Raw genomic sequence first — 47,621 nt, 5'->3', positions numbered from 1 at the left:
GGAGAGGGGGGACGATGCTCAAAGCGTCTCGAGCAGGCTCGCCATCAGGCGCGCTCGGGGCACGAGCGACGACACCAGCCCATATTCCTGGAGCGTGTGGGCGCCGTCGCCGTCGATGCCGAGGCCGTCCAGCGTCGGGACGCCGAGGGCCGCCGTGAAGTTGCCGTCCGAGCCGCCCCCGGTGCGGGGCACGTCCTGGAGGTCGATGCCGAGATCGGCGGCGAGCGCCCGGGCGCGCTCGAACAGGGCCGCCACCTCGGGCGTGCGCTCGTAGGGCGGCCGGTTCATGCCGCCCGTCACGGTCACCTTGAAGTCCGGGTCGGTGGCCTTGAGCCCCAGCATCCAGGCCTGGAGCTCTGCCCCGTCGGCGACGCTCGCGACCCGGATGTCCACCGAGAAGCGGCAGAATTGCGGGATCGTGTTCATGGCCGTGCCGCCGCTGATCAGGCCCACCGAGGTGGTGACGCCGCGCGGATAGTCGGTGAGCCCCTCGATGGTGAGGATCTGCCGGGCCGCCTCGCGGATGGCGTTGCGCCCGTCCGCGTGCCGCGAGCCCGAATGGGCCGGCCGTCCCTCCACCGTCACGTCGAAGCGCCCGACGCCCTTGCGCGAGGTGACGATCTTGCCGCCGTCGCGCGCCGGCTCCGTGACGAGCACGGCCCCGGCGCCCTGCCCCAGATCCTCGATGAGGGTGCGGGTCGTGGGGCTGCCGATCTCCTCGTCCGGGGTGAGCAGGAAGACCAGCGGCCGGCGGGCCGTTCCGGCCCGGGCGACCTCCTTGAACGCCATGAGGGCGAGATAGGCGCCGCCCTTCATGTCGTAGGAGCCCGGCCCGTAGAGGCGGTCGCCCTCGATCCGCACGGGCAGGTCGCGCTCCAGCGTGCCGATGGGGTGAACCGTATCGAGATGGGAGAGCACGAGGATCGGCTTCTCGTTCGAGACCGGCCCGGCGCGCAGCACGAGCGTGTCGCCCAGGCCCTCGCGGCCGGGAAGCCGCTCCACCTCGACGGGCGCGTCGGCCACCGCGGCCGCGGCGACGTCCATCATCCTGTTCACGCCCTCGGCCGAATGCGTCGGGCTCTCGATGGAGATCCAGGCCGACAGGCCCTCGACCATCCGTGTCTCGGTGGCAGCCGCGTCCGCGAAGGCGCGAAGGGCGGAATGGGGCTGGGTCATGGGCTTAAGACCGGCTCTCTCACGGGAAAGGGCGGGTCTTAATGGAAACGGGCTCGGACGCGAAGGGGAAAACGGCCGCTGGCCGGTTCAGCCCTCCGACGCGGTGAACGGCGCATGACGGACGCCGCCAGGCCCGAACGGAAAAGGGCGGGCCGCCGCGTCCCCGCAGCGCCCGCCCCCTTCGCCAGCGCCCCGTCGCGGGGCGCCCGCAATCCCTAGAACGGGATGTCGTCATCGAGGTCGTTGAAGCGGCTTCCGCCGCCTCCGCTCGCAGCCGCCGGTGCCGGGCGGCGCTCCGGCTGGCGGGAGCGGCCGCCGCCCGAGCCGCCGCCGAAATCGTCGCCGCCGCCGCGGGAGAACCCGCCGCCTTCCTCGTCGGCACCCTCGGACGCGCCGCCGCCGCGGCTGTCGAGGATCGTGAGCTCACCCCGGAAGCGCTGGAGCACGATCTCGGTGGAGTAGCGCTCCTGGCCCTGCTGGTCCTGCCACTTCCGGGTCTGGAGCTGGCCCTCGATATAGACCTTGGAGCCCTTGCGCAGGTACTGCTCGGCGACCTTCGACAGGTTCTCGTTGAAGATCACCACCGAGTGCCACTCGGTCTTCTCCTTGCGCTCGCCGGACGCCTTGTCCCGCCACGTCTCGGAGGTCGCGATCCGCAGGTTCACCACCGGATCGCCGTTCCCGGTCCGCCGCACCTCGGGGTCCTTGCCCAGGTTGCCGACCAGGATCACCTTGTTCACGCTGCCCGCCATGGAGCACTCCATCATCACTAGCTCCCGCCCGTTTTGACCCGCCGGGGGTCCGTTCACAAGCCGGGAGACCGCTGCATCACTCTCCTGTCCCCGTTATTCAGTGGCGGGGCCATCACCGACCGTTCTAGCTTTGTTCCAGCGTCGCGGCAAGCGGAAACTGCCGCTCCAGCGGGCTCGCGAGGCCGACAGGCGAGCCCCCGACCGGGATCACGGGATCCTTGGATCAAGGTACCCTCCGCGCGCGATCCTCATGCCTGCCAAGGGATGCGGCAGAACACGGATTGCTGCCGTACCCGTTTCGTTCTAAGCACAAATCCGACGCGACGCCCCGTCCCGTTGGATTCGGGCGAGGGCGCGTTATCTAAGGCGATCCCCAGCCACCCGGACCAAGATTCCGGGTGCGACGAGCCCGAGGGCCATGGCCGACATCGACCACCTCTTCGACCGCGCGAAAGCCGGCGATCCCCACGCCCGCGTGATCACGATCCGCGGCGCCCGCGAGCACAACCTCAAAAACGTGGATCTCATGATCCCGCGCGACGCCCTCGTGGTGTTCACGGGGCTGTCGGGCTCGGGCAAGAGCTCGCTCGCCTTCGACACGATCTATGCCGAGGGGCAGCGGCGCTACGTGGAATCGCTGTCGGCCTATGCCCGGCAGTTCCTGGAGATGATGTCGAAGCCGGACGTCGACCAGATCGACGGTCTGTCGCCCGCCATCTCCATCGAGCAGAAGACCACCTCCAAGAACCCGCGCTCCACGGTGGGCACGGTGACGGAGATCTACGACTACATGCGCCTGCTCTGGGCGCGGGTCGGGATCCCCTACTCGCCCGCCACCGGCCTGCCCATCGAGAGCCAGACGGTGAGCCAGATGGTCGACCGGGTGCTGGCGCTGCCGGAGAAGACCCGCCTCTTCCTGCTCGCCCCCGTGGTGCGCGGCCGCAAGGGCGAGTATCGCAAGGAGCTGGCCGAGTTCCAGAAGAAGGGCTTCCAGCGCGTTAGGATCGACGGCGAGTTCTACGAGATCGCCGACGCGCCGGCCCTCGACAAGAAATACAAGCACGACATCGACGTGGTGGTGGACCGCATCGTGGTGCGGCCCGATATGGCCTCGCGGCTCGCGGACTCGTTCGAGACTGCCTTGGAGCTCGCCGACGGCATCGCCGTGATCGAGTATGCCGACGAGACGGAAGCGGACGGCAAGCCCAAGCGCACCCTCTTCTCGCAGCGTTTCGCCTGCCCCGAATCCGGATTCACGATCTCCGAGATCGAGCCGCGGCTGTTTTCGTTCAACAACCCCTTCGGCGCCTGCCCCACCTGCAGCGGCATCGGCCACGAGGCGAAGGTCGATCCCGTCCTCGTGGTGCCCGACGAGGGCCAGACCCTGAAGGGCGGCGCCATCGCGCCCTGGGCGAAGTCCACCTCGCCCTATTACGCCCAGACCCTTGAGGCGATCGCGCGCCATTACAAGACGCGCACCACCCTCCCCTGGCGCGACCTCCCCGAGGAGGTCCGCCGGGTGATTCTCTACGGGTCCAAGGAGCCGATCCGCTACGCCTACGACGACGGGATGCGCTCCTACGAGGTGAAGAAGCCCTTCGAGGGCGTCATCACCAACCTGGAGCGGCGCTACCGCGAGACGGAGAGCGACTGGTCGCGCGAGGAGATCTCGCGCTACATGAGCGACGTGCCCTGCTCGGCCTGCGGCGGCGCCCGCCTCAAGCCCGAGGCGCTCGCCGTGAAGATCGCCGGCGCCCATATCGGCGTCGCGACCGCGCTCTCCGTGCGCGACGCCCATGCCTGGTTCGGCGCCCTGCCCGAGCAGCTGAACGCTCAGCAGAACGAGATCGCCGTCCGGATCCTGAAAGAGATCCGCGACCGCCTCACCTTCCTCGTCGATGTGGGCCTCGAATATCTCACGCTTGCCCGCGCCTCGGGCACCCTGTCGGGCGGCGAGAGCCAGCGCATCCGGCTCGCCTCGCAGATCGGCTCCGGCCTCACGGGCGTGCTCTACGTTCTCGACGAGCCCTCCATCGGCCTGCACCAGCGCGACAACGAGCGGCTGCTCGGCACCCTCAAGCGCCTGCGCGATCTCGGCAACACGGTCATCGTGGTCGAGCACGACGAGGACGCGATCCGCCAGGCCGACTACGTGGTCGATATCGGCCCTGGCGCCGGCATCCACGGCGGTGAGGTCATCGCCAAGGGCACGCCCGAGGAGGTGATGGCGAACCCCGCCTCGCTCACCGGCAACTATCTCACCGGCCGACGCGGCGTGCTGGCGCCGAAGTCGCGGCGCAAGGGCGCGAAGGGCAAGCGGATCAAGGTCGTCGGCGCGCGGGGCAACAATCTCAAGGACGTGACGGCGGAGATCCCGCTCGGCACCTTCACCTGCATCTCCGGCGTCTCGGGCGGCGGCAAGTCGACCCTCGTCATCGACACGCTCTACAAGGCCGTGGCGCGCAAGCTCAACGGTGCCATGGAGCACCCGGCGCCGCACGACCGGATCGAGGGCCTGGAGCATCTCGACAAGGTCATCGACATCGACCAGTCGCCCATCGGCCGCACGCCGCGCTCCAACCCCGCCACCTATATCGGCGCCTTCACGCCGATCCGGGAATGGTTCGCGGGGCTGCCGGAGGCCAAGGCCCGGGGCTACCAGCCCGGCCGCTTCTCCTTCAACGTGAAGGGCGGGCGCTGCGAGGCCTGCCAGGGCGACGGCGTCATCAAGATCGAGATGCACTTCCTGCCCGACGTCTACGTCACCTGCGACGTCTGCAAGGGCAAGCGCTACGACCGCGAGACGCTGGAGGTGAAGTACCGCGACAAGTCCATCGCCGATGTGCTTGACATGACGGTGGAAGAGGCCCGCGAGCTCTTCAAGGCCGTGCCCTCCATCCGCGAGAAGATGGAGACGCTCTGCCGGGTGGGCCTCGGCTACATCCATGTCGGCCAGCAGGCCAACACGCTGTCGGGCGGCGAGGCGCAACGGGTGAAGCTCTCCAAGGAGCTGTCACGGCGCGCCACCGGCCGCACCCTCTATATCCTCGACGAGCCTACCACCGGCCTCCACTTTCACGACGTGGCGAAGCTCCTGGAGGTGCTGCACGAGCTCGTCGACCAGGGCAACTCGGTCGTCGTGATCGAGCACAACCTCGAGGTCATCAAGACCGCCGACTGGGTCCTCGACCTCGGCCCCGAGGGCGGCGACGGTGGCGGGCGCATCGTGGCTGAAGGAACGCCGGAGCAGATCGCGAAGACAGAGGCGAGCCACACCGGGCGCTTCCTGCGCGAGGTGCTGGCGCGGCGGCCGGCGGGTGGGGAGCAGCGGGAGGCGGCGGAGTAGGGTCACACCGCTGGGAACATCGTGCGGCTACGCCGCGCTTTCCTGTGCTCGATCCCGATCGGCGGCGCGCTTCGCGCAGCTTGTCCGGGAAAGTGGGCGTGGAGGACGGTTTGACGGTCTCAAGATGCTCAACGGCCGTCTCCCCGGGTAATTCCTGCGTAAGCGGGATGCAGATCCAGGATTCAGCGCAAAAGACCGGCCGCGTAGCAGCGCGGCTTTTTCGCAGCGCTTCGATGTGATCCCGAGGCGCCCGACCGCGTTGATCCGAGCCACTATCTCGGATTCCCTATGCCCGTCCCCACCGACGTCACCTACCCTCCCCTCGACACCCTCAAGCCCGTCGCGCCCGATGTCTGGATCGTCGACTCAGGTCCCATCCGCCCCGGGCGCCTGGCGCTCCCTGTCCGGATGACCGTGATCCGCTTTCCCGACGGGTCCGTGTGGCTGCATTCGCCGACGCGCTGGGACGGCAAGCTGCAGCAGGAGATCGCGGCGCTGGGGCCGATCCATTTCTTCGTCGCGCCGAACGTGGCGCATTGGACGTACCTCAAGGACTGGCAGGCGCAGGTGCCGGGCGCGTCGACCTTCGCGGCGCCGGGCCTGCGGGAGCGGCCGCAGGTGAAGGCGTCGGGGGTGCGGCTCGATCATGATCTCGGCGATGCCGCGCCCGAGCGCTGGCGCGACGTGATCGAGCAGGTGCTCGTGCCGGCGGCGTTCGGCTTCCGCGAGGTGGCGTTCTTCCACAGGCTGAGCCGCACGCTCGTCCTCACCGACCTCGTCCAGAGCCTGGAGCCCGACACCCTGCCCCTGACCACGCGCCTCTTCGCCAGGGCGACGGGCGTCGCGGCGCCGAATGCGGGGCCGCCGGCCTATCTGCGGCTCGCCCTGCGCCTCGGGGGCGCCCCGACCCGAGCGGCCGTCGAGCGCCTGCACGCGCTCGCGCCGGAGCGGGTGATCTTCGCGCATGGCGGCTGGTTCGAGAGGGACGGCGCGCAGGCGCTGCGCAAGGCGCTGCCCTGACGCGGATGTCATGTGCGAACGCACACGGACGCTCGTTCGGAATTGTGGCCGCCCCACTTGCCGATTGAGTCGCCTTTGGCGCAAATAATGGCGAGCGCGTCAGGGATCCGTTCATCTGCCACCGTCTATACGGCAGCAGACGACTGCTTGCCCCAAGGTCATCGACATCTTGACGCCGTCGACCTGCCAACGAAGCGTGAAGAAACCGTGACTGCCCGATTGCTGGACCTGCATGCCTGCCATGCCGGCGCATGGGTGCCCCCAACGGTCGCGCTCGCTTATATGAACCTCGCTGCCGCGGATGTCCGCGGCCCCTGGAGTATCCTTCCATGTTCGTCACCATGATCCTGTCGCGGGTGCGCGCCTACATGCGCTACCGCGAGACCGTCCGCGAGCTCTCCCGCCTGTCCGACCACGAGCTCAGCGACATCGGGCTTGCCCGCTCCGAGATCGACGCCATCGCCCGCGCCGGCTGATCGCATCCCTCTCGACGACCCTGCCGACGCCCGCCTCCCGGCGGGCGTTCGCATGTTCGGGCCGCCTGAACGGTGTACCCTGCCGCGCTTGACCCCATGCCTGGGAACGCGCAAGGAACGGGATCACCCGATCACAGGATCAAAGGCCCATGACCCCCATCCACGTCGTCGGCGGCGGCCTCGCCGGTTCGGAAGCCGCCTGGCAGATCGCGCAAGCCGGCGTCCCCGTGGTGCTGCACGAGATGCGCCCGGTGCGGATGACCGAGGCCCACAAGTCGCAGGGGCTCGCGGAGCTCGTCTGCTCCAACTCCTTCCGCTCGGACGACGCCAACCTCAACGCGGTCGGCCTGCTGCACCAGGAGATGCGGCGGCTGGGTTCGCTCATCATGGCGTCCGGCGACCGGCATCAGGTGCCCGCGGGCGGCGCGCTCGCCGTGGACCGCGACGGCTTCTCCGACGCCGTGACGGCCGCGCTCGAAGCGCACCCCCTCATCAGCATCGACCGCGGCGAGGTGGCGGGCCTGCCGCCCGAGGCATGGGACAGCGTCATCCTGGCGACCGGCCCCCTCACCTCCCCGGCCCTGGCGCAGGCGATCCTCGATCTCACGGGCGAGACCTCGCTCGCCTTCTTCGACGCGATCGCGCCCATCGTCCACCGCGAGTCCATCGATATGGACCAGGCCTGGTTCCAGTCGCGCTACGACAAGGCGGGCCCGGGCGGCACGGGGGCCGACTACATCAACTGCCCCCTCGATCGGGATCAGTACGAGGGCTTCATCGACGCGCTGATCGCGGGCGAGAAGACCTCGTTCAAGGAATGGGAGGCGAACACCCCGTATTTCGACGGCTGCCTGCCCATCGAGGTCATGGCCGAGCGCGGGCGCGAGACCCTGCGGCACGGCCCCATGAAGCCCGTGGGACTCACCAACCCGCACCGGCCCGAGAAGCCCTATGCCGTGGTGCAGCTGCGCCAGGACAACGCGCTCGGCACCCTGTTCAACATGGTGGGCTTCCAGACCAAGCTGAAATACGGCGCGCAGAGCGCGATCTTCCGGATGATCCCGGGGCTCCAGAGTGCGGAGTTCGCGCGGCTCGGCGGCCTGCACCGGAACACCTATCTCAACTCGCCGAAGCTCCTCGACCCGACCCTGCGTCTCAAGGCCCAGCCGCGCCTGCGCTTCGCGGGGCAGATCACCGGGTGCGAGGGCTATGTGGAGAGCGCCGCCGTAGGCCTCATGGCGGGCCGCTTCGCCGCCGCCGAGCGCCTGGGGCATCCCTTGCGCCCCCTGCCCCACACCACCGCCATGGGCGCGCTCATCAACCACATCACGGGCGGCCACATCGAGACTATCGACGAGGGCCCGCGCTCCTTCCAGCCCATGAACGTGAATTTCGGCCTGTTCCCTCCACTGGAGCGCGCCCCGAAGAGCCCGGACGGCAAGCGGCTGCGCGGGGCGGAGAAGACGCGGGCCAAGAAGCAGGCCTTGACCGACCGGGCGCGGGCGGATCTCGCCGACTGGCTTGGCGAGAGCGCCGTGCAGGTCGCGGCGGAGTAAGTCGCGCTTCCCCTCTCCCCTGGGAGAGTGGTTCAGCGCGTGATCCGCTTCGCCCCGCGCCACAGAAGCCATTGGCGCCGCCAGGGGGCGAGCTCGACGGCGGTTCGGAACGGGTCGTAGTCCCGGCGGTCCATGAGGTCGAGATAGGCCGGGACCAGGACGGCGGGGAGGAAGGCCGGGGCGATCGTCGCCGGGATGGGCGTCTCGAACGCCTCCCGGTGATGCCGCCGGGCGAGCGTCCGGAGCTCGGCCAGCGCCGCATTCACCCCTGGACCGCCCTGCCCTGCCGTGACGATCTCGCGGCTCACGCCGTGGCGCGCCAGGACGTCGCTCGGCACGAAGACCTGCCCGCGCGCCGCGTGCCAGGCGAAGGCGCGCAGCAGCCCTGCGAGCGCATAGGCCACGCCCGCATGCCCCGCTGCCGCGGCGAAGCCCGGGTCCTCCCCGTCCGCCAGGACGAGGCTGGCGAGGCGGATCAGGACCGAGGAGGTCTCGCCGCAATACCCCTCCAGATCGTTCACGTCCGGCATAGGGTCGTCGTAGAGGTCGAACACGCGCGCATCGACGAGCGCCGTCAGCGCCTCGCGGGGCAGACGGAAGCGCACGACGGTGGCAAGCAGCGCCGCCGCTACCGGATTGGCTGCCACCTCGCCGTGCCCCTGCCCGTCGAGAGCGTCGCGCCACCATTGCAGACGAATCTCGCCCGGCAGCGGCGCGCTCACCGATTCGCGCACGCGCGCCACCTCATGGGAGAAGGCGTAGAGCGCGAACAGGTAGGGGCGCTTGTCGGCGGGTGCGAAGAGCGCGGCGAAGTAGCGGTCGCGGTCGTGCTCGCGCACGAGCGCCTCGCAATGAGCGAAGGCGGCCGTCTCCTCCGGGCTCATTCGACCGCGATCAGGGCTGCCGCCACCCGGCGGTTCTCGTTGAGCAGGACGTTGAGGGTGCGCGCGGCGGCGCCCGTCTGCATGGCTTCGATCCGAAGCCCGGACCCGCGCAGGCGCTCCACGACGCCCGGCGAGAGCCGCACGAGGTCCTTGCCCACGCCCACGAGAAGGAGCTCGATGGCCGCGGCCTCGGCGAGCACCGGCTCGAGGCTTCTGAGCGTGATGTCGGCGGGCTGCGTCGCCTCCCAGGCGCGGATGCCGGAGGGCAGGACCAGGATCGAGCCGCGATGCGACATGTCGGCGAAGCGGAAGCCGCCATTGCCATAGGCATCGATCTGGTGGCGCCCCGGCAGGTAGCCGTCATGAAGCCGGCTCTCAGCCATGGCTCACTCCGCGGCCTGGGGCGTCTTGCCCGGCGCCGCCACGGCGTCGGCCGAGGGGGTTGTGCGCAGGCCGAGATAGATCAGCATCGGGGCCGCGATGAACACGGATGAATAGGTGCCGACGACGAGGCCGAACAGCATCGCGTAGGCGAAGCCCTTGATCACCTCGCTGCCGAAGATGGCGAGCGCGATGAGGGCCAGGAAGGTGGTGACACCTGTGAGGATCGTGCGCGACAGCGTCTGGTTCACCGCGAGATCGATCAGCTCGTAGATCGTCATGCGCTTGTACTTGCGCAGGGTCTCGCGGATGCGGTCGTAGACCACCACCGTGTCATTGAGCGAGTAGCCCAGGATGGTGAGGATCGCCGCGATCGACGTCATGTCGAACTCGATCTGCGTGATCGCGAAGAAGCCGATCGTGAGCACGAGGTCGTGGAGGGTCGCGACCACGGCACCCACGGCGAACTGCCACTCGAACCGGAACCAGAGATAGACGAGCACGCTGAGGATCGCGAGAACGACGCCGAGCGTCCCCGACTGCACCAGCTCCCCCGAGACGCGCGGGCCCACCACCTCGACGCGTCGGAACTCGTAGTCGCGCTCGAAGGACTCGCGCAGACGGCCTACGACACCCTGCTGGGCCTGATCGCCCCCGGGCTGGAGCTCGACGCGCAGCGACGCGTCGCGGCCGCCGCCGAACTCCTGGACCTCGATGCCGCCGAGACCAAGGGCAGTGGCTCGCTCACGGATGTCGGCGACGTTCACCTGACCCTGGCGGGCCTGGAGTTCGACGAGGGTGCCGCCCTTGAAGTCGATGCCGAAGTTCATCCCCCACGCGAAGAACAGGGCAACGGCGAGGATCGACAGCAGGGCCGAGAACGGGAAGGCGAACAGGCGCCCCCGCATGAAGCCGAAGCCGGTCTCCTCGGGAATGTAGCGGACGAGCCACATGGTTCAGGCTCTCCTTAGATTGCGAGGCGCTTGGGCCGGGCGACCTTGAACCAGGTCGCGACCATCAGGCGCGTGAGCGTATAGGCGGTGAAGATCGTGGTGATGATGCCGAGCGACAGGGTCACGGCAAAGCCCTTCACCGGGCCGGTGCCCAGGAAGAACAGAACCGCGCCGGCGATCAGCGTCGTGAGGTTCGCGTCGATGATCGTGGTGAGCGCCCGCGCGAAGCCTGCGTCGAGCGCCGACGCTGCCGATCGACCGACGCGCCCCTCCTCGCGGATGCGCTCGTAGATCAGCACGTTCGAGTCCACGGCCATGCCGACCGTCAGCACGATCCCGGCGATGCCCGGGAGCGTCAGCGTCGCGCCCAGGGCCGAGAGGAGCGCGAAGATCAGGACGATGTTGGCAAGAAGCGCCACGGTCGCGATCACGCCGAAGAAGCCGTAGGCGGCGATCATGAAGGCGACGACGAGCAGGAAGCCGATGATCGAGGCGACGGCGCCGGCGCGGATCGAGTCCGCCCCGAGGCCTGGGCCCACGGTGCGTTCCTCAACGATCGTGAGCTTCGCCGGCAGCGCGCCCGCGCGCAGCAGGATCGCGAGGTTATTGGCCTGCTCCACCGTGAACCGGCCGGAAATTTGGCCGGAGCCGCCGGTGATCGGCGTCTGGATGCGCGGCGCCGAGATCACCTCCTGGTCGAGGACGATGGCGAGCGGGCGGCCGACATTCTCCGTGGTGGCCTGGCCGAAGCGCTGCGCGCCGCGCAGGTTGAAACGGAAGGTGACGATGGGCTCGTTGGTGCGCTGGTCGAAGCCGGGCTGGGAATCGGTGAGGTCCTCGCCGCCGACGATCACCCGGCGCTCCACGGGCACGCGCTGCCCGCCCGCGTCACGGGAGGGGAGCTGGTCGACGTCGCCCGAGGCGTTGTCGGCGAGCATGCGGAACTCGAGCTTCGCGGTCTGGCCGAGAATGTCCTTCAGGCGCTGCGGGTCCTGAAGGCCGGGCACCTGGACGAGGATGCGGTCAGCGCCCTGGCGCTGGATGTTGGGCTCGGTGGTGCCGAGCGCGTCGACGCGGCGGCGGATGACCTCGATGGCCTGCTCGGCGGCACGGCGCACCCGGTCGGTGACGCCTTCCGGCGTGAAGGTGAGCTGGATCAGCCCGTCCGGCGTGTCGGTCACGTCGAGGTTACGCACGCCGGTCTGGCCCAGCACCGGACTGCTCAGGGGCTGCGACAGCTCGCGAAGGCGGGGTAGCAGGCGACCGCGGTCCTCAGCGTCCGCGACGCGCAGCTGCACGCCGCGGTTCACGATCTGGATGCCGCCTTGAAGCGAGGCCCGCGTCTCGCGCAGGATGCGGCGAACGTCGTCGCGCAGCTGGGTCACCTGCGAGCGGATGAGGTCATTCACGTCGACCTCGAGCAGGACATGCGAGCCGCCCTGCAGGTCGAGGCCCAGGGTGACGGCCTGGGTCGGCACCCAGCTCGGCAGGGCCGAGCGCAGCAAGGCGCGCTGGTCGGCGCTGAGCAGGTTCGGGAGCGCGACGACGACGCCGAGCAGGATCGCTGCCAGGATGGCGATGACCTTCGGTGTGGAAAAACGGAGCATTCAGGCCATCACCTTGGCGAAGCGGGCTGAAAGGACGGCGGCGGTCAGGCCTTGACCGGCTCGCCTTTGGTGCGGACGTCGGAGATCATCGCGCGAACGAGACGGACGCGGACGTTGTCGGCGATCTCGACCTCGAGCTCGTTGTCGTCCACGACCTTCGAGACACGGCCCACGATCCCGCCCGTGGTCACCACGGTGTCCCCGCGCCGCACGTTCTTGATCATCTCCTGGTGCTCCTTCACCCGGCGCTGCTGGGGCCGGATGATGAGGAACCACATGATGATGAAGATGAGCACGAAGGGGACGATCTGGATGAAGATGTCCGTCCCACCGGCACCGGTGAGGCCTTGCGCGAAAGCGGGCGTGATCAAGCGGGACTCCATGACTGGCCGGACGCTTGGGCGGGGGTGAAGGGCCCGCCGCGCCGGATGCGGTCCCTCGGCAGGGTTGACGAAAGCGCGCGGACTATAGCGACGCACCCCGCGAAATCAAATCGCGGCCGCGCCGCGTCATGGACCGGCTTCTGCTTTCCAGCTAAGGAGCCGACCGCCGGTTTCAACCCTCCCCGGCCCCGAGGCCGCACCGATGCAAGACCAAGCCGCCCCAGACGCCCTCCTGCCGCTCCTCACGCGGATCGCCGATGCCCTCGACCGGCTCGCTCCGCCGGCGCGCCTCGACCTGGACATCGCGGCAGCGGACGCCTTCGTCTGGCAGGCGGCGCAGCGGCGGCTCGCCCCGGTGCCGCGGGTCAACCGCGTGGAGATCGAGCTTCTGCGGGGCATCGACCGGGTGCGCGACATCCTCCTCGACAACACGGACCGATTCGCCCGCGGCCTTCCGGCGAACAACGCGCTCCTCTGGGGCGCGCGGGGCATGGGCAAGTCCTCGCTCGTGAAAGCGGTGCACGCCTCCTCCAACGCGGCGCGCGGGTCCGGCGAGCGGCCGCTAAAGCTCGTCGAGATCCACCGCGAGGACATCGAGACCCTACCGGACCTCATGGGAATCGCCCGCGCGGATCCGCACCGCTTCATCCTGTTCTGCGACGATCTCTCCTTCGACGCCGACGACACCTCCTACAAGAGCCTGAAGGCGGTGCTGGAGGGCGGCATTGAGGGGCGGCCGGACAACGTGGTGTTCTACGCCACCTCCAACCGCCGCCATCTCCTGCCCCGGGACATGATGGAGAACGAGCGCTCCACGGCGATCAACCCCGGCGAGGCGGTGGAGGAGAAGGTCTCGCTCTCGGACCGGTTCGGCCTCTGGCTCGGCTTCCACAAGTGCAGCCAGGACGAATATCTGGAGATGGTCTTCGCCTACGCGGAGCATCTCGGGCTCCGGCACGAGGCGGACGCGATCCGCGCCGAGGCGCTCGAATGGGCGACCACCCGCGGCGCCCGCTCGGGCCGCACGGCCTGGCAATACATCCAGGATCTCGCGGGCCGGCTGGAGGTGCGGATCGCTTGATCTCCGCTCCCCCTGCAGGCAGGGGCTGGGGTGGAGGTCGAAAAGTTGGAGCGGCGGATCGATCGGGAGGGCTCCACGGCGCTACAGGCCATGCTTTCACCCGTCAGCCCAGCGGAACCACCCGCACCCCTAACCCCTCCCCGCAAGGGGGAGGGGAAAAGGCGGTCGCTCAGTTGCTCAGGTAGGGCACCGGATCGACCGGGGTCGAGCCCTTGCGGATCTCGAAGTGGAGCTGGGGCGAGTTCACGTTGCCGCTCTGGCCCGACTTCGCCACCACCTGGCCGCGCTTGACCTTGTCGCCACGCTTCACGGCGAGCTCGCCGTTATGGGCGTAGGCCGACACGTAACCGTTGTCGTGGCGGATCAGGACAAGGTTGCCGTAGCCCTTCAGCTCGCTGCCCGAATAGGCCACCGTGCCGCTCTCGGCCGCGCGGACCGGCGTGCCCTCGGGCACCGAGATGTTCACGCCCTCGTTGCCGCCGTTGCCGAAGCCGGAGATCACCCGGCCGCGGGCCGGCCAGCGGAAGTCGAGATCCGTGCTCGGGTTCGCCGGCAGGCTCGCCGTCTGGGCCGGATCGGGCCGGGCAGGCTGAGGCGCCGGAGCGGGCGCGGGCTGCTGGGCGGGGATCGAGGAGACCGGGGGCGTGCCGAGGGAGGCGACGCGCTCGGGCTTGGGCTGCACGGGCGCCGGCGCGGGCGCCTCGGCCGTCTTGGGCGCAACGGTCTTGGCGGGTTCGGCCGCCTTGGGCTCGGGCTTCTTCACCTCGGCCACCTTCGGCTCCGGCTTCTTCGCCTCGGCACGCTTCGGCTCGGGCCTTGGCTCAGGCTTGGGCTCGGCCTTGAGCTTGGGCTCGCTCTTCGGCTCGGGCTTGGCCTGGGCCGCCTTGACGGGAGCCGCCTTCACGGCGGGAGCGGGCTTCGCCTCGGCGCGCGCCGGAGCCTTGACGGGCTCGGGGGCGCGCTTCGGCTCGGACGCCGGGGTCGCGGCCGGGCGGGCGCCCTGGACGAGGCGCATCTGCGGCTGGGCTGCGGGCGCCGCGGGCTGGCGGGCGGGAGCGCTCGCCACGGCGGGGGCGCCGACCGCGTTGAACACGGGGATCACGACCGTGCGGCCCGGGGTGAGCTGCGAGGCCGTCGAGAGGCCGTTCGCCTGCAAGATCGCCGCCGCGGGCACGTTGTAGCGGGTCGAGAGCGCCTGCAGCGTGTCGCCGGCGCCGACCGTGACGGCCGAGCCGCCCTGGGGCGTCCAGCCGGCCGGGCCGGTGGCGGCGACGGCGCGGGGCGCGACCGGCACGGCGGCCGGAGCCGCCGGCGGCTGGTTGTAGCCAGCCGACGCCATAGGCGCCGCGAGCGGCTGCGAGGTCACCGGAGCGGTCGGAACCGCCGGCGAGGGCATCGCCGCCACGGCGTTGCGCTCAGGCAGGCTCCCCGTCGCCGAGGGCTCCGACGCCTGGCCGCCGCCGATCGAAAACGGGTTGGAGAAGGGATTGGACGCCAGCCGGGTGGAGTCCGTGCTGCAGGCTGCGGCCAGCCCGGAGACGAGGCCCACCATGGCCAGACGAGGAAGGGCGGAACGGCATTCGAGACCGAGGCGAAAACGCATCGACGCACCCACAGCAAGACGAATTCAGTGGGATTATTTATGCGGCGTTCAGGTTAAGGAGCCGTTTCGTCCGCACGCGCAATCGTAAAACTCACGCAGATTTCGTGGCCCCGCCCAGCGCGATGGGGCTGATGCGCAGCGACGCCCCGGAGCCGTGCGCCAGCGCCCCGTCGGGGCCGCGCGACAGGGTCGTGAGGCGCGGAAACCCGTCCCGCGCGACGGCGCCGACGAGGCGCCCTCCGGCGACGAGCCGCGAGGTGAGCGACGGCGGCAGCGCCTCGAGCGAGCCGTTGACGAGGATGCGCGTGAAGCGCTCGTTCGGCGCGGGCTCCAGCCCGTCGCCGATCTCGCAGACGATGCGATGGCCGAAATCGAGCGCCGTGAGGCGGGCCGCCGCGCTCTCCGCGAGCGGCGCGTAGCGCTCCACGGTCTTCACCCGCGCGCCCATCTGCGCCATGAGCCCGCTCACGTAGCCGGAGCCCGTGCCGATCTCCAGCACCTGGTCCCCGGGGCGGACCTCGAGGGCGACCAGCATGGCGGCGACCACGCTCGGCGCCGTCATGGTCTGCCCGTAATCGAGGGGGAGCGCGATGTCGGTGCGGGCGAGGTCGGCGAAGCGGCGGGGGGCGAAGAAATCGCGGGGGACCCGCTCCATGGCGCCGAGCACCGCGAGGTTGCGGACCCCACGCGAGCGCAGGCTCATCACGAAGGCCGCGTCCCGCTCGGCTCTCGCCGGCGGCTCGCCCGCCCTGGATCCGTCCCCGCCGAGCACGCCCCCACCTCCCGCGACCACGAGGCGCGCCGAACGCCCGCCGGGATGGTCAGGCGAAGGCTTGCACGTAACGAGTTAACGTCGGCTCATCGGTCATGTCGAGCCTGAGCGGCGTGACGCTGATTCGCTTGTTTTTCAGCGCCCACAGATCCGTGCCGTGGCCCGGGTCCATGGGCCCACGCGTGAAGGCGATCCAGAAATATGGATTGCCGCGGCCGTCCTCGCGCTCCTCGAGCCGCAGGAACTCCTGATTGCGCTGGCCCTGGTTGACCACGGCCGTGCCGGCCACGTCGGCGGGCTCGCAATCGGGGAAGTTGATGTTGACGAGGATCCCGCGCGGGATCCCCGCCTCCAGAGTCTTGCGGACCAGGGCGGGGCCGTGCTCCTCGGCGCAGTGCCACTTGATCGCCTTGCGGCCCGCCGCGCCATAGCCTTGGCTCAGCGCGATCGAGGGCACACCGAGCATGGTGCCCTCGATGGCCGCCGCGATGGTGCCCGAATAGCTCACGTCCTCGGCGACGTTCTGCCCGCGATTGACCCCCGACAGGATGAGATCCGGGCGCGCGTCGCGCATCACGTGGCGGATTGCCATGATCACGCAATCGGTCGGCGTGCCCTTCACCGCATAGTGTTTGTCGCCCACCTCGCGCAGGCGCAGCGGATCGCTCAAGGAGAGGGAATGCGAGACGCCGCTCTGGTCGGTCTCGGGCGCCACGATCCAGACGTCGTCCGACAGGGCGCGGGCGATCCGCTCCAGGGATTTGAGGCCCGCCGCGTTGATGCCGTCGTCGTTCGTGCACAGGATCCGCATCTCAGGCCGCCTTCTCGATCCGGGTGAGCCCGCCCATATAGGGCACGAGGGCGGCGGGCACCGTCACGCTGCCGTCCGGGTTCTGGTAGTTCTCCAGAACCGCGATGAGCGCGCGGCCCACCGCGATCCCCGAGCCGTTGAGGGTGTGGACGAAGCGGGGGCTCTTGGCGTCCTTCGCCCGGTAGCGGGCGTTCATGCGCCGGGCCTGGAAGTCGCCGCAGACCGAGCAGGACGAGATCTCGCGATAGGCCCCCTGCCCCGGCAGCCAGACCTCGATGTCGTAGGTTTTGCGCGACGAGAAGCCCATGTCGCCCGTGCAGAGCGTCATCGTGCGGAACGGCAGGTCGAGGCGCTTCAGCACGGCCTCGGCGCAGGAGAGCATGCGCTCGTGCTCGTCCTCCGAGGTCTCGGGCGTGGTGATCGAGACGAGCTCGCATTTCTGGAACTGGTGCTGGCGCAGCATGCCGCGGGTGTCGCGGCCGGCGGAGCCTGCCTCCGAGCGGAAGCAGGGGGTCAGCGCGGTGAAGCGAAGCGGCAGCTCCTCCTCGCCCGCGATCGCCTCGCGCACGAGGTTGGTGAGGCTCACCTCCGCCGTCGACGTCAGCCAGAACCCGTCGGTGGTGCGAAACAGATCCTCCTCGAACTTCGGCAGCTGGGCGACACCGAACACGGCGGCATCGCGCACCAGCACCGGCGGCGCCACCTCCGTGTAGCCGTGCTCGGTCGTGTGCAGGTCCAGCATGAACTGGCCAAGCGCCCGCTCCAGGCGCGCGAGCCCCCCTTTCAGCACCACGAAGCGAGAGCCCGACAGCTTCGCCGCCGCCTCAAAGTCCATGAGGCCCATGGCCTCGCCGAGCTCGAAATGCTGGCGCGCGCCCGCGATCTCCTTCGGCGTGCCGACGCGGTGACGCTCGACGTTGCCATGCTCGTCGGCGCCCACCGGCACGTCGGGCTTCGGGATGTTCGGGATCTCGGCGAGCCTGTCCTCCAGCGCCTTCGACGCCTCGCGCTCGGCGGCCTCCAGCTGCGGCACGCGCTCCTTCAGCGCGGCGACCTCCGCCATCAGCTCCGCAGCACGCGCCTCGTCCTTGCGCGCCTTGGCCTGGCCCACCTCCTTGGAGAGGCTGTTGCGCCGCTCCAGGGCGGCCTGGAGTTCGCCGACGACGCTCTTACGGCGGTCGTCGAGTGCGACGAGACCCGCCGCCAGCGGCTCCAGCCCGCGGCTCCTCAGGCCCTGGTCGAACGCATCGGGCTCGTCGCGGATGAGGCGGATGTCGTGCATGGCGCTTCACTCGTGCTCAGGGCCCCGGGCCCGGACCGCGGGTTGCGTCGTAGTGACATGCCGCCGCGAGGGCAAGGGGAAAGGCGGACGGCGCGGAGGCCGAGCGCCCACGGAGCGGCTCCGCGCATCCTCGGGCTTAGCCGCCCTAGTCGTCGATGCCCAGCGCCTTGCGCGCGGCTGCCTGCTGGCGCTCGACCATCTGCACCGCGACGATCGAGATCTCGTAGAGGAGGAGCGTCGGCACGGCGAGGGTGAACTGGCTGATCACGTCGGGCGGGGTGAGGACCGCGGCGGCGATGAACACCAGCACGATGGCGTAGCGCCGCTTCTCCTTCAGGAAGCCCGAATCGATGATCCCGGCGCGCGCCAGAAGGGTGAGGATCACCGGGAGTTGGAAGCAGATCCCGAAGGCGAAGATCAGCGTCATGATGAGCGAGAGATACTCGCTCACCTTCGGCAGGAACTGGATGGTCGGCTCGCCCTCGACCGCAAGCTGCTGCATGCCCACCGAGAACCGCATCAGGAGCGGCATGGCGAGGAAGTAGACGACCATGGCCCCGATGGTGAACAGGACCGGGGTGGCGACGAGATAGGGCAGGAACGCCGCCCGCTCGTTCTTGTAGAGCCCCGGCGCGACGAACTTGTAGATCTGCGTCGCGATCACGGGAAAGGCGAGGAAGCCCGCGCCGAAGGCCGCCACCTGGAGCTGGGTGTAGAGGAACTCCAGCCCGTGCGTGTAGACCATCTGCGCCTTTTCGGGGCTGCCGACGGCAAGCACGTAGGGCCAGACCAGGATGTTGTAGATGGGCCGGGCCATCGTGAAGCAGGCGAAGAACATGATCACGAAGGCGACGAGCGCCTTGATCAGCCGCTGGCGCAGCTCGATCAGGTGATCGATGAGGGGCGCGCGCGAGGCCTCGACCTCGTCCTCCACGACGGCGCTCATGCCTTGGCCCTCCGGGGCTCGGCGCCCGGCACGGGCTCGGCGAGGGGGCCGGCCTCGACCGGCGGCGTGGGGGCGAAGTCACGCGCGAGATCGAGGGGCGGCGCTTCAGGCAGGGGCACGTCGACGGAGGGCGCGGGCGCCGCGGCGGAGTCGACGTTGGCGGCGGGCGGCGGCGTCACGCCCGTGCCCGTGAAGGCCGCGTTGTCGGTCGCCGCAGCGATCGCGGCAGGGCTGGTCCCCGCTTCCGGGGCGGTCTCGGCGGCCTTCTTGGTGTCGGCGAGAGGATCGTAGCCGGACACGGTCCGGTTCAGGTCGTTGAGGTCCTTGCGGACGGACTCCATGTCCGCCTCCCGCATGGCCTCTTGGAACTGGCCCTGGAACTCGCCCGCCATGCGGCGAACCTTGCCGACCATGTTGCCGACCGCTCGCAGGGTTCTGGGCAGGTCCTTGGGGCCGATCACGATCAGCGCAACGCCGCCGATGATCAGCATCTCGCCCCAGCTCATGTCGAACATGGCCTGCCCCGCCGGCTACTTACATCACATGGTCGCGGGGGGAGCCCCCCGGCGACGTCTCAGCCGGCCTTGCGCTCGCCGACGGGCGTGGTCTCGACGACCGGGGTCGTCGTGGTCACCGTCTGGTGGTCGATGGTGCGGACCGGCTCGGCGGGCGTGGTGACGGGGGTCGCGACCGTAGTGGTGTGCGTGGTCGTGGCGGTCGGGGTCTCGTCCTCGGCCATGCCCTTCTTGAAGGCTTTGATGCCCTTGGCGACGTCGCCCATCATCTCGGACACCTTGCCGCGGCCGAAGAGCAGCATGACGATCACGCCGACGACGAGCCAATGCCAAATGCTTGCGCCACCCATGGGGTCCTCCAGGGCACCGGTCCGGCCGGCGCCGTTTATCTGAAACTCGCCGAGAACCTAGGGGGCGGACGCGGCGAAAACAAGGACCTCGTTCGAATCGACGTCGACGCCCACGTCCGCGCCCTCGTCGGGCCGGAAGCTCTCCCGGGTCCGCGCCTGGAGCGGCCGGTCGAGCCCCTGCACTGCGACATGGACGAGATCGACCTCCCCGAGGAACCGGCGCGAGACCACGCGTCCGGGGAGGCAGAAGCCCGGCGCACGCAGGCGCACGCCCTGCGGCCTGAGGCACACGACCGCGGCAGCGCCCTCCTCCAGCCCCGGCGCCGGGAAGATGCCGATGGGCGTCGAGACGCGCCCGTTCCGGCACACGCCCTCCACCTCGTTGAAGTCGCAGAAGAACCGGGCCGCGAAGAGGTCGACCGGGCGGCGGTAGAGGTCCTCCGCCGGGCCCTCCTGCACCACCTGGCCCGCCCGCATGAGCACAATGCGGTCCGCGATGCGCATCGCCTCCTCCGGATCGTGGGTCACCACGATCGTGGTGGCGCCCGTCTCGCGCAAGATCGCCACGGTTTCGTCGCGCACGGCATCGCGCAGGCGCCGGTCGAGGTTGGAGAAGGGCTCGTCCATGAGCAGGACGCCGGGCCGGGGCGCAATGGAGCGGGCGAGCGCCACCCGCTGCTGCTCTCCCCCCGACAGCATGTGCGGGTAGTCGGCGGCGTAGCGCTCCAGGCCCACCCGCGAGAGCGCCCGGCGCGCCGCGATCTCGGCGTCGCCCGCGGCCAGGCTTCGCAGGCCGAAGGTCACGTTCTCCAGGATCGTGAGATGCGGGAAGAGCGCGTAGTCCTGGAACATGAGGCCGACGCCCCGGCGCTCGGGCGGCAGGAAGATCCCCTCCCCGCTCACCACCCGTCCGTCGAGCCTGACCTGCCCGGCCGCCGGCTGCTCGACGCCCGCCGCGATGCGAAGAAGCGTCGTCTTGCCGCAACCGGAATGGCCAAGAAGGCAGACGAGCTCGCCCGGCGCGATGGCGAGCGTCACGCCGTCGAGCGCCCGGACGGGACCATAGGTCTGGACGACGCCCTCGAAGGCGAGCTCGGCTGGGATCGAGGCGCCCGCCGTCCCGCGCTGGCCGAAGCGCGGCAGGCGCAGGCGATCGCGAAACGGCGCCGCGGGGCCCCTGCTCATGGCTCGTCCTCGCCCTCGGGATCGAGCGGCGCGAAGAGATCCGGATCCTCCAAGGGCTCCTCGTCGTCACGCAAGGTCGTGTCGTCGGAGGGCAGCGGCACCAGGACGCCTGCTGGCAGGCGGCCCTCGATGAAGCCCGTCGCCTTGAGCTCGTCGAGGCCCGGCAGATCGCCGATCGAGTCGAGCCCGAAATGATCGAGGAAGGCCGGCGTCGTGCCGTAGGTCACGGGCCGTCCGGGTGCGCGGCGGCGCCCCCGCAGGCGCACCCACCCCGTCTCGAGCAGGGTGTCGAGGGTGCCCTTCGCGGTCGAGACGCCGCGGATATCCTCGATCTCGGCGCGGGTGACGGGCTGGTGATAGGCCACGATGGCGAGGGTCTCCAGGGCGGCGCGGGACAGGCGCCTGGGCTCGGTCTTCTCCCTTTGCAGCACATAGGCGAGGTCGGGCGCGGTGCGAAAGGCCCATCCGCCCCCGACCCGCACGAGATTGACGCCGCGCCCGGCATAGAAGCGGGCGAGATCGCGCAGCACGGTCTCGGCGCTGGTCCCCGCGGGCAGCCGGGCGGCGAGCGCGGCCGTCGGCACGGGCTCGACGGCGGCGAACAGCATCGCCTCCGCGATCCGGGCCGCGTCGGCCCGCTCGCGGGCGGCCTCCAGGTCGGCGTTGATCCCCGCCGCGATCGCGCGGATCGCCTTATCCACGGCCGGGCCCCTCCCCGGGCCTGATCCAGATGCGGCCGAAGGGTTCGTCCTGGCGCAGCGCCAGCCGGCCCTCCCGCACCATCTCCAGGGTCGCGGAGAGGGACGACGCCACGATCGTGGCGCGCATCCCGGGCTCGATCATGAACTCGAAGAGATATTGGTCCAGGGTCGTCCAGTCGCGCACCGCGCCGACGAGCCGCTCCAGGGCCTGGCGGGCGTCGAGCAGCGACCAGACCCGGCGCTTGCGCAGGGTGACCCGCGCCACGACCTCCTTTTGCCGCTGGCGCCCATAGGCCACGAGGAGCTCGTGCAGGGTCGCGTGGTAGGCCGAGCGCGCCACGAGCTCGATCGGCTCCGGCGCGCCGCGGGGAAAGACGTCGCGGTGCAGCCGGTCGCGGCCCTCCAGGCGCCAGGCGGCAAGGCGCACGACCTCCAGGCGCACGAGGCGGGCTGCCAGCTCGTCCGCCATCTCCTCGGCGGAGGGCTCCTCGGGCTTGGGCGGCTCGGGCAGCAGCAGGCGGGATTTCAGGTAGGCGAGCCAGGCCGCCATCACGAGATAATCGGCCGCAAGCTCGAGGCGCTTGGCGCGGGCCGACTCGATGAAGGCGATGTACTGCTCGGCGAGCGCCAGGATGGAGACCCTCGCGAGATCGACCTTCTGCCGGCGGGCGAGATCGAGGAGCAGATCGAGGGGGCCTTCGTACCCGTCGACATCGACGACGAAAGCGGGCTCGCCGTCCCGCCGCTCACCCGCATCGAAGTCGTCGAACACCGTTGAATCGCGCATCGGCCGTCCGGCTTGGCTCTCGCGCGACACTGGGCCGTTCACGCCAGGGCGGCAAGGGCCGCATCGAGCCGCGCCCGGCCCTCGGGCACGTCGAAGGGCTCGGGCACGTGGCGGATGCGGGCCATGGCGGCCTCCGCCCGCCGTCTCGCCCTGCCGCGCAGGACGGGAGCCGCGGCGGCTACCTGCATCATCTCGTCGAGCTTGCCGTTGCAGTGCAGACCGACGTCGCAGCCCGCCCCGAAGGAGGCGTCGGCGCGCTCGCGCAGGGTGCCCTTGAGGGCGTTCATCGACAGGTCGTCGCTCATGACGAGCCCGTCATAGCCGATATGGCCGCGGATGATGTCACGCATGACGCGGCGTGACGTGGTGGCGGGGGCCGCGGGATCGAGGGCGGTGTAGACCACGTGCGCCGTCATCGCGAGGGGCATGTCGGCAAGGTGCCGGAACGGCGCGAAGTCGAGCGCTTCCAGCTCCTCGCGCGGGGTGTCCACCACGGGCAGGTCGTGATGGCTGTCGGCGCCGGCGCGACCGTGGCCGGGGATGTGCTTGATCACGGGCAGCACGCCCCCCGCGATCAGGCCCTCGGCGGCGGCCCGCCCGAGCACGGCCACGGTCACGGGATCGAGGCCGTAGGCGCGGTCGCCGATGACGTCGTGGGCGCCGGGCACCGGAACGTCGAGGACGGGCACGCAATCGACGTTGATGCCGACCGCTCTGAGGTCGTGAGCCATGAGCTGCGCCCCGAGGCGGGCGAGCTCGCGGCGGGTCAGTGGATCGTTGGCCGAGATGCGGCCATAGGCGCGCCCGGCGGGGTAGCGAGGCCAGTGCGGCGGGCCCATGCGCTGCACCCGCCCGCCCTCCTGGTCGATCAGGATCGGCACGTCGGCGCGGCCGCAAGCCTCCCTGACGGCGTCCGTCAGCGCCAGCACGCCCGCAGGGTCCGTGACATTGCGCTTGAACAGGATGAAGCCCCACGGATCGGCGTCCCGGATGAAGGACCGCTCGTCGGGCGTGAGGGTCGGGCCCGAGAGGCCGACGATGAAGGCACGGATGCTCATGGGGCGCGCTTACGGTCCTGGGGCGGTGGGGTCAAGCGCCCCTCACACGAAGAGCCCGCCGCAGGGCGACGGGCTCTCAGTTTGCGATACGGGGAGGCAGGCTCAGTTCTTGGCGACGAAGCAGCTGCCGCCGCTGGCCTTGATCTTGGAGCAGGCCTCGTTCGCGTCACCGCGGTCCATGGGGGCCGTGCGCACGCGGTAGATCGTGTTGCCGTTCACCTCGGCCTTCACGATCCCCGGGGAGGTGCCGGACAGCGCCGCGCCGTACTTGCTCCGGAACTGGTTGAAGGCGTCCCGGGCCTGCGACTCGGAGCTGCTCACGCCGAGCTGCACCACGAAGCCGCCGCCGGAGGTCGGCCGGGCGGCCGGGGCGTCGTCGTCGGCTGCCGGGGCCGGAGCGGGCGCCACGGGCAGGTTGGCGAGGCGCTGCTGCTCCTTCGTCGCCGGCGCCGCCGGACGGGCCGGCTCGATGCTGGCAGTACGAACGGGAGCGGGAGGGGTCGCCGGGGTCGTGGCGGGAGCCGCCTGGCGAGCCGGCGGGGTCGGGGTCGACGCCGTGGTGGTCGGCATCGGGGTCGGGACGGGCGCGGCCGAGGCCACGCGGGTCGGGGGCGCGGACGGGGGCTGCGCCTGCGGCATGGAGGTGGGGCGCATGGGCGGCATCGGCGCCGCTGCGGCGGCACCGTCGGCGGTCACGATGGAGCCGTCGGGCCGAACCGAGACGGTGCGCACGCGGCGCGGCTCGCCGAGCGAGGGCATGCCGGCGGCGTTCGGCTGCGGGGCGGAAGAAGCGGCGGAGGCGGGAGCCGGCGGCACGAGGCCCGCCGCCGCCTGCATGGCCTGGCGCATGGCCTGCGAGTCGACGCCCTGCGGAGCGGGAGCCGGAGCGGGCCGCTGGAGCTGCCGGGTCGCCTGCGCGACGTCGAGGGGCTGCTCCTCGCGGTTCACGACTTTCGTCTTCTCGGCCGCGGCGCGCTCGTAGATCTGCTTGTTCTGGTTCGGGAACTCGACCCCGCCCGGGTTCTCGGGCTGCACTTTCAGGGGGCCGACCTGCGCCTTGATCAGCGGCGGCTCGCCACCGAAGCCCCCCGGCCGACCGACGCCCATGACGAGAGCGGAGGTGACGCCGAGCGCCGCGACGCCGAGCACGGCGGCGACCGCGAGCAGGCCCTTGCGGCTGCGGCGAACCTTGGGCGCGGGCGCCGCATAGGAGGGGTCCCACTCGGCCTCGCCGGGCTGGGCGTAGCCGTTGGCCTGCACCCAATCGAGGTCGGCGGGCTGATGGTGAGCGTGGTAGCCGGCGGGCGGCGAGCCCACCGGGACGGGAGCGCGCAAGGACGCGGCGAGTTCCGCCTCGAAATCGCGGGACGGCTCGGCGTAGCGGCGCTGCGCCCCGTCGTCGCGGGCCGCGAACAGGTCGTCATAGCCGTCATTGGCCCGGGCCGCGGGAGCGGGCTGCGCCTTGAGGATGGAGCGGAAGGGATCGTCCTGCCCGACGATGCGGGCAAGCTCCGACAACGGATCGTTCTTCGCGCCGGCCGGGGTGGCGGGCGCCGAGAGGTTGCGGTCGATCTCGTCGAGGTCGATCGCGAAGCGGTTGCGAGCCGTGTTCGTCATGAGCGAACTCAACCTTCCGTATATCGGGCCAGGCCCTGGCCTCAAGGACACCGCGACCGACGCAGCGGACGCGCCGAACGCGCGCGCCCCGACTCTACGCTCACCGCATCTCGTCCGGAGCCGTGACGCCCAGGACGGAGAGACCTGCCGCGATGACGCAGCGAACCGCGTGCACGAGCGCCAGTCTCGCTAGGGTCGACTCTCGTTCGGTTTGATTAACAAACCGCAAATGCGGCTGATCCTTGCCCTTGTTCCATAGATGATGGAACGAGCTGGCGAGGTCGTAAAGATAGAATGCCAACCGATGGGGTTCGTGCGCATGCGCGCTCCCCTCGACCAGACGTGGGAAGGCGGCGATCTTTCGCAAGATTTCTACTTCCGCCTCGTCGCTCAGCCGCGCGAGATCGGCGGCGAGCAGCGCCTGCGGCCCGAACGGCTCCCCGGGAAAGGCTTCGGAGGCCTGCCGGAAGATCGAGGCGCAGCGCGCATGGGCGTATTGCACGTAGAAGACGGGGTTGTCCTTCGACTGCTCGACGACCTTGGCGAGGTCGAAGTCCAGCGTCGCGTCGTTCTTGCGGTAGAGCATCATGAAGCGCACCGCGTCGCGGCCCACCTCGTCCACCACCTCGCGCAGGGTCACGAAGTCGCCCGCGCGCTTCGACATCTTCACGGGCTCGCCGGCGCGCAGCAGGCGCACGAGCTGGCAGAGCTTCACATCGAGCTCGCCCCGCCCCTCGGTGACGGCGCGCACGGCCGCCTGCATGCGCTTCACGTAGCCGCCGTGATCGGCGCCCCAGACGTCGATCATCTCGGGGCAGCCGCGCTCGAACTTCGAGCGGTGATAGGCGATGTCGGCCGCGAAATAGGTGTAGGACCCGTCGGACTTCAGGAGCGGCCGGTCCACGTCGTCGCCGAAATTCGTGGCCCGGAACAGGGTCTGCTCCCGGTCCTCCCAATCCTCCACCGCTTGGCCCTTCGGGGGCGGCAGCCGGCCGTCATAGACGAGGTCGCGGGCGCGCAGGTCCGCGATGGTCGCCGCGATGTGGTCCGTCTCCCCCCGCGAGAGCGCGCGCTCGGAGAAGAACACGTCGTGGCGGATGTCGAGGGCCGCGAGATCCGCGCGGATCATGTCCATCATCGCGTCGATCGCGAAATCCCGCACGACGGGGAGCCAGGCCTCCTCCTTCTGCTCCAGGAGGCCCGGGCCGTGGGTGGCGAGCAGCGCCTGGCCCACGGGCTTGAGATAGTCGCCAGGATAGAGCCCCTCGGGGATCTCCACGTCCTCGCCGAGCGCCTCGCGGTAGCGCAGGAAGGCGGAGCGGGCCAGCACGTCCACCTGCGCCCCGGCATCGTTGATGTAGTACTCGCGGGTGACGTCGCGCCCGGCGAAGACGAGGAGGTTCGCGAGCGCGTCGCCGAACACCGCGCCCCGCCCGTGGCCCACATGCATCGGCCCGGTCGGGTTGGCCGAGACATATTCGACGTTCACCTTCGGCCCGTCGACGCCGCCGCGCCCGAAATCGGCGCCCGCCGCCACGGCGGCGCGCAGCACGTCGAGGAAGACGCCCGGCGCGAGCGTCAGGTTGATGAAGCCGGGACCAGCCACGTCCACCTTCGCGACGCGCTCGTCCCCGCGAAGATCCGCGGCGATCTTGTCGGCGAGCGCGCGCGGGTTCGTCTTGGCGTCCTTCGCCAGTACCATGGCGGCATTCGTGGCGAGGTCGCCATGCGAGGGATCGCGCGGCGGCTCCACGACGACGCGCCCGATCGCGAGCCCGGCCGGGATGTCGCCCGCGTCCGCCAGACGCCCCAGCGCCCCCGCGACGCGCTCCTCGAACAGCCTGAACACATTCATCGCGACGCGGGCTCCGCTCGTTGTCTTGCGCGGCGCTTAGCAGGGCGGGCGCGCGGTGTCACGCATCGTTCCCCGTCCGTGGGTGACCGTCGAGTCGAGCATCGGCGTGCTGGCTCAGACCAGCTCGCTCCTGCCCCTCTCCCTGCCATGGACGGGTTTACCGCGGCCGAACGGTCGGGGCGGCGGTGTGGATCCCCGGGTCAGGCCCGGGGGCCACCTTAGTGCGGTGGCACCGTGGCGCGATGCGATCATCCGGCACGACTCCCCCACCCGGGGAATGCGGGCTCAGCGCAAATCCGGCGTCGTCGGGAACAGGCGCTTGTGCTCCAGCACGGCGTAATTGTCGGTCATCCCGGCGATGTAGTCGGCGACGCGGCGCGCGAGGCGCGGCTCGTCGTCCTGCGACACGCCCTGCGACCACTCGGCCGGCATGGCGGCGGGCTCGTTCATGAAGCGGGCGAACAGGTCGCGCAGGATCTCGTCGGCCTTGGCCCGCACCGCCAGCACGTCCGGGTGGCGGTACATATGGGGGTAGAGGAAGTTCTTGATCGCCTTGTCGGCGTCCACGATCCCGGGAGAGAAGCACACCACGGGCATGGGGGCCGCGCGAACCGCGTCCGCGTTCTCGGGCCGGACCGATTCGAGCCGGCGCCCGCTGTCGCGGATCGCGTCCTCGACGAAGCGGGTGATCACCCGCCGGGTGAGCTCGTGGATGCGCCGCGAAAGGTCGAGCCCCGGATAGCGCTCGTCGATCTCGCCCAGGAGCTCGGCGAGGAAGGGCACCGACCGCAGGTCCTCGATGCGGAAGAGCCCCGCCCGCAGGCCGTCGTCGATGTCGTGCGCGTCATAGGCGATGTCGTCGGCGATCGCCGCCGCCTGCGCCTCGGCGCCCGCATGGGTCGAGAGGCCCAAGGGGTGGAGGGCGTCGTATTCGAGGATGGCGCCCGGCACGCCGCGCTCGGCATAGCGCCGGGTCGGCCGCCCCTCGCCGTCGAGGAGCGGGCCGTTGTGCTTCACGAGGCCCTCCAGCGTCTCCCAGGTAAGGTTGAGGCCGTCATATTCGGCGTAGCGCCGCTCGAGGCGCGTCACGATGCGCAAGGCCTGCGCGTTGTGATCGAAGCCGCCATAGGGTGCCATGCAGGCATCCAGCGCGTCCTCGCCCGTGTGGCCGAACGGCGTGTGGCCGAGGTCGTGGGACAGCGCCAGGGCCTCCGCCAGGTCCTCGTCGAGGCCGAGCGACCGGGCGAGCGCCCGGGCCACCTGGCTCACCTCGATCGTGTGCGTGAGCCGCGTGCGGAAGTGATCGCCCTCGTGATAGACGAAGACCTGGGTCTTGTGCTTGAGGCGGCGGAAGGCCGAGGAGTGGATGATCCGGTCCCGATCGCGCTGGAAGTCGCTGCGGGTCGGGGAGCCGCCCTCGGGGAAGAGCCGCCCGCGCGTCGCCGCCGGGTCGCAGGCCCAGGCCGCCCTCCATCGCTCGCCGAATGGGCGCACGTCGCTCTCCGGGTTGAAGCCGACCCCGTCGGCACCTACCTTCATTTAAGGTCGGCTCAGAGGTTTTGGAACGGCGATGGACGGGATCGAGCTCACCGAACGTGCGGCACGGCGGATCAACGAGATCATGTCCGGCGAACCGGCCGGGTCCATGCTGCGCATCAGCGTCAATGGCGGCGGCTGCTCCGGGTTCTCCTATGCGTTCGACATCGACCGGACCCGCAACGAGGACGATCTCGTGGTGGAGCGCGACGGCGCGGGCATCCTCGTCGACGCGGTCTCGCTGCAATATATGGGCGGCTCGCGAATCGACTTTGTGGACGACCTGATCGGCCAGTCCTTCAAGATCGAGAATCCGCTGGCGACGGCGTCGTGCGGCTGCGGGACGTCCTTCTCGCTCTGAGCCTCGGCCCGAACCGGCCAGCCCCGCTCCATCCCGGTGCGTTAGCGCTCTTTATCTGCGGGCCGCCTTGGCCCAATGATGCGGCGCGACACGAGCGGCGGCCCGAGGGGCCGTCCGGGGGAGCTCGACCATGACCGACACGACACGACGCACCCTTCGCCTCGCGGGGGCCGCCTCCGCCGCAGCCCTGATCCTGGCGGGCGGCCTCATCGAGCCGCGCGGGCGTGAGGTCGGCGTGGATCTCGGATCGGGCTCACGGATCGAGATCGGCTCCTGGCGCGCGGGCGGCTCGCTGTGGAGCGCCGCCCTGGCACAGGGCAGCGAGACGGTGACCCTCGAGAACGTCACCGTCACGGCCGACACCACGACCTATCGCATCCCGAAGCTCGTGGTCGAAGGCACGAGCCTGCCCCGGGCCGAGATCGCCGCCCTGTTCGACGCGAAGGGCGGCGAGCCGCTTCATGCCCGCCTCGCACGCTTCTCGGCGAAGCGCGTCACCGCGCCCGAGATCGCGATCGAGCAGAAGGCCGGGGAGCATCTCAGCCGCTACACGTACCGGAACATCTCGCTCGACGAGGTCGCGTCGGGGCGCATCGTCGCCGGAACCGCGCAGGCGGCGAGCTTCGAGGTGACCGAGGACGGCGATTCGGTGGGCAGCGGCCAGCATGGCCGCATGACGATCCGCGACGTGGACCTCGCCTACGCGGCGCGCCTCTACGCCGAACCCGCCCAGGGCCCCTCCCCCGAGATGCGCACGCTCTACGGCAGCATCGCCGTCGAGGATCTCACCTTCACCGACGACGAGAACGCGACCGTGCGGATCGGCCGCATCGGCGCGAGCGACGTCAAGGCCCGCCCGACGACCCCCTCGTGGGGCGACATCTCGAAGGCGATGGCAGCGGCCGACAGCTCCGACAAGGCGAGCAAGGACGAGCAGGCCAAGGTGCTTCGCCTCATCGGCGAGATCTTCGGAGCCATGTCGGTGGGCGGCATGGAGATCGCGGACCTCGTGGCCACGTCCGAGGACGATAAGGACAGCCGGCTCACCCTGACGCGGGTCGCCTATACGGGCGGCAGCCCCGGCGAGACGCGGATGGAAGGCCTCGCCGTCACCTCGCCCGACGGGACCATGCGCCTGGGGACCCTGTCGTTCAGCGGCTTCTCGTTCAAGCCGATGATGGAGGGGCTGACCCGTCTGGCCGGCAAGTCCGAGACCGATATCGGCGCTGGCGACCTGCGGGCCCTCGTCCCGACCCTCGGCGCGATTCGCGCCGCGGATCTCTCGATCGACCTCCCCTCGGCGACCGCCCCCGGCGACGCACGCCGCCGCAACCGGGTCGGCATCCGCGAGTTGCTGCTCGATCCGGGCACGCAGCGCAACGGCATCCCGACGAGCATCAAACTCGCCGTCTCGAATCTCACGGCGGAGCTCACGCCCGACATGCAGGAGAGCGGCCTGAAGCCGCTCAGCGATCTCGGCTACCGCGCCATCGATCTGTCCTGGACCATGGGGGCGGCGTGGAAGGAAGAGGCACGGGAGCTAGCCGTCGAGGATTTCACCATGACCGGCCGCGACATGGGCCGCCTGACGATGCGCGCCCGGGTCGGCGACGTGGGAGCCGAGGTGTTCGATCCCGATACGGCGGTGGCGCTCGTCGGCCTGCTCGGCGCCTCGGCGCGCAGCCTCGAGCTGACGATCCAGGACGGCGGGCTCTACGACCGCGTTCTCGCCCGCGAGGCACGCCAGAAGCGCAAGACGCCCGAGGGGGTCCGCACCGAATATGCCGCGATGGCGGCGCTTGGCATACCGCTCGCGCTCGGCGGCTCGCCCCAGGCCCGCAGCCTCGGCGAGACGGTGGGCCGCTTCCTCGCACGCCCGGCGACGCTGCGCATCGCCGCGACCCCGAAGGATTCGAAGGGCCTCGGCATCACCGAGCTCATGAGCGTCGACGATCCTATGGCGCTCCTGCAGCGGATCGACCTGAAGGCGACGCTGGAATGATCCAGCGCGGGCGGGTGCGTAAGCCTTTCGCCCTTTAAAGCCGGACACGAAACGTGATGGTCGCGCAGCGCGGTCGCGTCGGTCCGCGCATTCCGCGGCTTGGTCAGCAAGCGTGAAACCGGCCATCGAGATGCACGGCCGTCCGCACACGATCGTCGACCTCACGGCGATTGGCGGCAATCTTCGCCACCCGAGCGGCGTCAGCAGGGGAGCGTCGCAGTGCTCGCGCCTGATGGCTCAGCCTGAACGCGCGTGCTTTCCCGGCTTTAGCCGGCGCGGCAGGGGCGCGAGGCACGCTGCGACAGCGGGAGGGGGATCCGTGGAGCGCCAACCTGAGTACTGCGACGCTTCAGCGACACCGCACTGCGCTCCCACCCAGACCGCACGGCCGCAGCCTCGAGTAGCCCGAGCCCGCGGAGGCCTCCGACGACCTGAGCCTATCGCGGCCTCAAGCCAGGAAGCCAGGACGTTCGGTTCACGTCATGGGCTCCTCGTTTTTGCCCGCCCGGAGGGTGCGCCGCGGGAGCCCTGGTGACCACTCACTTACGCTCAAAACGCAAGAAGGCCCGGCGTCGCCGCCGGGCCTTCGAGGCAGGCTCTAATCCGGAGGATTAGAACTTGTAGTTCACGCCGACGCGGACGACGCCGAAGTCCATGTCCCGCTTGCGGTCCTCGAGGTAGAGGGTGCCGGTGGTGCGGTCGAACGCGGCGGCGGCGTTGTTGCCGTTGTCGCCGAGGTTCACGTACAGACCCTCGAGCTTGAAGGTCAGGTTGTTCGTGAAGGCGTACTCGACGCCGCCGCCGACCGCGTAGCCGACCGAGGTGTCGTCGTTGCTGCAGGAGCGGAACGCGCCGCAGAAGTTGTTGCCACGGTCGGTGCCGCCGAACGCGAAGCCGCCGGTGCCGTACACGAGGACGCGGTCGAACGCGACGCCGAGGCGGGCGCGGACGGTGCCGAAGTACTCGAGGCTCGAGATGTCGTTGGTGACGACGCTCGTCAGGCCCGAGCCGACGCCCGTGTAGGTGAAGGTGCCGAGGCGCTCGGCGTTGCGGCCGCCGAAGTCGGCGTACTGCAGGTCGGCCTCGATACCAGCGACGAACATGCCGAACTGGAAGTTGTAGCCAACCTGGGCGCCGCCGACGAAGCCTTCACGGTTGTCGTTGCCGAAGTTGCTGATCGTCAGGTTGCCGGCGACCGGGATCCCGGTGGAGGTCGGGATGAAGTAGGTCGACTGGTCGTTCTTGTTGTCGCCGAAGCCGTAGCCGGCGTTCACACCGACGTAGAAGCCGGTCCAGGTGAAGACGGGGACGGCGACGATGGGGGAAACCATCGGGGCGACGGTGCGGCGCGGCAGGTCGGCTGCGCCGGCAGTCATGGTGAGGCCGAGGAGGGCCACGGTCGAAAGCAGAATCTTTTTCATGTGTTTGAATCCATCCGTTGGTGGTTCGATGCGGAACTTAACCAAAGCACCCCGCCGCGTCTGTCACCCGGATGCAACACCCGATCAGGATGCGGCATGTGTCGGCCTCGACTGCCCCGCGATTGAGGCGGCGTACCCTCGGGCGGACCGAATCCGGTGCCCGACGGCGAGGTCAATCAACATCAAACCTGCCGCAGAGTGAAGGGGTTAGACGGTGAATGAGGCGGGCCGATGCTTTTCGGCAACGCCGTCAACCATTGGTTCACCATACGGGACGAAGACTGTTCTGGCGGCTGGACAAGCCGTTCCGCCTGGAGTCCCGCGCCATGGAAGGCCGCCCGTCCCTCGTCTCCACCACCCTCAAGGTGAGCCTTGCCGTCGTCGGCGTCTCGGTGCTCGCCGCGAACTGGCTCTCTGGCGGCATCGACCGGGGCGGGGCCTCCCGTCTCGCGGCCTCCGTGGCCGAACCGGCGACGACGGGTGCTCTTCGCGACGGCTTCTCGGGCGTCCGCCTCGACCCGTGCGCGGCAGCGCGCAAGCCCTGATCGCTCAGGCTCCGGCCGCAAGCCAGGCGCCGATCGCCTCGTTCACGATGCCGGGGCTCTCGAGCGTCGAGAGATGCCCGCAGCCCGGCACCACGACGAGGGACGCCCATTCGATCGCCTCGGCGATCTCCCGGGCATGCTCCGGCGGCGTGATCACGTCGTCCTCGCCGACGAGCACGAGGGTCGGGATCTCGATCCCGGGGAGGTCGGGCCGGGAATCGACGCGCCCCATGATGGCCCGTTGCTGGCGCGCGAAGGTCTGCGGGCCCGTCTCGCGCTGCATGCCCATGACGATGCGCGCCAGCGCCGCGTCGTTCTGGCGGTGGGGCGCCACGTAGCGCTGCCAGAGGATGTCCGCCACCTCGGCGAAGCGGTCCGTGCCGGCGAGCGCGATGAGGCGCTCGCGATTGGCCTTCGACTCGTCGGTGTCGGGCCGCGCCGAGGTGTCGAGGAGCGCGAGCCGCGCGACGCGCCCGGGCGCTTGCCGCATCACCTCGAGCGCGACATAGCCGCCCATGGAGAGCCCCAGCAGGCCGAATCGGGGCGGCGCGTCGGCCAGGAGCCTGCGCGCGATCTCGGGGATCGTGTCGTCCCGGGTGTGGTTCGCCACGAGGACGGGGCGCGCTCCCTCGAACGCGGCGATCTGCGGGCCGAACAGCGCCCGGGTGCAGTTGAGGCCCGGCACGAGCACCAGCGGTTCGGACATGCGGCCACTCCCTTATCTTAACCGTCCGGGGACGCTCCCGCCGCGCCCTGATTCGCGGCGATTGACATTGTCGTCACGGCACTTATGGTCGCGCCGCCGCGAGGACGATCGTTTCCGTCGATCCGCAACCATTCGCGCGCCGTCCCGTTGCCATGCAAGGCAATCTCCCGAGCGGAACCTTCCGCTCCGCGCATCGGTCATCCACATCCATGACTTTCGACGAGCTCGGCCTCAGCGACAAGGTCCTCGCGGCGGTGAAGACCGCAGGCTACACGACGCCGACCCCGATCCAAGCCCAGGCCATCCCCCACGTGCTGGCACGCCGCGACGTGCTCGGCATCGCGCAGACCGGAACCGGCAAGACGGCCGCGTTCACCCTGCCCATGCTCACGCTCCTGGAGAGCGGCCGCGCCCGCGCCCGCATGCCCCGCACCCTCGTCCTGGAGCCGACCCGCGAGCTCGCCGCCCAGGTGGTGGAGAACTTCGAGCGGTACGGCGCCAACCACAAGCTCTCCGTGGCGCTCCTCATCGGCGGCGTGTCCTTCGGCGACCAGGACATGAAGATCACCCGCGGCGCGGACGTGCTCATCGCGACCCCGGGTCGGCTCCTCGATCATATCGAGCGCGGCAAGCTCCTCATGAACGGCGTCGAGCTCCTCGTCATCGACGAGGCGGACCGGATGCTCGACATGGGCTTCATCCCCGATATCGAGCGCATCGTGAAGATGGTGCCGTTCACGCGCCAGACCCTGTTCTTCTCCGCCACGATGCCGCCGGAGATCCAGCGCCTCGCGGACGCGTTCCTGCACAACCCGGTCAAGGTCGAGGTGGCCCGTCCCGCCTCCACGGGCGAGAACATCACCCAGCTCCTCGTCGCGACCGGCCGCAACGCCGCCGACAAGCGCGAGACCCTGCGCCGCCTCATCCGCGACGCGCAGGACCTGAAGAACGCGATCGTGTTCTGCAACCGCAAGCGCGACGTGGCGACCCTGCACAAGTCGCTTGCCCAGCACGGCTTCAACGTGGCGGCGCTGCACGGCGACATGGACCAGCGGGCCCGCACCATCGCGCTGGACAATTTCCGCAGCGGCGAGACCCCGCTCCTGGTGGCGAGCGACGTAGCGGCGCGCGGCCTCGACATCCCGGCCGTGAGCCACGTCTTCAACTTCGACGTTCCCCATCACGCCGAGGACTATGTCCACCGGATCGGCCGCACCGGCCGGGCCGGGCGGACGGGTACCGCCTACACCATCGTGGGACCGGGCGACGAGAAGGCGCTCGGCGCCATCGAGCAGCTCACCGGCCGCAAGATCGAGTGGGAAGGCCCCGTGGCGGCTGCGCCCGAGGGACGCGCGGAGGGCGGCTCGGGCCGTTCCCGCGAGCGCCGCGGCGGCCGGGGGCGTACCCGGAGCGAGGCCCCGCGCAGCGAGGCGCCTGCCTCGGCCCGCGAGGCGCGGCCTGAGGCTCCCAGTCCTGCCGACGCCCCGGCGGCCGCCGCCACGCCCGCTCCGGCCCGCGCCCGCCAGGCCCCGCGACCGGCACCCGCCCGCGACGAAGCCCGTCCGCCCGCCCGCGAGCGCTCGCACGACCGGCGCGACGGCCGGAACGGCGGCGAGCGCGACGAACCGGTCGTGGGTCTCGGCGATCACGTGCCGGCGTTCCTGCTGCGCCCCGCCGTGGTGCGCCGCGCCAAGTAGTGGCCCTCGGAGCACGGGGCAGGCCTCCGTGCTTTCCCGTAGGACACGGGGCTTTAACCCAATCTTGGGGCCTTGCGCGTCATGCTGCGCCGCAGTCTCCGGCCGACGAGCGCCGGCGCGCATCGTGACCAAGAGGCCTCTTCCATGCCGGCGGAATCCGACGTCGAGCGGACCCATGCCATCGCCGAGCGCGCGCTCGAGCTGATGAGGACCTACGGGGCCAGCGCCTCGCCGCGATCCTACGAGGTCTGGTACACCTACGTGACCGGCGAGCGGCCGGCGATGAACGACGCCCTCAAGCGCGTCGTCACCGAACGCGGAACCATTACCGAGGCCGAGGTCGAGGCGCTCCACGCCGCGCACGTCTCGCCCCAGCGCTTCACGGCGGAGGCCGAGAAGACAAGCGCCTCCGTGATCGTCGAGATCGACGACGTCATGGAGATGATCGACCTCGCGCTGGGCTCGACGGAACGCTATGGCGAATCGCTACAGGCCATGTCGGCGGAGGTGTCCGGCGGCGTCGACCGCAAGCGCGTGCGCGAGATCCTCGAGGCCCTGGTCGTCGCAACCAAGGACGTGTCCGCGACGAACCGCACCCTCGAGGCACGCCTCAAGGAGACCCGCGGCGAGATCGAATCGCTGCGCGAGACCCTCGAATCGGTGCGCATCGAGACGCTGACCGACCCGCTCACCGGCATCGCCAACCGCAAGCATTTCGAGGAGATGCTGGTGAAGTCGATCGACCAGTCGATCGTCGAACAGGCGCCGCTCTCGCTCATCGTGATCGACATCGACCACTTCAAGCGCTTCAACGACACCTATGGCCACCTCACGGGCGACCAGGTCCTGCGCCTGGTGTCAATGACCATGCGCGAGCAGATCAAGACCAAGGCCACCCTCGCCCGGTTCGGCGGCGAGGAGTTCGGGATCATCCTGCCTCACACCAACCTGGAGGGCGCCCTCACGGCGGCCGAGCGGGTGCGGGTCTCGGTGATGGGCCGGGAGCTGGTGAAACGCTCCACCGGCGAATCGCTCGGCAAGGTCACCGTGTCCCTCGGCGTCGCGACGCTGCGTCGGGGCGACACCAGCGTGTCGATGCTGGAGCGGGCCGACCAGTGCATGTTCGCGTCCAAGCGCGGCGGCCGCAACCGCACCACGACCGACGGCGAATACGACCACGATCTCGGACGGGCGATGTCCGACGTCGCGTGAGCGGCTCGCCAGGGGCAAGGGACCGTCATCAAAGGCTCATGGTGAGATGCGCTTTGCAGGGCGCGGCTCGACGCCGGCAGGACGCGCGTGAGCCGGTGGGAGACCTCGGAGGGTAGCCCGGAGCGGCTTGCTCCTGTCCCCCTCATGCTGAGGCGCGAGCGGAGCGAGCCTCGAAGCACGCACCACGCGTCACCGCCGTCCGGAGTTCCCTGGAGCGCCCTNNGGCCCGCCTCCGGCGGGCGCCTCAGGACGAGGGTAGAGGGTAGGCCGTACTTACGAGCCGGCCCCTCAGGCCGAGGGTGAGGGCTCCCCCTGATGCTGAGGAGCCTGCGCCAGCGGGCGTCTCGACGCACGCACCACGCCGGCAAAGCCGTCGTCCGATCCTGCCCGGCGGAGCACCCTCGCCCGCCCCGGGCCGGCGGGACGATAGCGTTCCGCCAGCCCGGCGCCCCCTCCCCTCACAGGTCTAGGTCGTTCTCGTCCGCGAACGCCGCGCGTTCCTGGATGAAGGCGAAGCGGGCCTCGGGCTTGTTGCCCATCAGGCGCTCGACCGTGTCGTTTACGTCCGTGCGGTCGTCCTGCTCCACCACGACGCGCAGAAGCGTGCGCTTCGTGCGGTCCATGGTGGTTTCCTTGAGCTGAGCCGGCAGCATCTCGCCGAGGCCCTTGAAGCGGCTCACCTCGACCTTGCCGTTCTTGAAATGCGTCTTTACCAGCCGCTCGCGGTGGGAGTCGTCGCGGGCATAGACGGTCTTTGCGCCCTGGGTGAGCTTGTAGAGCGGCGGCACCGCGAGGAAGAGGTGCCCGCGGTCGATGAGCCGGGGCATCTGGCGGTAGAAGAACGTGATCAGGAGCGACGCGATGTGCGCCCCGTCCACGTCCGCGTCCGTCATGATGATGACCTTCTCGTAGCGAAGGTCGTCGTCGCGGTAGGCCGCCCCCGCGCCGCAGCCGAGCGCCTGGACGAGGTCCGAGAGCTGCTGGTTCTGGTGCAGCTTGTCCCGGCCGGCGGACGCCACGTTGAGGATCTTGCCGCGCAAGGGCAGGATCGCCTGGGTGGCGCGGTCGCGCGCCTGCTTGGCCGAGCCGCCGGCCGAGTCGCCCTCGACGATGAACAGCTCGGAATTCGCCGCCCCCGCGTTGGAGCAGTCGGCGAGCTTGCCCGGCAGGCGCAGCTTGCGGGTCGCGGTCTTGCGCGCGACCTCCTTCTCCTGGCGCCGGCGCAGCCGCTCCTCGGCCCGGTCGATGACCCAATCGAGGAGCTTGTTGGCACCTTGCGGCGACGCGGCGAGCCAATGGTCGAAGGCGTCGCGGATCGCGGCCTCGACGAGGCGGGAGGCCTCCAGGGTCGCGAGCTTGTCCTTCGTCTGTCCCTGGAACTCGGGCTCGCGAATGAACACCGACAGCATCGAGGCGCAGGTCGCCATCACGTCGTCCGTGGTGACGGCGCCCATGCGCTTGGCTTGGTTGACGCGCTCGGCATGCTCGCGCAGGGCGCGGAGCAGCGCGATGCGAAGCCCGCTCTCGTGCGTGCCGCCCTCGGGCGTCGGGATCGTGTTGCAGTAGGACGAGGAGAAGCCGTCCTCGTTGGCGAGCCACGCCACCGCCCATTCCATGGAGCCGTGGCCGCCCGGCCGGGTGATCTTGCCCGAGAAAACCTGGTCGACGACGAGCTCCTTGCCCTCGATCTCGCGGGACAGGTAGTCCTTCAGGCCGTTGGGAAAGCGGAAGACCGCCTCGGCGGGCACCGGGTCGGGTCCTTCGAGAAGCGCGGGCGCGCAGCGCCAGCGCACCTCGACGCCGCCGAAGAGGTAGGCCTTGGACCGGGCCATGCGGAACAGGCGCCGGGGCTGGAAGCGCAGCTCCTCGCCGAAGATCTGCGCGTCGGGCCGGAAGCGGACCCGGGTGCCGCGGCGGTTCTGCACGCGGCCCACGGTCTCGATCGGACCCTGCGGCAGGCCACGCGAGTAGATCTGACGGTAGAGCGTCTGCCCGCGGGCGACCTCCACCTCCAGGAGCTCGGAGAGCGCGTTCACCACCGAGACGCCGACGCCGTGCAGGCCGCCCGAGGTCTCGTAGACCTTCGAGTCGAACTTGCCGCCCGCGTGCAGGGTGGTGAGGATCACCTCCAGCGCCGACTTGTCCGGAAACTTCGGATGAGGATCGACGGGAATGCCGCGGCCGTTGTCGGTCACGGTGAGGAAGCCGTCCGCGTCGAGCTCCACCTCGATGAAGGTGGCGTGGCCCGCCACCGCCTCGTCCATGGAGTTGTCGATCACCTCGGCGAAGAGGTGGTGCAGCGCCTTCTCGTCGGTGCCGCCGATATACATGCCCGGCCGGCGCCGGACGGGCTCAAGCCCCTCCAGCACCTCGATGGCGGAGGCGTCGTAGCCGCTCTCGTCAGGCGTTCCCGAGACCACGCGGGCGGCCGCGGCGCTTGCGGCGGCAGAAGCCGCGCGGCGGGACGGCGCCGGGCGGGGGAGCGTTCCAAACAGATCGTCGCCGGTCATGCGCGGTTCGTTTCGGGTTGCCGGGCGTGCGGCTGATTCGCGAATCTTGGCATTGTGTCTCATACGCCCCTTATACGAGAACAAAACGGAAACGAAAAGTGGTCAGGCCCTTATGACGCAAGCCTTTTCACGCACACGCCCCGTTCCGTTCGAGGGCCACCTTTAGCGGCTCGCGCCAAGGCACGCCATCCCGGCGGGAGGGCGCCATGGCACCGCCCCCGGGGTCGCAGTATGCACCGATGACGTTAACCCGGGGTTCACCACGGCGGCCGCTTGAGACCGGGGCCAGACCCCGGCCGCGGTCGGCGGCGGCTCGATCAGCGCGAGGCGCCGCTCAGCGCCTCGGCCTTCGCGGGCGTGATCGCCACGGACTCGCCGCAGCCGCAGGCCGAGGTCTGGTTCGGATTGTTGAACACGAAGCCGGACGACAGCTTCGTGGTCTGGAAATCCATCTCGGTCCCGAGCAGGAACAGGAGCGCCTTCGGGTCGATGAACACCCGCACGCCCCGATCCTCGACGACCTCGTCGCCGGGCTGGGCGGCCTCGGCATAGTCCATGGTGTAGGACATGCCGGCGCAGCCGCCGTTCTTCACGCCGACCCGCAGGCCCGCGATCGGTCGCTCCGCCCGGGCGATGATCGCCTTCACGCGGTCGGCGGCCGCATCGGTCAGGGACAGAACCTTCAGTTTCGGCAAAGCCATCGTGGTCTCTCCTGACGGCCGGGTTCAAGGCCCGGGCAGAACGAGGATATCCCCTCATGTAAGGGCTTGCGGGCGTTCCGTCGAGACCGGGCGGTCCCTCATGCGGCCGCGGCGTCGCCCTCCGCCTCGGCCGGGCGCAGGGGAACGCTCATCAGGCACGCGACGCCCGCCGGCTCGTAGGCGAGGCGGACCTCGCCACCGAGCTCCGCCGCGAGGCCGCGCTCGATGAGGCGGGTGCCGAAGCCCTTGCGGGTGGGCACCACCACGGGCGGGCCGCCGTGCTCGCGCCATTCGAGGCGCAGGGTGGCGTCGCTCACAGCCCAAGCGATGACCACGCGCCCGCCCTCGCTGGAGAGCGCGCCGTATTTCGCGGCGTTGGTGGCGAGCTCGTGCAGGGCCATGGCGATCGACAGGGCCATGGACGGGGTAAGGCGGACCGCCGGCCCCGCCACCTCGAAGCGGTCCGCGTCCTCCGCCCGGTGCGGCGCGACCGCGCCCGCCACCACGTCGACGAGATCGGCGCCCTCCCAGCTCTCCCGCGTGAGCACGTCGTGCGCCGCCGCGAGCGCCATGAGCCGGGCCGTGAACGTGTCGCGGGCGGCCTGCGGCGACTCGGAGCCACGCAGGCTCTGCACGGCGATCGCCTGGACGGTCGCCAGCGTGTTCTTCACCCGGTGGTTCAGCTCGTGGATGAGGAGCATGCGCTGCTCCTCGGCGCGCTTGCGCTCGGTGATGTCGAGCCCCACCGACACGGCGCCAACGATGTGCCCCGCCTCGTCCTGGAGCGGCGCGGCGCTCGACAGGAGCGTATGGACGCGCCCATCAGCGAAGACGAAGGCGTATTCCTCCTCGTGCAGCCGCTCGCCGCGCACCGCCCGCTGGAGCGGCATGTCCCGGGCGGTGACCGCCTCCCCGTCGCGCATGAGGCGGATGTGGGGGATGCCGGCCGAGCCGAAGGATTGCGTCGCCTCCGGATCGAGGCCCATGAGGTGCATGGCGTAGCGGTTGCGCACCACGTGACGGACATCGCGGTCGTGCGTGAACCAGACCGCGGCCGGCACGGTGGCGAGAACCGTCTCCAGCTCGTGCGAGCGGTCGCGGGCGGCTTCGGCGGCGCGCCGGCGCTCGGTCACGTCGATCTCGACCCCGTCCCAGACCTGGACGCCGTTCTCCTGCATGCGCGGCGCGGAGGTGCGTCGGAACCAGCGGACCTCGCCCGAGGGAGCCCGCATGGGGATCTCGATGTCGAGGGTCAGGCCGTTCTCGGCCCCGTGGCGCCGGGCCGCCTCCAGCACGGGCCGGAACTCCTCCAGCACCTGGCTGTCCAGGAGCTCGAAATCCGCGAGGACGGCCTCGGCGGTGAGCCCGTGCAGCCGCTCGACCGCGCCGCTGATATAGGTGAAGCGAAGGGCGCCGTCCGGGTCGCGCTCCAGCTGGTAGACCAGGCCGTTGGGCAGGTTGTCCGTGAGGGACCGCAGGCGGGCCTCGCTCTCGCGCAAGGCCTGCATCATCTGCTTCTGCTCCGTGACCTCCGTCGCGACGAAGGACGTTCTCGCGCCTCGGCTCGGCCCCGGGGGCAGCGGCGTGAACGTGCCGTGGAACCAGCCGAGCGAGCGGCCGTTCTGGGCGAGCTCGAATTCGAGGGTGAGCGGCCGGCCGTCCGCGTGGCAGCGGCGCATCAGGTCGCGCCAGGCGTCGCTCTGCGCCTGCGTGAAGCCGAGATCGACGAGGCTTCGGCCGTCGAGGCCACCCTCGGCTAGGCCGAGCCGCTCGGCGATCGCGCGGTTCGTCACCACGTAGACGAAGTCCTCACCGCGCTCCTCGACCACGCCCGCATGAAGGGGCGCGGCCTCGAACAGGCTCTGGAACAGGAGCCTGCTCTCCTCCAACGCTTCGTTCAGGAGATGATGGGGGCGAAGGTCCTCGATCTGGACCACCGCGCGGGGCGGATCGCCCGGCAACAGGGTGCCCGAGGAGATGCGCACCGGGATCGGCCGGCCCTGCGAACCGGGCCAATCCGTGTCGTAGGGGTCGCACCAACCCCGGGCCAGGAGTTGCGCGACCGCGTCCCGGTTGCTCTCGCCCCCCGGCGCGATCCCGGTCCAGTCGCCGCGCTCGAACGCCTCCCGGGAGACCCCGGCGAGGGCGAGGGCGTAGTCGTTGACGGCGAGGGTGCGGCCGCTCGTGAGGTCGAGGACGGCGAAGCCCGTCGTGCGGGATTGCAGGATGCCGTCCAGGATCTCGTCGGCGGGATTGCGCGGCGGCTTCTCCTGCGCGGCCAGCGCCTGGAAGGCGGCCCGCAGCACCTCGTCCGGTGAGCCGTAGGCGCCGGACGCCACCCGCTCGGCGATGAACCGCCGCAGATCGGGCGCAAGCGCGTCGTCGCTGGCTGGGGTCGCATGCATGGCCGCCAACGTAGCGTCCTGCCGGTCGATGGCAAGGCTTAGCGCCGAGCCGCTCACCACATGTCGAGGGCGACGCGGGCCTCGTCGGACATCCGCGACTGGTCCCAGGGCGGATCGAAGACCATGTTGACCTTCACGTCCTTGACGCCCGGCACGACGGCGACCGCGTTCTCGACCCAGCCCGGCATCTCGCCGGCCACGGGGCAGCCTGGGGCCGTGAGGGTCATGTCGATGGTCACGGCGCGGTCGTCGTCGATGTCGACGCGGTAGATGAGGCCGAGCTCGTAGATGTCGGAGGGGATCTCCGGATCGTAGACGGTCTTGAGCGCGGCGACGATATCGTCGGTGAGGCGCTCGATCTCGTCCGGCGGGATCGCCGAGCCGCGTTCCAGCGCCGGCGCGTTGGGCGCGGAGCCGTCGATGGGGGTGGCGTCTGTCATCGGATCACTTTCGGCGCAAACGTCGGTCGGTCACACGTAAGGAGCCCCGGCTCAGCCGAACAGGGTTTCGGCCCGGCGCAGGGCGTCGACGAGCTTATCGACCTCCGCGGTCGTGTTGTACAGGCCGAACGAGGCGCGGCAGGTTGAGGTGGCGCCGAAGCGCTCCAGGAGCGGCATGGCGCAATGCGTGCCGGCCCGCACCGCGACGCCCTGGCGGTCGATCACCGTCGCGACGTCGTGGGCGTGCGCCCCCTTCATCTCGAAGCTGACGATACCGCCCTTGCCCTTGGCCCGCCCGATGATGCGCAGCGAGTTCATGGCGCCGAGCCGCTCGTGGGCATAGGAGCTGAGTGCCGCCTCGTGGGCTTGGATGCGGTCGCGGCCGAGATCCATCATGAAGCGCAGCGCCGCGCCCAAGCCGATCACCTCAATGATCGCCGGCGTGCCGGCCTCGAAGCGGTGCGGCGGGTCGTTGTAGGTGATGCGGTCCTGGCGGACCTCGCGGATCATCTCGCCCCCGCCCTCGTAAGGCGGCATGCGCTCCAGCCACGCGCGCTTGCCGTAGAGCACGCCCACGCCCGTGGGGCCGTAGACCTTGTGGCCCGTGAAGATGAAGAAGTCCGCGTCGAGCTCGCGCACGTCGACGGGCATGTGCACCGCCGATTGCGCGCCGTCCACGAGCACGGGCACGCCGCGCTCGTGCGCCAGGCGGATGATGTCGCGCATCGGGGTCACGGTGCCGAGCACGTTCGACATCTGGGTGATCGCGACGATGCGCGTGCGGTCGGAGAGCAGCTTCTCGAACTCATCGAGGAGGAAGTTGCCCTCGTCGTCCACGGGCGCCCATTTGATCACCGCGCCTTTCCGCTCGCGCAGGAAGTGCCAGGGCACGATGTTGGAGTGGTGCTCCATGATCGAGAGGATGATCTCGTCACCCTCCTGGAAGTCCATGCGCCCGAAGCAGTCGGCGACGAGGTTGTAGGCTTCGGTGGCCGAGCGGGTGAAGACGATCTCGTCGGTGGATTCAGCGTTCAGGAACTCCCGCACGGTCTCGCGCGCGGCTTCGAAGGCCTCCGTCGCGGCGTTCGCCATGAAGTGGAGCCCGCGATGGACGTTGGCGTAGCCCCCCTCCATGGTCGCCACCATGGCGTCGATCACGGCGCGCGGTTTCTGGGCCGACGCCGCGTTGTCGAGATAGACGAGCGGCTTGCCGTAGACCTCTTTCGAGAGGATCGGGAACTGCGCCCGGATCGCGTCGACGTCATAGGGTGCGGTGGTCATGTCTCTCAACCTCTCTCCCCTCTCCCGAATGGGAGAGGGGCCGGGGGTGAGGGTGGCCAGCCTGGGAGTTCCACTGGCCCCCTCCACCTGTCATGGCCGGGCTTGACCCGGCCATCCAGCTGATCAGTCCGCCTGGCTCCGGGGCTAGATGACCGGGGAGCGAGGAAGTGCGGCGGTGGCGTGATGCGACGCGATTGGCCGCCCACCCTCACCCCCGGCCCCTCTCCCATTCGGGAGAGGGGAGAAATGGCTACCCCCGCGCCCGCAGCCAGCCGTCGATGACGCCGGTGAGGGCGGCGGCGATGTCCTCGTGGACGATTCCTTCGCCGATGGGCTCGGCGAGGAACGACTCGAGGAGAAGCGCCTCGGCCTCCTTGAGGGGAAGGCCGCGGGAGCGGAGATAGAACAGGAGGTCCTCGTCGAGCTGGCCGCAGGTGGCGCCGTGAGCGCACTGGACGTCGTCGGCGAAGATCTCGAGCTCGGGCTTGTTGTTCATCGTGCCCTCCTCCGAGAGGAGGACGGCCGCCGACATCATGCGCCCGTCAGTCTTCTGCGCCCGGCTGTGGACGATGATCTTGCCCTGGAACACGCCCGTGGCCTGCCCGTCCACCACGGTCTTGAACAGCTCGCGGCTGGTGCAGCCCGGGGCCGCGTGGTCGATGACGAGGGTCGTGTCGGCGTGCTGCGTGCCGTTGATCATCGTGGCGCCGCGGATCCCGGCATTCGAGCCCTCGCCCGCGAAGGCGAGATAGACCTGGTGGCGCGAGACCTGCGTGCCCGCCACGAGGTTGAAGCTGTCGAAGGCCACCTTCGCGCCGAGCCGCGCGGTGAGCGTGGAGAGCGCGAGCGCGTCCGACCCTTCCGCGTTGAGGCGCATATGGGCGACTTTGGCGTGATCGTCGACCACCATCTCCACGACGCCGTTCGGCTGGTAGCCGACGCCACCGGGGCCCGCATGGGTCTCCAGCAGGGTCACGGAGGCGCCGACCTCCACATGGACCAGCACCCGCGTGGCCGTGGCAAACGGCGTCGCGCCCGTGTTGAGGAAGCGCAGGTGGATCGGGCGCTCCACATGGGTGCCCGCCGCGATCCGGATCACCGCGCCGTCGCTCATGAAGGCGGCGTTGAGGGCATAGGCCGCGTTATCGTGGGCGTGGCCCACGGCGCCCATGCGGGCGAGCAGCGGATGCCCCGACCCCAGGGCCTCGCGCAGGGGCACGATCTCGACGCCGGGCGGCAGCGCTGCCGGCGCGCGGACGAGGTGGCCGTTGACGATGACCGCCTCGATGGAGTCGATCGCGGTCAGAGGCCCGTCGAGAGCCTCGGCCGCCGCGATATCTGCCTCGGTGGGCTTGCCCGCGAAGGGCGCCGCGTCCCGCAGGAGCGCGCGCAGGTCGGTGTACTTCCACTCCTCGATCCGCCGGTGCGGCAGGCCGCGCTCGGAGAAGCGCCGGAACGCGTCCTCGCGGTGGGCGGCGTCGCCCGGCAGCAGGGACTTCGTGATCGCGAAGAGGTTCGCGAGCCCGGTCTCGGCGGCGGTCTTGATCATCGCGATGTCGGCCATGACGCCCTCACGCCGCGTCGGACTGGCGGTAATCGGCATAGCCGTTCGCCTCCAGCTCCAGCGCGAGCTCCTTGCCCCCGGACTTCACGATCCGGCCGCTCGCCATCACGTGCACGGTGTCGGGCACGATGTAGTTGAGGAGCCGCTGATAATGGGTGATCACGAGGAAGCCGCGGCCCGCCTCGCGCAGCGTGTTGACGCCCTCGGAGACGATGCGCAGCGCGTCGATGTCGAGGCCGGAATCGGTCTCGTCGAGGATGCAGAAGGTGGGCTCCAGGAGCGCCATCTGCAGGATCTCCATGCGCTTCTTCTCGCCGCCGGAGAAGCCGACGTTGAGGGCGCGCTTGAGCATGTCCTTCTGGATCTCGAGCTTCGCGGCGGCCGCGTTCACCCGCTTGATGAAGTCGGGCGTCGACAGCTCCGCCTCGCCGCGCGCCTTGCGCTGGGCGTTGAGCGACGCCTTGAGGAAGGTCATCGTCGCGACGCCGGGGATCTCCAGCGGGTACTGGAAGGCCAGGAACACGCCCGCGGCAGCGCGCTGGTCGGGCTCCATCTCCAGCAGGTTCTGCCCGTCGAGCAGGATCTCGCCGTCGAGCACCTCGTAGTCCTCGCGGCCCGCGATGACGTAGGACAGCGTCGACTTGCCCGAGCCGTTCGGCCCCATGATGGCCGCCACCTCGCCCTTGTTCACGGTGAGGTTCAGCCCATTGAGGATGCGCTTGTCCTCGATCTGGACGACGAGGTTGTTGATCTGGAGCATCGTGGTCTTCTCCAACCTCATCCTGAGGTGCGCGGCGAAGCCGGGCCTCGAAGGATGCGTGAGTTCATAGTTCCGGTGACATCTGGATCGCCCTTTGAGGCCCGGCCTCTCGGCCGGGCGCCTCAGGACGAGGGAGGCGGGCCTAACCCACGCTCCCTTCGAGCGAGATCGCGATCAGCTTCTGCGCCTCGACCGCGAACTCCATCGGCAGCTTCTGGAGCACGTCCTTGACGAAGCCGTTCACGATCAGCGCCGTCGCCTCCTCGGCCGAGAGCCCGCGCTGCTGGCAGTAGAACAGCTGGTCCTCGGAGATCTTGGAGGTGGTCGCCTCGTGCTCGAACACGGCGGACGCGTTCTTCGACTCGATGTAGGGCACCGTGTGGGCCCCGCAGCGGTCGCCGATGAGGAGCGAGTCGCAGTTCGTGAAGTTACGCGCGCCCGACGCCTTGCGGTGGGCCGAGACGAGGCCCCGATAGGTGTTCTGCGAACGCCCGGCCGAGATGCCCTTCGAGATGATCCGGCTCGTGGTGTTCTTGCCCAGATGGATCATCTTGGTGCCGGAGTCGACCTGCTGCATGCCGTTCGAGATCGCGATAGAGTAGAACTCGCCGCGCGAGCCCTCTCCGCGCAGGATGCAGGACGGGTACTTCCAGGTGATCGCCGAGCCCGTCTCCACCTGGGTCCAGGTGATGACGGAGTTCCGGCCCCGGCAGTCGCCGCGCTTGGTCACGAAGTTGTAGATGCCGCCGCGGCCCTCCGCGTCGCCCGGGTACCAGTTCTGGACCGTGGAGTACTTGATCTCAGCGTCGTCGAGCGCAACGAGCTCGACCACCGCCGCGTGGAGTTGGTTCTCGTCGCGCTGGGGCGCCGTGCAGCCCTCCAGGTACGAGACGTAGGAGCCCTTGTCGGCGATGATGAGGGTTCGCTCGAACTGGCCGGTGTTCTTCTCGTTGATGCGGAAGTACGTCGACAGCTCCATCGGGCAGCGCACGCCCGGCGGGATGTAGACGAACGAGCCGTCCGAGAACACGGCGGAGTTCAGCGTCGCGAAGAAGTTATCGGTCACCGGGACGACGGTGCCGAGGTACTTGCGCACGAGCTCAGGGTGCTCGCGCAGCGCCTCGGAGATCGGCATGAAGATCACGCCGGCCTTGGCGAGCTCCGCCTTGAAGGTGGTCGCGACCGACACGGAGTCGAAGACCGCGTCGACGGCGACGCGGGAGGTCTGCACGCCGGCCAGGATCTCCTGCTCGCGCAGGGGGATGCCGAGCTTCTCGTAGGTGCGCAGGATCTCGGGATCGACCTCGTCGAGGGTCTTGGGCGCCGCGTTCATCTTCGGCGCGGCGTAATAGTAGATGTCGTTGTAGTCGACCCGGTCGTAGG

General features: G+C 70.0%; 41 protein-coding genes (1 of these 41 only partly in view). 10 read left to right on the top strand and 31 right to left on the bottom strand.

Features of this window, described 5'->3' with window-relative positions; genetic code table 11:
* Positions 1–18: 18 nt before the first annotated feature.
* Entirely contained in the window at positions 19–1,176 is a 1,158-nt protein-coding gene (locus F0L46_RS20430) for a M20 family metallopeptidase (protein WP_240540079.1), read from the bottom strand.
* A 215-nt stretch (positions 1,177–1,391) separates the two neighbouring features.
* Positions 1,392–1,928, bottom strand: coding sequence for a single-stranded DNA-binding protein (locus tag F0L46_RS20425; RefSeq protein WP_149821057.1), 537 nt, complete (start codon positions 1,926–1,928; stop codon positions 1,392–1,394).
* 418 nt (positions 1,929–2,346) lie between these two features.
* On the opposite strand from F0L46_RS20425, the gene uvrA reads away from it, so the two are divergent.
* The 4 genes from uvrA (at position 2,347) to trmFO (ending at position 8,326) form a co-directional block, all read left to right on the top strand.
* Positions 2,347–5,274, top strand: a complete 2,928-nt coding sequence (gene uvrA, locus F0L46_RS20420) for an excinuclease ABC subunit UvrA (protein WP_149821011.1) — start codon at positions 2,347–2,349, stop codon at positions 5,272–5,274.
* Positions 5,275–5,562: 288 nt separating this feature from the next.
* Positions 5,563–6,294, top strand: coding sequence for a DUF4336 domain-containing protein (locus F0L46_RS20415; protein WP_149821009.1), 732 nt, complete (start codon positions 5,563–5,565; stop codon positions 6,292–6,294).
* Between the two features lie 329 nt (positions 6,295–6,623).
* Positions 6,624–6,770: a DUF1127 domain-containing protein gene (locus tag F0L46_RS20410; protein ID WP_149821007.1), complete on the top strand. Its 147-nt coding sequence runs from the start codon at positions 6,624–6,626 to the stop codon at positions 6,768–6,770.
* A gap of 149 nt (positions 6,771–6,919) precedes the next feature.
* Positions 6,920–8,326: a methylenetetrahydrofolate--tRNA-(uracil(54)-C(5))-methyltransferase (FADH(2)-oxidizing) TrmFO gene (gene trmFO, locus F0L46_RS20405; RefSeq protein ID WP_149821005.1), complete on the top strand. Its 1,407-nt coding sequence runs from the start codon at positions 6,920–6,922 to the stop codon at positions 8,324–8,326.
* Positions 8,327–8,358: 32 nt separating this feature from the next.
* Here the strand turns inward: trmFO and F0L46_RS20400 are convergent, their stop codons facing one another.
* Genes F0L46_RS20400 through yajC form a run of 5 tightly spaced genes read right to left on the bottom strand, consistent with a single transcriptional unit; the run spans position 8,359 to position 12,522 of the window.
* Positions 8,359–9,210, bottom strand: coding sequence for a phytoene/squalene synthase family protein (locus tag F0L46_RS20400; RefSeq protein ID WP_149821003.1), 852 nt, complete (start codon positions 9,208–9,210; stop codon positions 8,359–8,361).
* A complete protein-coding gene (locus F0L46_RS20395; RefSeq protein WP_149821002.1) occupies positions 9,207–9,593 on the bottom strand; it encodes an Mth938-like domain-containing protein in 387 nt (128 codons plus the stop codon). The genes F0L46_RS20400 and F0L46_RS20395 overlap by 4 nt, the downstream gene beginning before the upstream one ends.
* Before the next feature lie 3 nt (positions 9,594–9,596).
* On the bottom strand, positions 9,597–10,544 hold the full coding sequence (secF, locus tag F0L46_RS20390; RefSeq protein ID WP_149821000.1) for a protein translocase subunit SecF: 948 nt from the start codon (positions 10,542–10,544) through the stop codon (positions 9,597–9,599).
* Between the two features lie 14 nt (positions 10,545–10,558).
* A complete protein-coding gene (gene secD, locus F0L46_RS20385) occupies positions 10,559–12,151 on the bottom strand; it encodes a protein translocase subunit SecD (RefSeq protein WP_149820998.1) in 1,593 nt (530 codons plus the stop codon).
* 44 nt (positions 12,152–12,195) lie between these two features.
* Positions 12,196–12,522, bottom strand: a complete 327-nt coding sequence (yajC, locus tag F0L46_RS20380) for a preprotein translocase subunit YajC (protein ID WP_149820996.1) — start codon at positions 12,520–12,522, stop codon at positions 12,196–12,198.
* A gap of 214 nt (positions 12,523–12,736) precedes the next feature.
* Here yajC and F0L46_RS20375 point away from each other — a divergent pair, with 214 nt between their 5' ends.
* Positions 12,737–13,615: an ATP-binding protein gene (locus F0L46_RS20375; RefSeq protein WP_149820994.1), complete on the top strand. Its 879-nt coding sequence runs from the start codon at positions 12,737–12,739 to the stop codon at positions 13,613–13,615.
* A 169-nt stretch (positions 13,616–13,784) separates the two neighbouring features.
* Here F0L46_RS20375 and F0L46_RS20370 read toward each other — a convergent pair whose 3' ends face one another.
* The 14 genes from F0L46_RS20370 to F0L46_RS20305 all read right to left on the bottom strand — a co-directional run bounded on the left by F0L46_RS20370 (position 13,785) and on the right by F0L46_RS20305 (position 28,636).
* Complete coding sequence (locus F0L46_RS20370; RefSeq protein WP_149820992.1) at positions 13,785–15,218, bottom strand: peptidoglycan DD-metalloendopeptidase family protein; 1,434 nt, start codon at positions 15,216–15,218, stop codon at positions 13,785–13,787.
* 91 nt (positions 15,219–15,309) lie between these two features.
* Entirely contained in the window at positions 15,310–15,990 is a 681-nt protein-coding gene (locus F0L46_RS20365; protein ID WP_240540078.1) for a protein-L-isoaspartate O-methyltransferase family protein, read from the bottom strand.
* Positions 15,991–16,039: 49 nt separating this feature from the next.
* A complete protein-coding gene (gene surE / locus F0L46_RS20360; protein WP_149820990.1) occupies positions 16,040–16,801 on the bottom strand; it encodes a 5'/3'-nucleotidase SurE in 762 nt (253 codons plus the stop codon).
* 1 nt (position 16,802) lies between these two features.
* The gene (gene serS, locus F0L46_RS20355) at positions 16,803–18,083 is read right to left on the bottom strand and encodes a serine--tRNA ligase (protein ID WP_149820988.1); all 1,281 of its coding nucleotides are present in this window, start codon (positions 18,081–18,083) and stop codon (positions 16,803–16,805) included.
* Between the two features lie 145 nt (positions 18,084–18,228).
* Complete coding sequence (gene tatC, locus F0L46_RS20350) at positions 18,229–19,029, bottom strand: twin-arginine translocase subunit TatC (RefSeq protein ID WP_149820986.1); 801 nt, start codon at positions 19,027–19,029, stop codon at positions 18,229–18,231.
* Positions 19,026–19,544 carry a Sec-independent protein translocase protein TatB gene (tatB, locus tag F0L46_RS20345; protein ID WP_149820984.1) on the bottom strand — a complete coding sequence of 173 codons (519 nt, stop codon included), beginning with the start codon at positions 19,542–19,544 and terminating at the stop codon, positions 19,026–19,028. The genes tatC and tatB overlap by 4 nt, the downstream gene beginning before the upstream one ends.
* 59 nt (positions 19,545–19,603) lie before the next feature.
* Positions 19,604–19,894 carry a twin-arginine translocase TatA/TatE family subunit gene (locus tag F0L46_RS20340; RefSeq protein WP_149820982.1) on the bottom strand — a complete coding sequence of 97 codons (291 nt, stop codon included), beginning with the start codon at positions 19,892–19,894 and terminating at the stop codon, positions 19,604–19,606.
* Positions 19,895–19,951: 57 nt separating this feature from the next.
* On the bottom strand, positions 19,952–21,079 hold the full coding sequence (locus tag F0L46_RS20335; RefSeq protein ID WP_149820980.1) for an ABC transporter ATP-binding protein: 1,128 nt from the start codon (positions 21,077–21,079) through the stop codon (positions 19,952–19,954).
* Complete coding sequence (gene scpB, locus F0L46_RS20330; RefSeq protein WP_276315613.1) at positions 21,076–21,759, bottom strand: SMC-Scp complex subunit ScpB; 684 nt, start codon at positions 21,757–21,759, stop codon at positions 21,076–21,078. The genes F0L46_RS20335 and scpB overlap by 4 nt, the downstream gene beginning before the upstream one ends.
* 13 nt (positions 21,760–21,772) lie before the next feature.
* Positions 21,773–22,567, bottom strand: a complete 795-nt coding sequence (locus tag F0L46_RS20325) for a segregation and condensation protein A (RefSeq protein ID WP_149820978.1) — start codon at positions 22,565–22,567, stop codon at positions 21,773–21,775.
* A 38-nt stretch (positions 22,568–22,605) separates the two neighbouring features.
* Positions 22,606–23,625 (bottom strand): beta-N-acetylhexosaminidase, encoded by a 1,020-nt coding sequence (gene nagZ, locus F0L46_RS20320; protein ID WP_149820976.1) that lies wholly within the window; start codon positions 23,623–23,625, stop codon positions 22,606–22,608.
* A 102-nt stretch (positions 23,626–23,727) separates the two neighbouring features.
* Positions 23,728–25,242, bottom strand: coding sequence for an SPOR domain-containing protein (locus F0L46_RS20315; protein ID WP_149820974.1), 1,515 nt, complete (start codon positions 25,240–25,242; stop codon positions 23,728–23,730).
* Between the two features lie 100 nt (positions 25,243–25,342).
* A complete protein-coding gene (gene argS / locus F0L46_RS20310) occupies positions 25,343–27,097 on the bottom strand; it encodes an arginine--tRNA ligase (RefSeq protein ID WP_149820972.1) in 1,755 nt (584 codons plus the stop codon).
* 285 nt (positions 27,098–27,382) lie between these two features.
* Positions 27,383–28,636: a deoxyguanosinetriphosphate triphosphohydrolase gene (locus F0L46_RS20305; protein ID WP_149820970.1), complete on the bottom strand. Its 1,254-nt coding sequence runs from the start codon at positions 28,634–28,636 to the stop codon at positions 27,383–27,385.
* Positions 28,637–28,667: 31 nt separating this feature from the next.
* Here F0L46_RS20305 and erpA point away from each other — a divergent pair, with 31 nt between their 5' ends.
* Positions 28,668–28,994 (top strand): iron-sulfur cluster insertion protein ErpA, encoded by a 327-nt coding sequence (gene erpA, locus F0L46_RS20300; RefSeq protein WP_149820968.1) that lies wholly within the window; start codon positions 28,668–28,670, stop codon positions 28,992–28,994.
* A gap of 130 nt (positions 28,995–29,124) precedes the next feature.
* A complete protein-coding gene (locus F0L46_RS20295) occupies positions 29,125–30,996 on the top strand; it encodes an aq_1923 C-terminal domain (RefSeq protein ID WP_149820966.1) in 1,872 nt (623 codons plus the stop codon).
* 611 nt (positions 30,997–31,607) lie between these two features.
* Here F0L46_RS20295 and F0L46_RS20290 read toward each other — a convergent pair.
* The gene (locus F0L46_RS20290; protein ID WP_149820964.1) at positions 31,608–32,417 is read right to left on the bottom strand and encodes an outer membrane protein; all 810 of its coding nucleotides are present in this window, start codon (positions 32,415–32,417) and stop codon (positions 31,608–31,610) included.
* A 326-nt stretch (positions 32,418–32,743) separates the two neighbouring features.
* Here F0L46_RS20290 and F0L46_RS20285 point away from each other — a divergent pair, with 326 nt between their 5' ends.
* On the top strand, positions 32,744–32,962 hold the full coding sequence (locus F0L46_RS20285; RefSeq protein WP_149820962.1) for a hypothetical protein: 219 nt from the start codon (positions 32,744–32,746) through the stop codon (positions 32,960–32,962).
* 4 nt (positions 32,963–32,966) lie between these two features.
* Here F0L46_RS20285 and F0L46_RS20280 read toward each other — a convergent pair whose 3' ends face one another.
* Positions 32,967–33,668, bottom strand: a complete 702-nt coding sequence (locus F0L46_RS20280; protein ID WP_149820960.1) for an alpha/beta fold hydrolase — start codon at positions 33,666–33,668, stop codon at positions 32,967–32,969.
* Positions 33,669–33,877: 209 nt separating this feature from the next.
* Between F0L46_RS20280 and F0L46_RS20275 the strand changes: the two genes are divergently transcribed.
* Positions 33,878–35,365, top strand: coding sequence for a DEAD/DEAH box helicase (locus F0L46_RS20275; RefSeq protein ID WP_149820958.1), 1,488 nt, complete (start codon positions 33,878–33,880; stop codon positions 35,363–35,365).
* A gap of 144 nt (positions 35,366–35,509) precedes the next feature.
* Positions 35,510–36,577, top strand: coding sequence for a GGDEF domain-containing protein (locus F0L46_RS20270; protein WP_149820956.1), 1,068 nt, complete (start codon positions 35,510–35,512; stop codon positions 36,575–36,577).
* Between the two features lie 458 nt (positions 36,578–37,035).
* On the opposite strand, the gene parE is transcribed toward F0L46_RS20270, so the two are convergent.
* The 8 genes from parE to sufB form a co-directional block, all read right to left on the bottom strand.
* Positions 37,036–39,087: a DNA topoisomerase IV subunit B gene (parE, locus tag F0L46_RS20265; protein ID WP_149820954.1), complete on the bottom strand. Its 2,052-nt coding sequence runs from the start codon at positions 39,085–39,087 to the stop codon at positions 37,036–37,038.
* A 317-nt stretch (positions 39,088–39,404) separates the two neighbouring features.
* Complete coding sequence (gene sufA, locus F0L46_RS20260) at positions 39,405–39,788, bottom strand: Fe-S cluster assembly scaffold SufA (RefSeq protein WP_149820952.1); 384 nt, start codon at positions 39,786–39,788, stop codon at positions 39,405–39,407.
* A gap of 98 nt (positions 39,789–39,886) precedes the next feature.
* Entirely contained in the window at positions 39,887–42,193 is a 2,307-nt protein-coding gene (locus F0L46_RS20255) for an HWE histidine kinase domain-containing protein (RefSeq protein WP_240540083.1), read from the bottom strand.
* Between the two features lie 53 nt (positions 42,194–42,246).
* On the bottom strand, positions 42,247–42,633 hold the full coding sequence (locus F0L46_RS20250; protein WP_149820948.1) for an SUF system Fe-S cluster assembly protein: 387 nt from the start codon (positions 42,631–42,633) through the stop codon (positions 42,247–42,249).
* A gap of 51 nt (positions 42,634–42,684) precedes the next feature.
* Positions 42,685–43,914 (bottom strand): cysteine desulfurase, encoded by a 1,230-nt coding sequence (locus tag F0L46_RS20245; protein ID WP_149820946.1) that lies wholly within the window; start codon positions 43,912–43,914, stop codon positions 42,685–42,687.
* A gap of 250 nt (positions 43,915–44,164) precedes the next feature.
* Complete coding sequence (sufD, locus tag F0L46_RS20240) at positions 44,165–45,478, bottom strand: Fe-S cluster assembly protein SufD (protein WP_149820944.1); 1,314 nt, start codon at positions 45,476–45,478, stop codon at positions 44,165–44,167.
* A 7-nt stretch (positions 45,479–45,485) separates the two neighbouring features.
* Positions 45,486–46,238 (bottom strand): Fe-S cluster assembly ATPase SufC, encoded by a 753-nt coding sequence (gene sufC / locus F0L46_RS20235; protein WP_149820942.1) that lies wholly within the window; start codon positions 46,236–46,238, stop codon positions 45,486–45,488.
* Between the two features lie 142 nt (positions 46,239–46,380).
* Positions 46,381–47,621, bottom strand: partial view of a Fe-S cluster assembly protein SufB gene (sufB, locus tag F0L46_RS20230; protein ID WP_149820940.1) — the 3' portion only. The gene runs 229 nt beyond the window's last position; 1,241 of the gene's 1,470 nt are visible here — the last part of the coding sequence; the start codon falls outside the window, past its right edge; its stop codon occupies positions 46,381–46,383.

This window comes from Salinarimonas soli (assembly GCF_008386575.1).
Classification (GTDB): Bacteria; Pseudomonadota; Alphaproteobacteria; order Rhizobiales; family Beijerinckiaceae; genus Salinarimonas_A; species Salinarimonas_A soli.
The sequence above is the reverse complement of the archived record's forward strand: the minus strand, read 5'-3'. Positions and strand labels throughout refer to the sequence as shown.

What these genes read in the sequence shown, in the direction of transcription:
- F0L46_RS20430 (WP_240540079.1), bottom strand. Translation starts at nt 1,176, where the DNA reads ATGACCCAGCCCCATTCCGCCCTTCGCGCCTTCGCGGACGCGGCTGCC.
- F0L46_RS20425 (WP_149821057.1), bottom strand. Translation starts at nt 1,928, where the DNA reads ATGGCGGGCAGCGTGAACAAGGTGATCCTGGTCGGCAACCTGGGCAAG.
- uvrA (WP_149821011.1), top strand. Translation starts at nt 2,347, where the DNA reads ATGGCCGACATCGACCACCTCTTCGACCGCGCGAAAGCCGGCGATCCC.
- F0L46_RS20415 (WP_149821009.1), top strand. Translation starts at nt 5,563, where the DNA reads ATGCCCGTCCCCACCGACGTCACCTACCCTCCCCTCGACACCCTCAAG.
- F0L46_RS20410 (WP_149821007.1), top strand. Translation starts at nt 6,624, where the DNA reads ATGTTCGTCACCATGATCCTGTCGCGGGTGCGCGCCTACATGCGCTAC.
- trmFO (WP_149821005.1), top strand. Translation starts at nt 6,920, where the DNA reads ATGACCCCCATCCACGTCGTCGGCGGCGGCCTCGCCGGTTCGGAAGCC.
- F0L46_RS20400 (WP_149821003.1), bottom strand. Translation starts at nt 9,210, where the DNA reads ATGAGCCCGGAGGAGACGGCCGCCTTCGCTCATTGCGAGGCGCTCGTG.
- F0L46_RS20395 (WP_149821002.1), bottom strand. Translation starts at nt 9,593, where the DNA reads ATGGCTGAGAGCCGGCTTCATGACGGCTACCTGCCGGGGCGCCACCAG.
- secF (WP_149821000.1), bottom strand. Translation starts at nt 10,544, where the DNA reads ATGTGGCTCGTCCGCTACATTCCCGAGGAGACCGGCTTCGGCTTCATG.
- secD (WP_149820998.1), bottom strand. Translation starts at nt 12,151, where the DNA reads ATGCTCCGTTTTTCCACACCGAAGGTCATCGCCATCCTGGCAGCGATC.
- F0L46_RS20375 (WP_149820994.1), top strand. Translation starts at nt 12,737, where the DNA reads ATGCAAGACCAAGCCGCCCCAGACGCCCTCCTGCCGCTCCTCACGCGG.
- F0L46_RS20370 (WP_149820992.1), bottom strand. Translation starts at nt 15,218, where the DNA reads ATGCGTTTTCGCCTCGGTCTCGAATGCCGTTCCGCCCTTCCTCGTCTG.
- surE (WP_149820990.1), bottom strand. Translation starts at nt 16,801, where the DNA reads ATGCGGATCCTGTGCACGAACGACGACGGCATCAACGCGGCGGGCCTC.
- serS (WP_149820988.1), bottom strand. Translation starts at nt 18,083, where the DNA reads ATGCACGACATCCGCCTCATCCGCGACGAGCCCGATGCGTTCGACCAG.
- tatC (WP_149820986.1), bottom strand. Translation starts at nt 19,029, where the DNA reads ATGAGCGCCGTCGTGGAGGACGAGGTCGAGGCCTCGCGCGCGCCCCTC.
- tatB (WP_149820984.1), bottom strand. Translation starts at nt 19,544, where the DNA reads ATGTTCGACATGAGCTGGGGCGAGATGCTGATCATCGGCGGCGTTGCG.
- F0L46_RS20340 (WP_149820982.1), bottom strand. Translation starts at nt 19,894, where the DNA reads ATGGGTGGCGCAAGCATTTGGCATTGGCTCGTCGTCGGCGTGATCGTC.
- F0L46_RS20335 (WP_149820980.1), bottom strand. Translation starts at nt 21,079, where the DNA reads ATGAGCAGGGGCCCCGCGGCGCCGTTTCGCGATCGCCTGCGCCTGCCG.
- F0L46_RS20325 (WP_149820978.1), bottom strand. Translation starts at nt 22,567, where the DNA reads ATGCGCGATTCAACGGTGTTCGACGACTTCGATGCGGGTGAGCGGCGG.
- nagZ (WP_149820976.1), bottom strand. Translation starts at nt 23,625, where the DNA reads ATGAGCATCCGTGCCTTCATCGTCGGCCTCTCGGGCCCGACCCTCACG.
- F0L46_RS20315 (WP_149820974.1), bottom strand. Translation starts at nt 25,242, where the DNA reads ATGACGAACACGGCTCGCAACCGCTTCGCGATCGACCTCGACGAGATC.
- argS (WP_149820972.1), bottom strand. Translation starts at nt 27,097, where the DNA reads ATGAATGTGTTCAGGCTGTTCGAGGAGCGCGTCGCGGGGGCGCTGGGG.
- F0L46_RS20305 (WP_149820970.1), bottom strand. Translation starts at nt 28,636, where the DNA reads ATGAAGGTAGGTGCCGACGGGGTCGGCTTCAACCCGGAGAGCGACGTG.
- erpA (WP_149820968.1), top strand. Translation starts at nt 28,668, where the DNA reads ATGGACGGGATCGAGCTCACCGAACGTGCGGCACGGCGGATCAACGAG.
- F0L46_RS20295 (WP_149820966.1), top strand. Translation starts at nt 29,125, where the DNA reads ATGACCGACACGACACGACGCACCCTTCGCCTCGCGGGGGCCGCCTCC.
- F0L46_RS20290 (WP_149820964.1), bottom strand. Translation starts at nt 32,417, where the DNA reads ATGAAAAAGATTCTGCTTTCGACCGTGGCCCTCCTCGGCCTCACCATG.
- F0L46_RS20285 (WP_149820962.1), top strand. Translation starts at nt 32,744, where the DNA reads ATGGAAGGCCGCCCGTCCCTCGTCTCCACCACCCTCAAGGTGAGCCTT.
- F0L46_RS20280 (WP_149820960.1), bottom strand. Translation starts at nt 33,668, where the DNA reads ATGTCCGAACCGCTGGTGCTCGTGCCGGGCCTCAACTGCACCCGGGCG.
- F0L46_RS20275 (WP_149820958.1), top strand. Translation starts at nt 33,878, where the DNA reads ATGACTTTCGACGAGCTCGGCCTCAGCGACAAGGTCCTCGCGGCGGTG.
- F0L46_RS20270 (WP_149820956.1), top strand. Translation starts at nt 35,510, where the DNA reads ATGCCGGCGGAATCCGACGTCGAGCGGACCCATGCCATCGCCGAGCGC.
- parE (WP_149820954.1), bottom strand. Translation starts at nt 39,087, where the DNA reads ATGACCGGCGACGATCTGTTTGGAACGCTCCCCCGCCCGGCGCCGTCC.
- sufA (WP_149820952.1), bottom strand. Translation starts at nt 39,788, where the DNA reads ATGGCTTTGCCGAAACTGAAGGTTCTGTCCCTGACCGATGCGGCCGCC.
- F0L46_RS20255 (WP_240540083.1), bottom strand. Translation starts at nt 42,193, where the DNA reads ATGCATGCGACCCCAGCCAGCGACGACGCGCTTGCGCCCGATCTGCGG.
- F0L46_RS20250 (WP_149820948.1), bottom strand. Translation starts at nt 42,633, where the DNA reads ATGACAGACGCCACCCCCATCGACGGCTCCGCGCCCAACGCGCCGGCG.
- F0L46_RS20245 (WP_149820946.1), bottom strand. Translation starts at nt 43,914, where the DNA reads ATGACCACCGCACCCTATGACGTCGACGCGATCCGGGCGCAGTTCCCG.
- sufD (WP_149820944.1), bottom strand. Translation starts at nt 45,478, where the DNA reads ATGGCCGACATCGCGATGATCAAGACCGCCGCCGAGACCGGGCTCGCG.
- sufC (WP_149820942.1), bottom strand. Translation starts at nt 46,238, where the DNA reads ATGCTCCAGATCAACAACCTCGTCGTCCAGATCGAGGACAAGCGCATC.